We start from the raw sequence: 57,026 nt of genomic DNA, 5'->3' as shown, positions 1-57,026 counted from the left end.
CTCGGTGAGGACGATCTCGTGCTCTTCCTCGGTCAGGTCGCCACCGGAGAGGGCCGCCCCGCGGTTGGCCTCGGTGATCGGCTCGCGGGTGACAACGACCTCTTCGTGCGAGACCGGCACGGTGCGGGAGACGTTCTCGGTGGTGATGTACTTGCGCAGCCGCGCCCGGCCCGCCTCGCGGGTCTCGGTACCGACGCGCAGTTCTTCCTTCGAGCGGGTCATCGCGTTGTCGGTGTTGTCACCGGAGGTGTCGTAGCCCTCGCCGCGGCTGTGGTCGTAGCCGGAACCGGAGGCAGTGCGATCGCTGGTGCGGTCGGTGTCGTAGCTGCCCGTCACACCAGTGCCCGTGTTCTGGGTGCCGGTGTTCTGGGTGCCGGTGTTCGGAGCCGAGGCGCTGGAGTCGGCGATGCCGTAGTGGCGGTACAGGTCGGCCTCGTCGGTCTCACTCAGCTCGGCACCCGGGTCGTGATGGGGAGCATCCTTGACGACCGACTTGGCGAACGGCACCTTGACGGAGTCCCCGGACGTGCTGGCCTGGGCCAGCGGGATCAGGGACAAGCTGGAGCCGAACAGGCCGGTCTTGACCGAGACCCACTCCGGCTGGCCGGAGGCGTTGTCGAGGTAGACCTCGTCAACCTTGCCGATCTTGTCGCCGTCGTTGTCGTAGACGGTGGTGCCGAACAGGGCGTCGGGGGTGATGTTCTGAGCCATGAGGGTTTCCTCTTCTTCGGTGTGGATGTCACGCAACGCGCTTCGACCGGCCGGTGCAGGAAGAAGTAGAGCCCCGATTCCTGGTCCGGCCAGGACCTGGTCGGGTGATGCAACCGCCGATCAGCGGCGGCGGCCGCTGAGGCTGCCGGCGACGGTGACCCCGACGGCAGCCACGGCGACCTGCAGGATCAGTTCGATCCAGTCGATGCCGGGGGTGTCGGCCACGTTCAAGAGCCGGGCCAGAGCGGTGCCGATCAACGCGGCGATGATGCCGACGACGATGGTCAGCAGGATGGAGATGTTCTGCTTGCCCGGCAGGACGAGGCGGGCCAGAGCGCCGATGATCGCGCCGATGATGATCGCGGTGATGATGCCACCGATGGTCATGGTTCTCCTTCGTGCAGGTCGACCGATGATCTGATCGGCTCAGGGTGTCTGCGGGTCGTGCGGTTCGAGAGGGCGCCGACGGGTCAGCGGGGCCTGCGGCGCAGAAGTCCACGCCGGGCGTTGCGGGGGTCGTCCTTGCGGGCCCGGGAAGACACCAGCCGGCCTGCGCCCAGCAGACCACGGGAGAGTTTCGTGGGGCCGCTACCGGCTTCCACCCGCCGGCCCAGGCCGGCGAGCAACCGTCCGGCCACCGGGACGGCGACGGTGAAGATGACCCATCGGCGCAGACCGCTGGAGAGCAGGACCCACATGTTCGATCTCCTTCAGTCGGGATGCTGGGTTCTTGACCGAGTCCGGTACCGGGTCCGGTGCCCGGCTTCGAAGTGGGAGTCAGTGCACGCGGGTCTGGTGGCGGGTTCGGCGGGCCACGGCCAGCTGCACCCGCGCGCGGGCGTCATCACGACCGAGAACCTGAGCCAGGTCGGTGGCGACGTCATCGGTGGCGGTGACCACCGACTGCAGATCAGCATCGGGTTCGACGGTGGCCTTCAACGCCACCACCAGCTGACCACGATCCCGCAGTACCCGGCTCGAAGCCGAACGAACCCCCGGAGTTTCAGCCAAGACGTCGGCTGCGGTGGCTGCGACCCCGGCCGGGTCGACGCGCAGTCGCCCGCTCTTGTTCGAGCCCTTCAACGACAACTCGCCCACCCCACGTCGAGGCAGGTGGGACAACAACCACCACAGGGCCAGCAGGATGAACACGGCGCCGGCGATGCCGGCGGCCCAGGGCCACCAGGCGGTGGCGAAGGTGTCGGTGGCTGTCTTCAAGGTCAGCTGCTGCGGGGACGCGGTCCACACCTTCACCAACCATCCTGCGCCCCAGGCGGCGACAGCCACACCGAGGACGAGCAGGACCAGGCCGACGATGATCGCGGCGAGGCGGTTGAGCCCCAGGACGGCGCGGCCCATCAGTTCTCCTTCGGGGTGTGGACGGTGACGGCCACCCGCGGCGGGGACTGCAGCGGCGACAACCGCTGCGCAACCGCCTCGGTCACCGACTCCCGCAGGCCCGCTTCAGCGGTGCCGCGAACGATGACGCTCACCGTGCGACGGGTGGCGGTCGAGGAGACGTCCAGGACACCGTCGACGTCCTGGGCGGCACCGGAGGCCAGCCGGGCGATGTCGCGGGTGTGCAGGAACACCCCGGTACGTGAGGTCAACGGGAGGGTCTTGCGCGAACGGGGACGCAACGCGGTCACGGCCAGCCACAACCCGATCAGGGCCACGACGATCCCGACCGGAATCAGCCACCACACCGGCGCGAACCCCTTCAGCCCGTCCACGCCGGCGCTCAGCCACGGGGTACCGGAGAAGGCGCCGGCTGCGACGAGGGCATCGCGCAGCAGCAGGACGCCGAGAGCTAGGAGCAGGACGGCCAGGATCGGGCCGATGACCCCGATGGGCCCGCTGCCGCTCTTCTGGTCCGCAGCCTGCATCGGAGCTCGTTCAGGGGCTGTGTCAGGGCTGGTCTGGAAGCTCACTGGACGCGTCTCCTCTCCGGGGTGGTGGGACGCAGCACCTTGGCGACCGTGACGTCGACGACGTCGACGTCCAGGTCGGCCAGGGTGCGCAGTCGCTCGGTGACGTGGTCACGCACGGCGGCGGCAACGGCAGCGGCCGGGCGAGGCCAGGCGGTGACGATGTCGACCTCGACCCGGGCGCGGTGACCGGCCACCTGCACATCGACGCGGGGGTAGGAACGCCCCAGGGCCGTCGCGATGGTGCCGGCGCTGTCCTGGGCGGCGATGACGCCGGGAACTTCCGCGACCGCAGCTTCGGCGATGCGTTCCACGGCCTTCTCCTTGACCTGCAGCGATCCGCGCGTTGCGATCTCGGTCCACTCCTCGGCGCTGAGTTCAGCCGCCGCCTGAGCGGGGCCGTCCCAGCGACGCACACTGGGTGCACTCGAGGTGTGTGCGTGGCGAGCCTTCTCAGCGCGGGAGTTCAGGCTGCCACGGCTGCTGGTTGCTGCGGTATCAGCGGTGGCGCCATCAGCCACGGCTGCGGCCGGGGACGAGGGCGGAGAGGTCCAGCTTGCCTTCCAGGTGGGCGCCGATGACGTAGCCGACGGCGGCGAAGAGCAGGGCCAGCAGGAACCAGCCGAAGCCACCTTGGATGGCGATGATGGCCAGGAGCAGGCCGGCGAAGATGCCGACGTTCGAGGCAGTCACGAGTTCCTCCAGGGGAAGGGGGGTGGGGCCTGCCGGATCTAGCCAGAACCGGCAGGTAGTGCAGCAGAACGGCCGCTAGTGCAGCAGAACGGCGCGCTGTGGCGCGGTAGCACCTGGTGCCGCAGGAAACGTCAGGCGGCGTGGGCGGCGGCGAGGTCTTCGACGAAGACCTGCACCGCCACGTCCACCACGGCCGCGACGACGGCGTGGATCTGCTGGGCCACGGCCCGGATGGGAGTCCCGTAGGCGAGGACGACGTGGATCTCTACGGTTTCGTCGCCGAGTTTGACCCCGGCCACCCGTCGGCCGGGCAGATAGGTCGCGACTTCACCGAAGCGGCCCGGGTGCAGTTCGACCACTCCTGGGACGGCCAGGACCAAACCCGCGATCTCGTCAGCGACTGTGACCTCCGACACCGGGACGGTGGAGATGACCTCCACCGCCCCGGTGACCGACGTGGGCGCCGCCGACGCCGTGCTCCCGGGAGTGCTTTCAGGGGCGGTGACTGGGGCGGGTGTCCACCCGGTGGCCGAGCCAGCGCCGAGGGGGGCGCCGGTCGGCGTAGTGGGCTCGGTCACCGGACGCGGGGAGCGGAGTCGGCGTCCTCGTTCTCGTCGGCGTCGTCACTGGGCAGGTGGACGTCGGCGACGGCGATGTTGACCTCGGTGACCTGCAGACCCGTCATCCGCTCGACGGAGGCGATGACGTTGCGGCGAACACCGGCGGCGAGGTCGGCGATGGCGACGCCGTACTCGGCGATGAGGTCGATGTCGACGGCGGCCTGGGTTTCCCCGACCTCCACCGAAACGCCCTGGGAGTGGTTGACGCGGCCGCCGGGGATGCGCTCACGCAGGGCGCCGACGGCGCGGGAGGCGCCACCGCCGAGGGCGTGCACCCCGGAGACGTCCTTGGCGGCGAGCCCAGCGATCTTGGAGACGACGGTGTCGGCGATCGAGGTCGTGCCCTGGTTGGAGAACAGGGACGCGTCGCGACCGGAGCCGTCACGGGAGACGGCCAGCGCGTTGGAGCCAGCGGTCGGCACGGCCTTGGGGGTAGCGGTCGTGGTGGTGGTGGTGCGCTCGCTCACGAGAACTCCTTCAAACGTTGAGGGGTGCAGCCGGCGATCGCGCTGCCGGCCGTGGTGGCCGGGCGTCGTTCGTGGTCTGTCACGGGGATAGAGACGAAGAACCGGCGAAACGGCACGGTCCCTCAAGTATGACCTGCGTCACATTTTGGGATGGGTCGTTGTTCACCCGACAAGATCGCGGTGTTGAAGTTGCCGCGACCTGCGACCCCTGCTGCACTCGGTTCTGCGCCCGGACCACCGACGCGACGTCTTCTCGAAGGGTGCGCCGTGAACCCGCACCCCGGATCCCCCCGATCCCGTGGCACCGAACCCTCCGGCGCCCCCTCCACACGCACTGCACCCCCGTCGGGAGCCCCCCGGTGGTAGAGAGCCACCGGGAGCGAAGCGGCCCCTCCGGTGCCGCCGCTAGCTGGGACGCATCAGGTGGTACTGGACCGGACGGCATCGAACGCCGAGCCCGACAGCGAGGCACGAACGAACTGCCGGATTTCCCCATCCCCGGCGACCACGACCCGTCATCGGCCGGCGGTTCTTCCACCTCCAGCGTTCCGGGGGAATCACCGCGCAACACCAGCGCGGCGACGACGGTCCCCGATGAGGTGCTGACGCGGCGGGCGGCACTGGGCGACAAGGTGGCCTTCGCGCACCTGACCCGACGACACGGCCCGGCGCTGTACCGCTACGTGTTCCGGCTGCCGAACGACACCTCCGACGCCCAGGACTGCGTGCAGGAGGTGATGGTGTCGGCCTGGAAGAACATCACCTCCTTCCGCGGCGACTCCGCGTTCCGGACCTGGCTGTTCGTACTGGGCCGAAACGCGGCGCAGAAACTCAGCCAGCGGCGTCGGCCGCGCTTTCCCGAGTCGGGCTCACGCCCTGTCATCGACTTCGATCAGGCCACCGCGGGCCTGCGAGATCTGCACGCCGACCCTGCACGTGACACGATCGACTCCCAACTCCTCGCCGCGCTGGATGCAGCGCTACTGCTGCTGCCCGAGCGGCGACGCAGCGTGTGGATCCTGCGGGAGATCGAAGATCTCTCCTACGCCGACATCGCCACTGTCGTGAGTGTCAGCCCCACCGCCGTGCGGGGTCTGCTGCAACGGGCCCGCACGGCGATCGCAGCGACCTTGGAGGAGTGGCGGTGAACATGAAGAACGACGACGACGGTCACGACGAGAGCACCTCCGGCGACCGCGATGGTGACCGGACCGGCGACAGCGGTGGAGCTCGCCGCGCCACTGCTGACGGCACCGTCACTGACCGGCTCGCGCAGGCCACGATGCTGCTGCGCCAGCACACCGACGCCGGCTGGGAGGCCGTCGAAGACCGCGTCCTGGCCCGTGCGTTGAGCCTGTTCCGCCCCTCGGCACCCCTGCGCGGGCGGCATCACGACGGCGACTTCTTCGTCGCCTCCGACGTCCTCGTCGCCCAGTTGCGCGAGGCGGTCGACGCTGTCCCCCACGCCGCTGCACAGCAGATCACCTGCACGAGCGGGCACGATGACCAGCTGGAATCAGTGACGATCCAGCTGATCGCCCTCTTCGGCACCCCCCTGCTGGAACTCGCCGACCGCATCCACCTCGTAGCGCTCAAGGTGCTGCGGGAGCTGCTCGGTGAACTCGCCCCCGCCGCCGAACAGGTCCACACCCACGTTCACATCGGCGACGTCTCCCGCGATGCTCGCATCGTGGACTGAGCTGCGACTCCTGCCCCTGCTCGTCTCGAAATCAGCGCTCTGACGCCGACGGCTCGTCCTCGGTGCCTCCGCGGGCCCCTTGGCGCGGTACCGGCAGACGGCGTGGTCGGACACCACGAGACCGTCGTCGAGTCAAGGCGGCCTCCCGTTCGCCGAGGAGCATCGCCCGACGAACTGCCCGCTCCAGCGACTCGTCCCGAACCTCATCCCCGGGCCGAGAGCCGAAGCTGGCCTGCCCGAGGATCGTCGCGGCCTCAGCAGTGACCGTCGCCTTCGCCGCGAGCGCGGCTTCTTCGAACGACGTCGCCTCGCAGTGTTGCGCGGTCAACGTCTCATCGGTGTCCCCACCCCCCCTTCATCGACTCCAAGGGTGGCGAGGAAGTCATACGGCCACCTGGAACCGCCCAGACCCGGACACGGCGTGGGCAGTCGGGACCTCCCCGCTGAGGGCCGGACGTGTCGGCGCAGGCGCTGCAGCGCAGCAGCTCCGCGAGGACGCGTGACTCACTGGGTACCCAGTGCTGCGTCCAGCCGGTAGCAGGGTGCTCATCGGGTGAACCGGTTGCACGTCTCACCACGGCCCTTCAACGTGTTGCGGGTGCAGGCCGAACAACGGTAGCCGGACGCGCCACAACGACTTCCCGATCCGCAGGCAACAGCAGGCGATTCGGGTCTGCCGACGTGTGGTCGGTCTGCTGCAGGGAACGACCAACCGCCTCTGCGGCGCTCCACGGCGTACCACCGCGGCCGTTCCCGCGCCCTGCCCGTGGACGAACTCTGCGACGCCCTGCTGGGCCGCACCGGTGACCAGATCGAGGACGACGGCGCCCTCCTCGCCCTGCAGGTCCACCCCGAAGACGGACCCCTCCCCGAGGAGGCAGGATCCCCGAACGTCTCCTACCGCCTGCAGCACGGACTGACCTGGTCAGGGAGGACTGCTCGAGCGGGAGTCAACACAGCCAGGACGTAGGCGGCGTGGAACGAGTTGCGGGATCATGTCGCGGTGAGGAACGCGAAGGAGTCCACCCGCCCGCCCGGTGCCCTGGCTCGGCTGCGCACTGCGACCGCCCCGGCTCACCAACGTCTGGACGAAGGCCTGGACGTGTTCTCCCGTCCTTGGAGCCTCGACGTGCACCGCCGCTGGCTGAGCCTGACCTGGGGACTGCTCGCGCCTCTGGAGCGAGACCTGGCCGTGTGGGCGGAGGAGGACCCCGACGCCCTCGACGTGGTCACCCGAGCGCGCGCCGACCTGGCGTTGGCCGACCTCCGCGTACTGGGCGTCGAGGACGTCGACCTCGAGGATCTTCAGGAGTGCCCCGACGTGCCCCCGGCGACGACGCGTTCCGCCGCACTCGGGGTCTGCTACGTCCTGGACGGATCCACCCTCGGCGGTCAACTCGTCGCCCGCGCCGCGGTGGCTGCCGGAGTACCGGTGCAGGCGTGCACCTCGCTGACCGGGCGCGAGGGTGTCGGGCGGCGCTGGCGCGAGACCATCGCCGCGTTGGACGCCCTGCGTGAAGACGATGTCGCCGCAGCAGTCCGTTCCGCGATCGCGACCTTCACCGCCTACGAGCGATGGCTCTCCTCCTTGTCGCGACCCGGCCACCACGACGGACTCGACTCCACGAGTTAGCCTCGAAGAGGGGTGGCCACCGGTCGCTCGAAGTTCTGGCACGAGGGGTGCACGTCATCACCAGATTCTGCTGCTCGTCCGTCGAGCGGGTCGCGTCGGCGATTCGCGCGTCTCCCAGGATGGGGACCCGGTGAGCACCACCCCACCAGGTGCTCCGCTGCACCCGGAAGCGTTCGCGCCGGCCTATCCGGCTGTTGACCTGACGACGTGCGAGAGCGAACCCATCCACGTTCCCGGAGCTGTACAGCCGCACGGCGTGCTGCTGGCTGTCGACCGTGCCACCCGGCAGGTGGTGGTTGCCTCCGCGAACGCCGGGGAGCTCTTCGCTCGTGAAGTCGATGACGTCCTCGGCGCCCCCCTGCACGAGCTGCTGGGTCTGGACCTCGCCGCCCGAGTGTCGGCAGCTGAGGCCGCGGACAACCTGGACGAGGCGCTCCACGCCCGCCTCGAAGTGGGCGGTGAGAACGTCGACGTCGACGTCGTACTGCACATCTCCGGCGATCGGCTCGTGGTGGAGATCGAAGGCCTTCCTGACCAGGCCGCGCCGGTGTCCTACCGCGCCACACGGGGGGCGGTGGCGCGCCTGGCCGGTAGCGCCGGCATCGAGGACCTGTGTGCGGTCCTGGCCCGTGAAGTGCGGGCCCTGACCGGTTTCGACCGGGTCATGGTCTACCGCTTCGACCCGCAGTGGAACGGCGAGGTCGTCGCCGAGGACCGCCGGGCAGACCTCAACCCCTTCCTCGGCCTGCACTACCCCGCCTCCGACATCCCCGCCCAGGCACGCCGGTTGTACACGCTGAACTGGGTGCGCCTGATCGCCGACGTCGACTACACCCCCTCCCCGTTGACTCCCCTGCTCGACCCCGATGCCGGTGCCCCACTTGACCTCTCGCACTCGGTGTTGCGCAGCGTCTCCCCCATTCACATCGAGTACCTGAAGAACATGGGGGTGGCGGCATCGATGTCGGTCTCCCTCGTCGTCGACGGGCGGTTGTGGGGCCTGGTGGCCTGCCACCACTACACCGGCGCGCACCGCCCCGGCTACGACACGCGCTCAGCCGCGGAGTTCCTCGCCCAGACGACCTCCCAGCTGGTCGCTGAACGCGTGCGCTCCCAAGAACGTGACGAGGCCCTGGCCGCGCACGAACTCATGTCCGACATCCTCGCCAACGTCGCCGCCAGCACCCGTGAACCCCTGGCCACGTTGATCGAGAACGGGCGGCTGCTGGAGCTGCTGGACGCCACCGGTGCTGCGGTGTGGGACGGGCATCAGCTGCGCACCTGCGGTCAGGTACCTCCGTGGGCGGTGCTGCAACGCATCGCCGCACTCCTGGCCCGCAAGGACGGTGCCTCGACCTTCACCGATCACCTCGCCACGCTCAGCCCCGGCCTGGGCGAGGTCGCCGACACGGCGGCGGGGGCGCTGCGGGTAGGGATCGACGACACCGGCTGGCTGCTGTGGTTGCGACCGGAACAGCCCCGCGTCGTGGAGTGGGGTGGTGATCCGCACAACGCGAAGATCGCGGCCACCGAAGGTCTGGAGGTGCGGATCAGCCCGCGCACCAGCTTCGAGAAGTGGCGCGAGGTCGTTCGTGGGCGCAGCACCGCGTGGCGCCCCTGGCACGCCAGCACCGCAGACCGGCTGCGCACCCAGATCACCGGGATCATGCTCGGCCGCTCCCACGGACAGATCGCCATCGCCGAATCCCTGCAACGCGCTGTCGTGCTCGACGAAGCACCGCAGGTACCCGGCATGGACGTCCTGGCCCGCTACCGCCCCACCGAAGGCGGTCAGCTCGGCGGGGACTGGTGGGACGTCCTGCCACTGCAGACGGGCCGAGTCGCAGTCGTCGTCGGTGACGTCGCTGGACACGGGGTGCACGCCGCCGCGGCGATGGCGCAACTGCGCACCGCGCTGCGCGCCTACCTCCTGGAGGGACACTCCCCCGCCTCCGCCCTGGACCGCCTGGACACCCTGGTGTGCACGCTGCTGGGAAACCACACCGCGACCGCCCTCGTCGCCGTCATCGAGCATGCCCGCCCCGGCAGGAGCAGCGGTGCCGAGTCCGTCGAGGGCGGGGAGAACGTGATCGTGGAACTGGCCAGCGCGGGACATCCCCCACCACTGCTCATCAGTACCTCCGGGACCTCGGGTGACCTCAGTGGCGCGAGCACCAGCACGGTGCACGTGCCCCCGCGTCCGATGCTCGGGCTGGGGTTCGGTCCCACCACCGGTCTGGCGGAAGAGGTCGTACGGATCTCACTGCCACCCGACGCCCTGCTGCTGATGTTCAGCGACGGACTGGTGGAGCGACGTGACGCGAGCATGGAGCACACCACCGCGGTCCTCGCTGCAGCTGCCACGGGTGCGGCCACGGACTTGTTCGTCGCAGCGGTCAGCCCGGCGGATGCGATGGCGACCTTGGCGGACCGGCTTCTGACCGCGGTGGCCGGTGGAGCGGGTGACGACACCACCCTCGTTCTCGTCCGGCCTCACCGTCCGTAGGGATCTGCTGCGGTGATGATGGTGGGTGAGTCCCCTCGAGTGGTGTAACTCCGGCCCGCCTCAGGACCCGCCCCAGCGTGTCCCACCAAGCAGGTGAGGGCCACCGCGTGAAGCTCTGCGAGTACCCGCCAAGGAACTCGTAGAAGGAGATCAACGCGATGGCCCTCATGGACCAGTCTGCCCTGTCCACCCTCACCGAAGCACTCACCACTGCCGACGACGGCACCTTCATGCGCCGAATCCTGCAAGGCGCCCTGCAAGCCCTCATCGATGCCGAAGCCGAGCACCACATCGGCGCCGGCCACCACGAACGCTCAGCCGGGCGCACGACCCAGCGCAACGGCACCCGCGACCGCCTCGTCGCCACCACCGCAGGTGACCTCGCACTGAAGATCCCCAAGACCAGGACGGGGTCGTTCTTCCCGACCCTGCTGCACCCTCGCCGGCGCATCGACCGGGCCCTGCACGCCGTCGTCATGGAGGCCTACGTCCACGGCGTATCCACCCGCAAGGTCGACGACCTCGTCGAGGCCCTGGGCGCTGAATCGGGCATCTCCAAGTCCGAGGTGTCCCGCATCTGCGCCGACCTCGACACCGAGGTCGCCACCTTCACCAGCCGCCCGTTGGACGCGCAGGCGACCCCATACGTGTTCCTCGATGCGACGTACTGCAAGGCCCGCGTCGGCGGTGACCAGCACGGCAAGGGCGCACGTGTCGTCTCTCAAGCAGTCGTCATCGCCACCGGCGTCACCGCGGATGGACACCGGGAAGTATTGGGCTGCAACGTCGGAGACGCCGAGACGTTGGCGTTCTGGAAGGAGTTCCTGACCTCACTGCGCGAGCGGGGTCTGCACGGGGTGCAGCTGGTGATCTCCGACCAGCACCGCGGTCTGGTCTCGGCGATCGAGCAGAGCATGACCGGCGCGTCCTGGCAGCGATGCCGGGTCCACTTCATGCGCAACGTCTTGAGTCGGGTCACGAAGGGGCAGTCAGACGCGGTCGCGGCGATGGTCCGCACCATCTTCGTCCAGCCCACCGCGGAGGCTGTCGGTGAGCAGGTCCGCGTCGTCGCCGACACCCTGCGCGCGCAGTTCCCTGCGGTCGCGGAGATGCTGGATGAGGCCGGTCCGGACGTGACGGCGTTCGCGGTGTTCCCCGAGGCGCACTGGAAGAAGATCTGGTCGACGAACCCGATCGAACGCCTGAATCGGGAGGTCAAGCGCCGCACTGACGTGGTGGGGATCTTTCCCAACGCCAAGGCCCTGCTGCGTCTGGCCGGGTGCGTGCTGATCGAGGCCCACGATGAGTGGCAGTCCGGGGAACGTCGCTACCTCTCCGAGGCCTCCATGGCCTTGCTGACTCCGCCCGAACCCACCGTCCTGCCCACCGCCGCGGTCACCGTGAACCCCGACACGGTCACCCCGCTCGACAGGACCGCCGCCCTCACGGCATAGTCCGAAACCGCAGCGCTTCACGCGCAGGAGTTACACCACTTCACGGGACTCCATCGTGATGGTGGAGAGAAGTCGCAACGGCGAGGTCTCCGGTTCTGGCTGAAAGACAACAGGACTGCAGATGCCGGTGACGGCCGGCAGCGATGACACGGAGCTTGACCTGCTCCTCAGGACACCGATCTGAGGTGGTGATGCCGCCCAGGAAAGAGTCTCGCGATGCCCGACCTCACTGCCGGAGTTCCGTCGACACGCTGTGCAACTGGTCCAGCCACGGGAGCAGCCGATCACCGAGATCGCTGCCGACCAGCGTCAGCGAGTCTTGCTCGGGCCGCTGGGTGCCGGTGATGGGTGCGTCGGAAAGCATTTCCGGCGACGTCGTCGGGGTCTTCGAACAGCGGCAGGTGGTGTCGGGGAGCGACCAGGACGTGTCCAGGGTTGACCGGCTGGTGGTCCATGAACGCGAGGACGTGGTCGTCCTCGTGAACCCCACTCGTCTCGAGCCGCCCCTCGATCAGACGGCAGTCGCTCTGCTCGTCGCAGCTGGTCGTCTGCCCCACACCGCGAAGTCCCCACACCGAGGACAGGGTGCGCTACCGGCGGTAGTGGAACTGGAACCGCTCACGATCACGTCCTCGCGATCCCTGTCGCCCCGGTGGGCATGAGATCCCCCACGCTGATGCCGCGTTCATCCACGACGAGTTCCCGCACCACGTTCTCGTGATGGCTACCACGCATCCGCTGGACGTGGATGCCGCGGCGAATGGTGGCCCCGACCTCCTGCAGCCGCAGCACGATGATCGTGTCCACCAGACCGGTGAGGTTGTCCGCCGTGCTGGCGCCGCCGGCGGGAGAGGAACCCGGGTGCAGCGCCGGCGGGGTCGCGGTGATGAACGTGGCGAGACCGATGCTGCGCACGTAGGCCGTGATCGCCAGCAGGAACCCCCGGTAGGACGGCTGAGAACCCAGGCGCTCCAACGCTGAGAGTCCATCCAGCACCAGTCGGGTCGGATGCAACCGCTCGATGAGTCCCTGGAGCTCCACCAGGTGATCATCGAGAGAGGCGACCTCGGGGTAGAACGACTGGATCGACACTCGGCCCCGCTGATCGTCTGATGGGTCCGCCGTGGGAGAACTGCCCGTCGATGAGCTGCCGAGCGCCCACTCGTAGTGCTCGAGGTCGCATCCCAACGCCGCACCGTTGGCCAGAACCTGTTCACGCGATTCTTCGTAGGCCATGACCAGCACCTCCTCCCCCGACCTCACGCCCTCGGCGGCGAACTGGGTGGCCAGCATCGTCTTTCCCGCCCCCGTGGGACCGGCCACCAGTGTGGTCGATGCACGCAACAGTCCACCGTGGGTCAGTTCGTCGAGACCGGCAACGCCACTGGAGACACGCTCCCGAGGAGCGTGGGAGGACGGGGACGCGTCGGGGACGCCGACTGCTGCTGACGACGCAGCGGGCGAGGACGGAGCGGGCGGGGACGCAACTGCAGGTGCCGGCACACTGACGGGCAGCACCCGCAGGCCTTCGCCGGGGACGACGGTGAACGCGACGTCGCCCTTGTGGTGCATCGCCCCCCGCATCTTCAGCACCTCCACGGTGCGACGGCGGAACGTACCCTCCCGGACGTTGCGCAGGAGCACCACGTTGTCGGCGACGAACTCCTCCACCCCGTAGCGGGTGAGGGAGCCCCCCGGATCGTCTTCAGTCTCGACGGTCAGCACCACCGTCAGGGCCATCGCCCGCAGTCGCAGGACCAGGGTGCGCAACAACTGCCGCGCCAGCACGACGTCCTCGTGCAGGGACAGCACCGCGCTGAGACTGTCCAACGCCAGGCGCCGGGCCCCGGTACGGTCCACCGCGGCACCGATCTGAGCGGCCAACGTGTCCACGTCGTAGTCCGGTCGGGCACTGGTGTCGGTGGGAGCCAACGGGGAGCCATCGACGAAACGCCAGTCCCCACGGGCTTCCCACGCGGCCACGTCCCAGCCCAGGGTGGCGAAGTTCGCCCGCAGGTCCGCAGCCGGCTCCTCCAAGGTCACGAACACCCCGGGCTGACCCGAGCGGACCCCTTCGGCCAGGAACTGGGCCGCGAACAACGTCTTCGCGGCCCCTGCCGGCCCCGCGACCACCGTGGTCCGCCCCAGCGGCAACCCACCCATCGCGACGTGGTCGAACCCGCCGATACCGGTGGCGACCTTGGTGATGGCCGCACCGGACTCGTGGCCGTCGTCCCCCAGCGCCAACCGCCCTGCCAGTCGGGCCGATGCGGCCGGCATCCCCGGCGACGGAGAGGGCAGGGTCGTGGAGGGCGGGGTCGAGGGAGAGAACGAGGACCCTCTCCGTGGAGCATCGGTCATGAATCTCTCCGGTCTGCGTCGGTCCGGGCCGCGGCGCCGTTGCTCACGGAGTGCGCTTCTGCCCGCAGCAGCCGGAACCACACCGTCTTACCACCTTGGGGATGACTGACCATGGACCAGGAATGCGCCAGCGCCCCCACCAGACCCAACCCCCATCCACCCTCACGATCACCGTAGGGAGTCTGCAAGGACGTCACCCGGTCCTGATCGTGCACACCGACGACCACCGAGGTGGCTGCGACGACCACCTCGACGTTCACGATGGTGCGGGCGTGCAGCACGGCGTTGGTGACCAACTCACTGGTCATCAGTTCCAGCGATTCTCCGGTCTCCACCGGCAGGTCGGGGACGTGGGAGCGGACGAAGCGGCGTGCGGCCGAGACCGAGCGTGGTGAGGGCTCCAGCGTCAGGCGGTGGCACGCCTGAACCGGGTCATCGTCGGGCAACGTGCCCACGACGAACTGGACGCTGATCACGACACCCCTCGTTCTGGAGACGCTGAAGTACGCCCCGCTCTCGATCTCACCTTCAGCAACCAGCCAACCACGAGAAGCAACGATGCGCCTCGGCAGTCACGGGCTCGAGTGCCAGTCCGACCACCGTCGACGAAGGCACCCTGACCACGCCGGCCGGGCAAGGGCGCACAAGACGCACCGCGCCTCGTGCTCTCCCTCCACCACTGCGTACCCCGTCTTGGAGGACGCCCCCGGCGGCGGCATCGGGGAACCGGGGTGACCGGTCGACACCCGCAGAGACCGGCGACGCCTCGGTTCAAGCCGTGCCCGCGCGACATCCACCTTCTGCAACGGTGAAGTACCTAGGAGCCAGCCTGCTGGCCACCTCACCGCATCCGAGGAACACCTCGGACGATCCGTGATGTCGTCAGCCGCAGCAGTCGTCTCCGCACCCGCACCTGCCCGCCACCACGTGCCCGCTCGACGCGTCGGCGGCCAGCACGCTGGCGTGGGGTGCGCAGCACCCTTCCCCGCGCCAGGCCTGCCGGCCCTCCTTCACCGCGATGACGGCGATGACCAGCCCCGCGATCGGATCCGCCCACGACCAGCCCACCACGGCGTTGACCACCAGCCCCACCAGCAGCACCCCGGAGAGGTAGGTGCACAGCAGCGTCTGCTGGGAATCGGCCACCTCGGTGGCCGAACCCAGCTCACGTCCGGCCCGGCGCTGGGCCGCGGACAGGAACGGCATGACCAGCAGACTCAGCGCGGCCAGCCCGATCCCCACGCTGACGTGGAGGGCCAACCAAACACTCCAGTGGACTGACCCGGCCGCGCCCCGAAGTCCAGCGACCTGGAGTGCTGCGGCCTGGCGCCTCACACCATGGCCCAGCGTCGCCCTCAGCCCGCTGCAAGTGCGACGCGCATTCTGCTGATGCCGCTCACGTAAAAGTCTCCAGTCCTGCTCACTAGAATTCCCCACCCGTGTGGCTCCGCAGAACCAGGCGGAGCCCCTCCGAGGCTGGTGGTCTCTGACCATGCACCAGCACTCGAAGGAACTCCTGCAGCAGATGCTGACAGGGGAGGAAGACATCGTCCCCCGCAAGCGGGAGGTGCCCCCAGCCCACGCACTCGCCGCCCAAGGCATCACGATCTCCGCGATCGCCCGCCACCTCCGTCGAGACGGCAAGACCATCCGCGCCCACCTCACCGGCGAGCGGACCGCCGGCGTCCGCGCCAAGACCATCCCCGACACCTTCGAGCCCTTCGTCGACTACACCCGCGCCCGCCTGAGCGAAGACCCTCACCTGTGGGCCTCGGCCCTGTCCGACGAACTCGAACCACTCGGCTGGGCCGGGGCCTACTCCACCCTGACCCGTCAGATCCGCGACCGCGGCCTACGACCACGATGCGCGCAGTGCCGGAGCCTGAAAGACCGTCCCATCGCCGTCATCGACCACCCGCCCGGGGCGAAGACGCAGTTCGACTGGGTCGAGTTGCCCGACCCGCCCGCGCACTGGGGGTGGGGCAAGCACGCCCACCTGCGGGTGGGAGCCTCATCGCACTCCGGACGCTGACGGGGAGTGCTGATGGAGTCGGAGGAACAGGCCCACCTCGCCGGCGCCCTGCACCAAGTGGCCGACCGTCTCGGCGGGCCCACCCGGGCCTGACGCTTCGACCGGATGTCGACCGTCGCCGCGCCGGGGTCGGGGAGGGGTGACGACTACGTTCGCCGGCCTGGCCAAGCACTACGCCGTCACCGTCGAACTCTGCCCATCCCGGCGCGGCAACCGCAAGGGTGTCGTCGAGAAGGCCAACCACGCCGCCGCGCAACGCTTCTGGCGGTCCCTGCCCGACACGATCGACGGTGGGGACAGGTCGAAGCCGATCACCGTCGAGCAGGCCCAGGCCCAGGCCCGACGCCTGGTGCGCCGCCAAGGGCGATGCGCGTCTGCGGGTGATCCTCGAACCTGACGGGACCCACCGGCGCACCACCGTCGGTGAACTTGCCGCCGCGGAACCGTTGCGGCCATTGCCATTACCGTACCCGGTGACGGCGACCGTGGAACGGATCGCATCGGCGCAGGCCTTGGTGTCCTACGGCGGAAACTCCTAGTTCGTCACACCTGAACTGGCCCGCGCCGCCGTTCTCGTCACCGTCGTCCACGGCGCCGATCACCTCGCCATCGCCCCGGCCGCTTCACCGGCGGCGGTCGTGGCCCGCTACCGACTCGTCGCCGCCGGGACCGGCGCAACGGTCCGCGATGACCATCACGTGACCGCGTTGCACACCGCCGCGACGACCGCCGCCGCCGCCGGGAGTGAGACGAACCTGCCGCACCGGCATGAGCGTCGGGTTCCACCCGGCGCGATTGCAGTGCTGGCCGCACAAGCCATGCAACGCAACATTAACGGCCAATTCAACGGTCAGCTCGGACATGTCCCTGGACAGATGGCCCTGGTCGAGGACGCTGGCCGCTTGAGCGAGTCGGACGCTGCTGTCGTCGACCTCGAACGCTACGCCGCGATCGCGGTAGGACGGAACACCCTGCGATGAACGCCCAAGACCTCAGCACCCCCAACACGACGACGCCGGCCAGTCTCCACCAACAACTGGGCGCCCACCTCGCCACCCTGCGCCTGCACGCCGCCGCGCAACACCTCCCCGCCGTCCTCGACCAGGCCGTCACCGAAGGCCTGTCGATGACCGTAGCTCTGGAGAAACTCCTGGCTCTTGAGGTCGCCGACACCGAAGCACGCCGCTTGGCCGGGCGACTGCGGTTCGCCTCCCTCCCGACCCCGGCGAGCATCGAGAACTTTGGCCTGAGCACCGCCGCCGGCATCGACCCGCACCTGCTGCAGGAACTCGCGACCTGCCGCTACCTCGAGACCGCGACCAACGTCCTGCTCATCGGGCCACCCGGTGTCGGCAAGACCCACCTCGCCGTCGCCTTGGCCCGCAATGCTGTCGAAAGCGGCTACCGCACCTACTTCACCACCGCCGCCGATCTCGTCGCCCGCTGCCACCGCGCGGCCATCGAAGGCCGCTGGAACTGCACGATGCGCTTCTTCGCCGGACCGACTCTGCTCGTGATCGATGAACTCGGGTACCTCCCGTTACCGGCCAAGGCTGCCTCGCCTCTGTTCCAAGTCGTGTCCCAGCACTACGCGAAAACCTCGATCATCCTCACGACCAACCGCGGTGTCGCGTCCTGGGCGAGATCCTCGGCGACGCGACCGTCGCTGTCGCCATGCTCGACCGGCTCCTGCACCGCTCCGTCGTCCTCAACCTCGACGGCGACTCCTACCGCCGCCACGGCCGCCGTCGCGTGAGCGCAAGGTCATCCGGGGATGCGCGGCACCGGGCATGCCGCGTTCCGCGGCCAGTTCGGCGTGGTCGTCGGCAGGTCTTCACGCCACCAGTCGGCACCACACCGTCTTCCCCTCACCAGCTGCATCATCGGTGTCGTTGTCGGTTCCGGTATCGATGCCGGTGGTGTGCCGGCCGCCGATGTGGTGGCGCTCCACGCCCCACTCAGCACTGAGCAGGTCCACCAGATGCACCCCACGTCCACCCACCGCTTCGGGCTCAACCTGGCGGGGGCGGGGCAGGTCAGCGCTACCGTCGCTGACCGAGACCAGGACACTGACCGGACCGGTGCACTCGATCCTGACCATGATCGGCGGTCCGCCGTGACGCACCGCGTTGACGACAAGCTCCGTCACCAGCAGGTGGACCCGCTCACGCTCGACGCTGTCGTGGGTGGTGCACCAGTGCTCGTCGATGAACACCCGAGCCAGTCGCCCAGAAGCCAGTTCCGCGGGCAGGGTCACTCGTGAAGGCGGGGTGATAGCGCACACGCGTTCATCGTCAGGTCAGTGCGGAGGCCTCGCCTCTCCAAGACACCCTGAACCGCAGATCCGACGTGCAGGATCGAACTGCAGACCTAGCGCAGCACCACCACCACCGCGGTCGGTCACGCTGTCGGGCCGGACTCGACCGTCGTACCGGTACCGACGCCGGCGGCGGTGTGAGACCAGGTCATCGGCCCACCTCGATGCTCACAGACAGTTTCCACCGGCGTGTCCGCTCGAAGTCGTGCTGCGCCACCGGGGGCCGATCAGGTCACCTTCTAGTTGAGCACTTGAACATTGCTAGCTGCCACCCGATCCTGACTTGGACGGCGAACCTCACTCTCGCCACCAAGCACGACTCCAGCAGCGATGAAGGGTCCCCACGACATGACGCACACCAACCTGGCGGCCACGGACGGCAACCGGGTACAGGTCCCCACCGACTGGTTCGCAGACGTCCTGCGAGCCACCGCCGACGGTGAGCGTCGAGCGATCGTGGAGGACGCCGCCGGCCACCGCTTCGTCATCGTCTCCGAGGCCCACTACCGCGCACTCGAGGACGCCGAACGTGCCCGGTCCCAGTCACCAGGTCACCCCGGAGTCACCCTGACCGCCCGCGAGCAGGAGATCCTGCAGCTGATCGCTGAGGGCTGCCCCGGTGCCGTCGCCGCCGAACGCCTCGGCCTGGCCCCCAACACCGTCGCCCAGCACCTGGTCTCGGTGCGCCGCAAGTACGGCGTCCACTCCTCCGCCGCTGCCGCCGCCCTCGCCCGCCAGGGCGGTCTCATCTCCTGACCCGACCTTGCACAACCGACCCCGGACAATCCGGCGTTGGACAACGCAGCCTTGGACAACGCGACCCTGATGACCCAGCCCTCAAGGCACAACCACCCGCCAGGTCGCAAGGGTCTGCTGCGTGGATCGGTGACAACCGAGCCAGCACCGGCACCTGCCGCCGGACCTGAAGACCTGAACGTCACCCCGTCCACCTGGACGGCTTCAAGCCGCTCTGCTGGGTATCGCTCCGGTCTGCATCGCTGTCTCGCACCCGCTGACCCTCTTCGTCGCGGGTTGCTCACCCTTGTTGCGGTTGCCCACCCCTCCACCCGACCCGCCCCGGTTCTCGCGTGGTCGTTCTCACGCCTCCGCTGGTACAAACGTTCTCAGGGCCACACGTCTCCTCACGAGGGCGCTCGAGCGAGGTGAACGCCAGCCCGTCTGAGACCTCGGCAGAGCCTTCGAAGGAGGGTGCAGTGGACAGTGGGATCGATCGTGAGCACCGTCTGCACCTGCGCGCAGAGAAGGTCGCGGACCTCATCGAAGCACTGTGGGGCGACTCACCACCTCTGGGACCAGACCCGAAGCTGAGCACCTTCATCGACGCCCTGGGCGGCGACGACGAGCACGGCCGCCAAGACCACACCGTCGTGCACGGCGACGGACTGACCTACCGCCAACTCGTTGCCGCCCTGCTGGACAGCGGATCACGCGCTCAAGCCCTCGCCCACCTCCCCGCGCCGCTGCTGGAGCGTCTCCTCGCCGCGGGGGCACTCACGGTGGCCCCGGTCAGCATCGGGATGGCCGCCCTGCCCGCCGCGCACACCGGCGCCTGGGACTTCGACGCCGTCACCGGCCTGGTCAGCTTCGACGCCGAAGCCGCCCGCCTGATGGGGCTGACACACCACGGCGGCCAAGGCACCCTCGACATGGCCCGAGCAGATCACGTGCACCCCGACGACCGAGCGCTCGTGGCCGCCGCGATGGACGAAGCGTTGCGGACCGGACGACGCTATGAGACCCGGTTCCGGTGTGCGATGCCCGACGGCACCTACGCCTGGCGAGCCAGCCGCGCCCGAGCGTTGAACCCTGTCGAGCCGGCAGCCACCACGTCCGGATACGGCGGTCCGGATCGCCGTGCACGTGTTCGCTACCGTCCACAGCTCTCCAGCGTGCATCCCTCGACTGACACGACGGCCTCGGAGGGGATTCGTTGGACGCGTCTGATCGGCTTCATCGCCGCCGACGAGTAGACCGCAGACGGCCTTCACCACGCCAGCCTGCTCGACAGCGACATGGGTGGTCAGCACCACTGGGCGCATCGAGTGCTCCATCACCTAGTGTCCTCCGCCGGAGATCCGCTGCAGAAGTCGCCCGAGTGAGGCCAAGATCTCATCCGCGGTCTTGGTCCAGACGAACGGTCTCGGATTCTCGTTCCAGTCCGCGACCCAGGCGCGCAGATCAGCTTCCAGGGCCTGAACGCTGTGGTGATCGCTTCGGCGCAGCAGATCGTCAGTGACGTAGGCGAAGAGGCGCTCGACCTGGTTCAGCCACGAGGAGTAGGTGGCGGTGTTGTGCATGTGGAACCGGGGGTGCTTGTGGGTGCCGTAGTTGTCGCAGACGACGTGCACGTCGAGGTCGTCAGGGACAGCTTGGTCGATCTTGGTGAGGAACTTCTTGAACTCCACCGCCCGGTGTCGACGGTGGGTCGAGGCGATCACCGTGCCGTCGGCGATGTTCAGGGCTGCGAACAAGGCTGTGGTGCCGTGTGCATGCGGGGACGGACGTGGTCGTGGGTCCGCTTCTCCGGCATGCCCGGCACCATCGGGAACGCCGGCTGGGAGCGGGCCAGGGCCTGGACCTGGCTCTTCTCATCCACGCAGAGCACCACCCCAGCCTCGGGCGGGTTCAGGTAGAGGCCGACCCTCATGTGTCGACGTCGTGGATCTTCTCCACGAACAATGGGTCGTTGGACAGCTTGAACCCTTCAGCCCGGTGCGGCTGGAGGCCGAACGCCTTCCAGATCCGCCCGACCGTGGACTCGCTCAACCCGCTGCGCTGCGCCATCTTCGACCGCGACCAGTGCGTCGAGTTCTTGGGTGTGGCCTCCAAGGTGGCGACGACGACGTCCTCGACCTGGTCGGTGGTGATCGAGGCCGGTCGGCCCGGTCGAGGTTCGTCGCTCAGGCCGTCGAGTCGGTCGGTCACAAACCACCGCCGCCACTTGCCGACGGTGGTCTCGTTGCAGCCCAGCCTCTCGGCGACCTCACGGCTGGATGTGCCTTCGGCGCAGGCCAGGATGAGCCGCGAACGCAGCGCCAGGGCCTGGGCTGAGGTGTGTCGCCGGGTCCAGCGTTGCAGTTGCTCACGCTCGTCGTCGGTGAGTACGAGCTCGGCCTTGGGGCGTCCAGTACGAGGCATCCCCGCCACTGTACTTCCGTCGCGTATCTCCGGCGGAGGACACTAGGCAGCCGAAGCGGCATTCGGGTGAATCTTCGTCTGATCGCTTTTTCAATCGGCATCAAGCGTCGATTCCCCAGCGTGCGTCCCCCCTCCCGTCGGTCTCTCACCCTGCAGCGCAGCTTGATGGCCCTGGTGCTCGTCCCCGTCCTCGGGTTGGTGAGCGTCGTCGGCGTCGTGGTCGACCAACGTCGAGACGTCTCTGTAGCCGCGGAATCGGCCGCAGTGCAGGTGCGCGCGGCCGTCCTGCTGGACACCGTCCGCGGCAGCGTGGCCCAGGAGGTCGTCCCGGTCCTGGCCCAGTCGGTGCTGAGCGAGCCCACCACCGCCTCCGCGCTCGGCCTCGACGCCTCCAGCATCGCCGGCATCGCCGCCCTCGCCGGGCCGGCGATCACCCAGCAGCTGCACAGCGTCCAGACCGCCACCGACGAGGCAGTCACCGCGACCACCGGGACCCCCGCGGCAGCCGAAGCCACAGCCGCCGCACGGACCGTCGCCGCACTGCGCAAGAGCGCCACCACCGGCGGCGACGCCACCGCCACGTTCGACTCCTACCGCCAGGTGGTCGCGGACCTGACGGGGCAGGTCGACGCCCACCTCGACGCCGCCCGCGATCAGTCCCTGGACGGTCCGGGAGCCCGCGCGGTCGCCGACCTCGACCGGGCACAGGAGGCCACGACCTACGCCAGCCTCGAGGTGCCGCTCTACCTCGGCTCGGTCTCCCTCGACCCCGCCACCGCGGCGGACGCGCGCTCCTCCTTCCTGCAGGCCTGGGGCGGGTACCGGGCCGCGGACGCCGACCTCACCGCACACGGCAGTGCCGACGCGGTCACCGGGTGGCGCACCGCGACGACCGGGGACGCCGGGAAGCAGGTCGACGAGATCACGAACGCCGCCGCTCTGTCCGGCACTGCGCTCTCGCTCCCCCAGTTCTTCACCCTCACCACCGCGAACACCGCCCGCAACGCGGCCATCCGCGGGGCCGTCGTCGAGATCGGCGACCGGGCCGTCGCGGCCACCTCGCGACCGGCCCGACGGGCCGCTGAGGACCTGCGCCACCTGCTGCTCGCCGCGCTGGTGCTGCTCGTGGTCACCGCCAGCGTGATGGTGGTGGTGCACCGCTTCATCGCCCGTCCGCTGCACCGCCTCGCCGCCCAGGCCGAAGCCGTGCGCGACGGTGAACTCCTCGACGTCGCCGAAGGGGGACCGCGTGAGGTGCGCACCGTCGCCCGGGGACTGGCCGCGACCGTCGCGAGCCTTCGGCGGGTACGCGCCCAGGCTCAGGCCGTCGCCGACGGGGAGATCACCTCCGACCTCGTCCGGGAACCCCTGGCCGGGTCCTTGGGCGCGGTCGTGCACGCCTCGATCACGCAGATGATCAGCGCCATCCACGAGCGGGAACGGCTGCAGGCCAGCATGGCTCACCAGGCTTCCCACGACGCTCTGACTGAACTGCCCAACCGTGCGGAAGCTCTCGTCCTGATCGAGCGGGCGCTGCACCGCTCCGCGCGCCACGACCAGCCCGTCGGTCTGCTCTTCGTCGACCTCGACCACTTCAAACAGGTCAACGACTCCTACGGCCACGCCGCGGGTGACGAACTGCTCCGCGTCGTCTCCGCGCGGATGGAGGCGACCGTCCGGGGCGGGGACGCCGTCTGCCGCCTCGGCGGGGACGAGTTCGTCGTCGTGGTCGAACCGGCCGAGGATCACCGTCAGCTGGTGGAACTCGGTGAGCGGTTGATCGCCGCGGTCTCCGCCCCCGTGCTCCTCGGCGATCGAACCGCGCGCGTCGGGGCGAGCATCGGCGTCGCCGTGAGTGGTGCGCAGACGTCATCGGAGCGGCTCCTGCAGGAGGCCGACGCCGCGGCGTATCGCGCGAAGGGCAGCGGCCGGGGTGTCGTGGAAGTCTTCGACGACGAACTGCGCCGAGAACTCAGCGCCCAGGCCGAGACGGAGGAAGCACTGCGCGAGGCTCTGCTGGGTGGGGAACTCGTACTTCACTACCAACCAGTGCTGGACCTCGCGACCGGCGGCACCGCCGGGGTCGAGGCACTGGTGCGCTGGAACCGCCCCGGTCACGGACTCGTGCCCCCCGATGAGTTCATCCCCACCGCCGAACGTTCCGACCTCATCTGCGACATCGGCCGCTGGGCCCTGGGCCGGGCCCTCGACCAGCTGACCTGGTGGGACACCGCGGGCGGGGAACTCGCAGGTCTCACCGTCGCGGTGAACATCTCCGGTCGACACCTCGCCGCCAGGTACCTCCTCGACGACGTCGCCGACGCGCTGGCCCGCAGCGGGATCGACCCGTCACGACTGACGCTGGAGATCACCGAGACGGTCCTGGTCGACGAACCCACCGCACTGGACCAGCTCACCGCGTTGCGCCAGTTCGGGGTCCGGATCGCCATCGACGACTTCGGCACCGGCTACACCTCCATCGGCCAACTCCCCCGGCTGCCCGTCGACGTCCTGAAGATCGACCGGAGCTTCGTCTCGACACCCGGCGAAGGACACGCCGACCTGGTCCGCCTCGTGATCAGCGCAGCCCACAGCTTCCACCTCGGAGTCGTCGCCGAAGGAATCGAGGAGGACGGACAGCTGCAGTCCTTGATCGACGCGTCCTGCGACAGTGGACAGGGGTTCCTCTTCGCCCGACCCGTCGACGCCGCGGACCTGGCCCTACCCCGAAGGGAGGTTTCTCCCTCACCTCCCTTCGCCGGCGCGAGGTGAGGATGGCGGGCACGAGGAGTCAGGTGATGATCACCTCACGCTCGCGATCCCAACTCCACGTCACATCCCCCACCACGGCGTGGACCACGCACAACCTCTCATGTCCCCATGGGCGGGGACACTGGACCCGAAACCCGTCCACACCGGCCCGGGTCTCCCCACAGAGCCAAGCCGCTTGCGTCCGGGCGGCAGTGGAGCCGACGACCCCACCGCGCTGGATGCTCAGCTCCGGGAGGGCGTCGAAGGCGTTCAAGGTCCGTAGAGCGCCTGTGAGACCTGCGGTGGCGCTGCCGGGCACGTCAGCCACCCAGCGGGTGGCACCACACCCGGCACCGACAGCCGCCTCGAGGAGGAGAACCGGATGACGATCGGGAGCCAGATGGGTCGCCGTCACCGTCGTCCCCGCTGCCCAGCCCCCGCGTGCTGAGCGCACGACCTCCTCGAAGGAACCCGCGGAGTCCAGCACCCGCCCGTGACGCAGCTTCACGTAGAAGCAGGGGTAGTCCTCGAAGCCGGCGACGTCAGCGGTCGAGGGGACAGGCGGCCCCGCCGCAGCGATTCGCCGCTGCTGGCGGTTGTCCTGTTCTTGGAGCGGGTCCCAGCGACGCACGAGGTCAGGATGACCCACTCCAGCGGGAGGCAGCCGTCCACCCCAGGCATCCGAGTCTGCTGCACTGAACGATGACAAGCACGTCACGCGGTCAGGCCGACCGACGAGGGTCAACTCACGTTGTGCACGCCTGGCGATGACCGAGGCACCGGGAACACCAGCGATCAGGTGACGGCCTCACGTCCCGCACCGACACCAACGCCCCTCTGCCACGCTCACCACGTGCCCACCGACGAGTCAACCGATGCGTCCACCGACCAGCTCATCCCCGAAGCCCACCGCCTCGGCGACCTCGTCAACGGTCACCCAGAACACATCGACGACGTCGTCCCCCGACTGGTCGCCATCCTCACCGCCACCGACCACCCGCAGGTGGTGCATGCCGCCGTCGACGCGCTCGGACACGCCTGGCACTCCTCCGCGGCCACCGCCCTCCTCCACCACGTCGCCCCCGACCACCCCGACTCCCACGTCCGCCTCTCCCTGGCCCAAGCCCTCCCCGGTGGCGTCGACGACGTCGACGCCACCGACGACCTCCGTGATCGCGTCATCGACGTCCTGATCCACCTCACCCGCGACCCCGAACCCCCAGTCCGGGACTGGGCCGCCTTCGGCCTGGGCCAACTCCAGGCCCGCTCCCTCTCCGCCCTTGATGCCCTCGCCGCCCGCCTCGCCGACCCCGACCCCGACACCCGCGGCGAAGCCCTCCTCGCCCTCGCCGAAGCCGGCGACCAACGTGCCCTACCCGTCCTGCGCCGACGCCTCGAGGACGGCGAAGACCTCTTCCGCCTCGAGCTCGAAGCCGCCGCCGCACTCGCCGCACCTGAGCTGCACCCCGCCCTGCAGCAGCTGGGCGAGGACTGGGCCGGGGACCAGGACGAGTTCAGCGACCTCCTGGCTACCGCCTTGGCCCGCTGCGCCCCGGAGGCGGCCACGACCGCACGACAGGTGGAGCAGGACGTCCTGACCCAGGTGCACCAGCTCGTCGGGGCGTCGAAGCAGGTTGGACTGGACGGCGGCTACCCCCGCACCGTCCTCATCATCAACAGCGACAGTCCCAGTGGCAGCTCCGGCACGACCGGCGGCGGCCAGGGCGAGGACTTCCACCTTGCCCTGTGGGACGAGAGTCAACGACCCGGCGAGTACCCCACCCACGACGTGATCAACGCCGTCCGCGGTAGTTCCACGCAGCCCCAAGCCTGACCTGCTCCCCGACGCTGCCGAACCACCTGCGACTCCACGGTCACCCCGCGGTGTGCGCGCCGTCGCGAGTGGTCGCCACCTGCCCAGCGCGTCGACTGTCACCGAAGTCCTGGTGCATCACAGGCGAGGGCAGCGGACCGTGGTGTCTCAGGACACCGGGTCCCCGAGTCGTCCGCGCCCCGCAGAGGCGACCACCACGGGCCCGGACACCCGCCGGCTCGTGCAACCTGGGTGGGGTGGTGATCCGTCTGGTGGGTGTGAACGACAGGAGCAGTCCATGACGGTGACGAGGGACGAGGAGTTCGGGGACTACGTGCGGCAGCGGCGTGCGGTGCTGCTGCGCACCGCGACCCTGCTGACCGGCGGTGACGTCCACCGCGCCGAAGATCTCGTGCAGACCACCCTGACCCGCCTCTACCTCGTGTGGCCCCGGACCCGCGCCGCCGACGACGTGCACGCCTACGCCCGGCGAGCGCTCGTCAACGCCCTGGTCGACGAGGAGCGACGGCCCTGGCGGCGCCGCGAGCACCTCCGCGCGCAGCTGCCCGAACACTCCGGGCAGCTCGAGGGTCCGGGCTCCACGACCGGCGACGACCCACGCACCGACGACGTCCTCCGTGCCTTGCAGGAACTGCCGGCCCGGATGCGTGCGGTCGTGGTCTTCCGCTACTTCCACGACCTGTCGGTGGCCGAGACCGCCCGGGCGATGACCTGCAGCCAGGGAACGGTCAAGAGCCAGACCGCACGGGCCCTGGACAAGCTGCGCCGGCAGCTGGGCACCGACTTGGAGACCGACCTCGAAACCGGCGAAGCCTGCCCCCCCACCCCCGTGCTGGACCCCCTCACCTCCAGGAGCCACTGATGACGAACCTGCGCACCCTGCTCGACCAGGCCAGCGGCCCCGCCTCGCCCCACACCCCGCCCGCTGGCCTGGTTCAGGCCGACCTCGCCCGCGCCCACCGCGGGCTGCGCCGCGAACGGGTGGGGCGCGGAGCCCGTGGCGGGTTGCTCGCCGTGGCCGCTGCCGGGGTCGTGGCCGTGCTCGTGCAGACCGGGTCGCCCACCGGCGCGACACCCGAGAGAGCGGCGACACCGCCACCGAGCTCGTCGGCCGCGGGTGTCGGGGACACGCAGATGGTTGCCTACACCGGTACTCAGCCCGCGGGCTTCACCCTCGACGCGCTGCCCCGCGGGTGGGAGGTGCAGGGCGTGGACGCCGGTGTCCTCACCCTGGCTCCGGCGGGGATCGCCGACCAGGACCCGAACTCCTTCGCCGGCAAGGTCGCCGTCTTCCTGGAGGCCATGCCCGCGGCCGCCACGAGCGACCGACTCCGCCCGGTGCAGGTGGGAACCACGACGGGACTGCTCTTCGAGAGCGATCTGAACACCGGCGGTGACCGGCTGGGCGGAACCACCCTGTTCCTCGCCCAGCCCTCCGGTACCCAGCTCGCCGTGCAGGTGTGGGCCGGGCTGGGCTGGTCCGACACCGACATCGCCGCCCTCGGTGCGGCGATCCACGTCATTGATGCCGCGACCGTCTCGGTCGGCTGAGCACCCCGTCGGGTGGCCCTGGCTGGGAGCCTGCGGGCGGCTGTCGATCGCAGGTGGGCGGCGCGGCGACAGGAGGGGAGCCGCGCCGCTGCGCCGCCGGGGGTGCGTGAGCACGGGGTTCGAAGCGCGCGTGCCCTCGCGGTAGCGCCGCACACGCCCCAGCGGACCCGTCACGAGGCGAAGTTCCGGCTCGGGTCCTCCCACCCGGCCAGGTGACCCAACCACGCCAACGACAGCCACTCACCCTCCACCGTGAACTCCTCGACACCCCTCGCCCCGACGCGTCGGAGCCGCCCCCGCCAGGACGCCCCCGCCGCGGTGGGACCCACCGCACGCCGACGCCGACGCGGACATGCCTGCACCAACGACCACTGCGCCAGCGACAGCTCAGCCACCGCCGGCATCCCCGGGTCGTCGTAGACGCGCGCTCCCGAGGTCAACCGCACCGTCCACGCCGGCCACTGCCGCTTCCCACCGAATGCCGTGCGGGGCCCCTTCAACCGCAGCGGAGCCAGAGCCAGCTCGTGCGACGACCCCACCTGCACGATCGCGTTGCGCCGGCCGCGGCTGCCGGTACCCAGATCGGCCAGCACCTCACTCGGCGCGAGGACCAAGCCGGCGAGCACCGTCGCGATGCGAACCGGCAGCACGACGATCCGCCAGATCGACCGCTCGGGGCTTCGGTCGTCGACGGACCACGTGACCTCATCGAGCACTGTCGTCGCCACTGCTGTCCCTCCTCGCGCTGCGGGTCCCGTCGTGCATTCAAGCTGGACGCGGACGCACGAACCACCCGTTGCGGGTGCGGACCTCCCTGTCCGGGTCGCACCGCGGTGTCCGCCGTCGCCGGCGGTTGGCGAGTAGGCACCCGCTGGCTCCGAGCACCCCACACCAACGACCAGGCGGGGACCAGCCACGATGCCGCTGGCGGGATCGTGCAGCGCCAACGTCCTCCCCTCACCGGTCGTCACCAGCCCCCGCTACGTCTCCTTCGACAGGAGACTCACCACCGCCGCAGGCTGGTTCCCCGCTCAGCCACCCTCTCCACGCCAGCTCGGTCGTCACCGATCAGTGCAGCAGGCCCGATCTCACGAGTCGGCAGTAGCCTCTCGAGGAGCTGACAGGAGGTCGGACGTGGGATGGACGATCATCGGCGCAGCCGTCGCACTGCTGTCCGTGGTGGGCATCGGCTGGGGCACGCGACGGCGCTTGGACCGCGCGAGCCATTCGGCAGATCCCGAGAAGGCCCGCATCGCGCAGGAGATCAACCGCCAGATCGACCAAGGCCGAGGGCGAGGGACCAACGGTTGGCTTTGACCGACGTCGCAGCGGCGCAACATCCAAGGAGTTCGTGATGGGCAGGAAGACCAACGTCTCCCGGCACCTCGTCGACGGCACCTTCCCGGATCCGCCTCCCTGGCCCGCTCGCGAGGACCTCGACGACGGGGAACGACCCAGCTCGTGACCTCGCTGACGTCGGCCACCAGCAGACGTCACGGTCGTCCCGCCGTGCGCGTGACGCCAGGATCACGAGACCGTCTGGTCAGCACCTGATCGTGCAGGCCGGCGGCGCGACAGATCGGCGACCTCCGACCCGCCACCCCAGCGACACTGACGCAGTGGACCCGCGAGCGCCGCCGAAACCCCAGACGCTCGCAGCCCTGACCACTCACGACGGCCAACCACCGACTTCTTCACTTCCCCGATCCCCCTCCCGTCCACCCTCCGCGAGCTCACGTTTCCTCGCGCGAGAGGAGAGGTGCCAGGTCGCGCAACTCGTCACCGATCACCGCTGATCTGCGAGGTGATCGTGGCGTCGGTGATCGCGGAATCGTCGGCGAGCAGCGCCGCCTTGGACAAGATCAAGTCGAGAGTGCCGTCTCCCTCGAAGGGCAGGAACACTCCGTCGCCACCTGGACCCGGAGCCTGCTTCGCGACGATGCAGAGGTACTGGTCGTCCGGCTCCATGAGGATGTTCCCCGACCCCAGGTGGATCTTGTAGGTACGCAGGTCCCCACGCACCACGAGGAACCTGCCCCGCACGGAGCAGCGGTCCGCAATCGCCAGCCGCGGCACGAGGCGCGCCAGGAGGTCACGTCGGGTGGCTGCCGTGGTCGAGAGTTCCCCGAAGCTGTAGGACTGCCAGTACGCCCGGAACCGACCCCCGGGCCCGCCGTCCTGCCAGGTGGGGTCGTTGCCGACGCTGGCGACCCCGACGAAGAGGTCCACGTCACGCAGCACCTCGCTCAGCACCAGCGCTGGCACCTCCTGAAGCGCCAACGCGGTCGCGGGCTCGCGCTGCGTCCCGCCCCGGGACTCATACCCCCCGCCGTAACCGTGACTGGTGTTCTCGGGTGCCGAACGCGGGTAGAAGCGGACCTGGTCGGTGCTCAGGCGCAGGTGGGCACCGGCCTCGGTAGCGTCCTGCTCGTAGTCCTCACCCGCGCCCTCGACCCAGAACTCCGCCCGCAGACCCCACTCGGGCAGATCCCGGCTGGCGGGCGGGAAGCTGTCGTCGACCACGAGTCGCAGCCGGTGCCTCCAGCCCCGGGCCGCGGCCAAGGCGTTGAACTGGTGCTGGCGGACGACGTGGGCGGCGAAACGGTTGGAGTAGGTGGCCGTGGCGCGCTCCGCATCGGTGAGCAGGTAGACCTCGCGGTGGGCCTGCTTGAAAGGCTGCACGACCTCGTGGCGGACCAACCACTCCCGCCACGCCAACACCTCGCTGACGTCGCGCCCGACGGGGTGCCACAAGGAGACCTCAGCGTCCGCGCCCGGCTCAGCCACTGCCTCGTCGAGGCCACGCAGCGCCCCCTCCGCCCACCCGAGCGGGGTACCGTCCACCACCCAGATCAGGCGGCGGGCGATCGTCGCGACGAGGGGATGCTCGAGGTAGCGCTCGCGCCAGACGGCGAACGGCCAGGTGCGCCGGGCGAGGAACTGGCGGTCCAAGCGCTCCACCTGGGCGCTGAGCATCGCGGCGACGTCCTTGGCGGTGGCCTTCACCTCCTTCAGCTCCTCCGGGTGCTCACGCCGGACCGCGCCCGGCACGGACTTCACCACCTTCCCCGCTGCGTTGCGCCACGTGAGGGTGACGTCGCTGGCGTCGACGGCGAGCTCCGCAGTGGCCTCCCCCAGCTGCAGGAGGCACCTGCCCCCGACCTCCAGCCCGTAGCCCGGGACGGCGATCTCCTCGACCTCCTCGCGCGACAACCCCATGGCCGCGGCCCGTCGGTCGAGGGCTGCATGGACTTCCTTCAAGGTCGTCCTGTAGGTGACGCGCGCCGCGAGCCGGGCCAGCTGGGCGAGAGCGTCCTCCCCCTCGAGGCGGGACAGGGCGTAGACGCCGGCGTTGGCGAGCTTGGGGCTGCGCGGACCCAGACCGGGGACCTTGCGCAGAGAGGTCTCCACGAGGGCGCCGAGAGCGCGGGCGGTGGCGGCGTCGCCGGGCAGCAGCGACAGCGCCCACACCAGCCCGCGCAGTGCGTTGGCGTTGTGCGGGTCGAACGCCTCGTTGGCGTCGTACCCCCACTGCTGGCGCTGCAGCGGCACGGTCCGGGGACGCCCGACGAGCGCGAGCCAGCTCAGGACGGCCGGGCGGAAACCGTCGGCGACCTCCACCAGCCACTTCCGCGCCTGCTCCTCCCAACGGGCGCTCGGCTTTCCCGAGGTCGCGCTCAGCGCGTGCTCCAGCAACAGGGGCCACGCGGCCCTCAGCGCGGGCAGCTGCGCCAAGAGCGCGTCGGACCACGCTTCCCCGCTGTTCAGCGCAGGAGCGCAGACCCCCGCGAGTGCAGCGGGAAGAGGCCCGCGGTCGTAGTGCTCCAACTGGACGGAACGCCGCCCCACCTCCACCAGGGACAGCGGCACCTCAACTCCGACGCGGCGAGCGAGCTCGATGCACCCAGCGAGGCGGTACGAACGCAACGACGTCCACTGCCCCGCGAGGTCGGGCACCACCCCTTCGACGTCGTCGGCAGTGAGAACTCCATCCAGGTCGTGCGTCAGGAGGGACAACGCCCACGCCCGGTCGAGGACATCGTCATCGCTGCGCGCCAGGACCGCTTCCGTCAGGCGGGTGCGCAGGTCACGGGAGAAGGAGCGCACCGCGGACGTGAACGGCTTCGATGCCCCACCGTGGCCAGAGAGCAGGCGTCGGACCAGCTCGGCCTCATCCCCGGCCGCCGCGGCCCCCTGCAGGTCCTCGACCAACCGCTGCGTCCAGGCATCGGTCATCAGCCACCCACCAACGGCACGAGCTTGAAGAAGACGACCTCGGTGCCGGAGCGCAGGACCACCTCCGCGTCGAGGTCGCTGACCTGCCGGTCATCGACGATGACGAAGAAGCCGTTGCCGGAGAATGCTTCCACCGCTCGGTCGAACTGCTCCTGCGGGTCCACCCGATGGGGAGCGCGGACGCGCTCGCCGTTGAGGGCGCGCTCGGTGGCGGTGGGCTGCACCAGTCCGGTGAAGGGCTCGAACTGGCGGGCGTGGTGCTCGGAAACCTCCTGGAAGATGCGCCGGCGGATCAGTTCGCGCAACGGGAGAGTCTCCTCCGACACCTCCAGTCCCCACACGTCGCTGCGTTGCCCGGACGTCGTCTCGTCGACGAAGTTGATCATTGCCACAGCGAAGACCCTAGAGTCGACCCCCGACATCCACCGGAAGGTGCAGCCGCCCGGCGCGACAGCACTCGGGGTCACTGGCCCCGCCCTCATCCGTACCTCCAGCGCAGGTGCCGACGAGAACATGGACCGCATCGTCCGTCGATGGCCAGGTAGCGGTCCCCGCTGATGGCCAAGTCGAAGTCCCCACCCCTCGTGATGATCAGCGGCCCGGGGCGCCCTCCCTCCGACCGTCACGGGCCTGCTGGGCCTGCCCCATCCGGTAGGACTCCCCGCTGGTGACCACGACCGTCGCGTGGTGCAGGAGCCGGTTCAGGACCGAAGCGGCGGTGGTCTGCCCGGGCAGGAGTCGGCCCCACTGCTCGAAGGGCCAGCGCGAGGCGATGGCCAGGGACCGCCGCTCGTAGGCGGCCGCGACCCACCGGAACGACGACTGGGTGCCAGTGAGCCTTCGTCAGTACCGGTTCTCCCAGATGCCGAGCACCAGCGCGGTAGCGACGATGGCGGAGATGCCCCAGGAGCAGAGGGTTGCGCGGGCCAAGGCCCGCCAGCGAACCTTCAGGTGAACGATGCCGTGCTCGACGAAGGAGCGATCGGTGTTGACGTAGGAGTTCCACCCTCGAGTGCTCCGATCGAGAACTCGCCCTCTGCGCGGCCGTCGAACGGGTACGCGAACACCGCCGCCGATGCAGCCCTTGTCGCCCAGGACCGGCAGCCCCCGTGCTGCGGCTGGGGAGAGCGCGGGTAGGACGTGGCGGCCGGCTGCGGTGAGGTCGTGGGTGGCGCCGAGTTCGACCGGTGAAACCCACAGGGGTCGGCCGTCGGGGTCGCAGACGACTTGGACGTTGCCGCCGTGGTGCTCGTGCTCGCCGGAGTACCAGCGATCGGATCCAGGACCGCAGTCGTGGACGCGGTCGGTGGGGATCGAGGTGCCGTCCAGCAGCAGGTGCTCGTGGCCGGCCTCGAGGGCGTCCTCGCTCACGTCAGTGAGGTCGGGGGCTTGGTCGGCGAGAACGTCGAGAGCTTCGTGCAGACAGCGGTAGGCACTGGAGAGGCTGTCGGTGTCGTCGCGGGCGAGGTCGGCGACCGCGACGGGTACCGATGCGGGCGCGGTGAGGGAACAGCAGGTGGGCAACGGCTTGGGCGAGGCCGCGGGGGACGTCGAGGCTGGCACGACAGGAGAGCACGTAGGGTCCTGACGGGCATGGCGGTTGAGCTTGGTCGCCACCATCGTGACCACCCAGGCCCTACGTGCCCCAACGTCTTCGCCTCCTGACTCGAGCAGCCGCCTTACCGCGCTACTGGCAACGGCTCAATGCGTCGAGACCGCCATGGCGGTACAGGTCAACCAGTTCGCACCGGGGTTCCGCGTTGCCCACGTCAAGGTTGCCTGGGTCGCATCCTGGTGTCGCGTTCCAGGTGATCCACCCGCTCCCCGTCCCCGGGATGAACTCTTGGTGGGAGCAGTTCCAAGAACCCGGGCCGTGCGTGCCCAACGCAATCTTCGCGATCAACGACCTCGAGCAGACTGTGCTCGTTGTCATCGCTGCTGGCGCAATCGAACTCATGACCTGCGACATGTCGGTCGAAGTAGCCGGCCTGGGCGTCACCGGCTCCCGGACGACCTCGCTCATCGACGCCGTGGACCAGCTCGGTGGCGCCTCGAACCTGCAGACCCATAGAGTCGATCCAGGGGTCCCCGGCTAGACCCCGTGACACACCATCAAGCCGAAGCACACGACACTCGACAACCGACCCGGGGAACCAACACGCCCATGCGCATCCTTTTCGCGTCCGTCTCCGCTCACGGGCACCTCCTCCCCCAAGTGCCCCTGGTGCACGCGGCAATTGAAGCGGGACACGCCGTCGCCGTCATGGTGAGCGAAGAGCTTCGAACGCTGGTGGAGACGCAACTGCCGTCATCGACGACGTTCCTGCCGGCCGGACCGATGCCGATGGTGCTCGCTTCCGTTGCCGCCGAGCGCACCGCAGGCGACCTGATGCACCCCACCGTCGAAGGCATTGGTGAGACGTTCGGGGGTGTCCAGCTCGATTACGCGATCGACGATGCTGTTCTTGCTGCCCGGACCTGGGCGCCAGACGTCATCGTCTCGGACATGTACAACACTCTGGGTCCATACCTCTCCGCTGTCCTGACGGTCCCGTGGCACGAGTTCGTCATGACCGTCGACATCCCTGAACAGTGGCTGCGAGCCATCACCGCCGCCGCCGAGAAACGGTTCGATACCGCCGGGCTCAGGATCCCCGAGCCGACGAGCATCATCGATCTGTGGCCCAACGCCCTTCGCGACAAGCCGGTCACCACCGCGAACCGCTGGCCGATGCAAGCGACGGCGCACCGATCAGCAGACCCCGCTGCATCGAGTCGCGCGGCGACGCGTGAGAAGCACGTGTTGGTGACCCTGGGCACGACATTCCCGGACACGGCAGCACTCAGCACCATTGCGGACAGTTTGGCTGAGGGCGGCATGCACGTCGTGGTGACACGAGCGATGATGCTTGGCGAAGACCTACCCGACAGTGCCGTTCCCGGCGACACGACGACCGTCTCCTGGGTGCCATTTCGACCGCTCGCCGAGCTGCTGGTGGGAGCTGTGGCCGTGGTCACCGCCGGAGGGGCAGGGACCGTTCTGGCCGCCCTGAGCCAGGGAATCCCACTGGTCCTGTGGCCTCAAGGAGCAGACCAACCCGCGATCGCGGAGAGCGTCGTTCGAGCAGGTGCAGGAGTCAGCGTCACCGACAGCTCACGTGTTGCCGCAGCAGTGCACGAGTTGCTCGCAGGGGATGACCATCGCGTGGCTGCTCAGCGCCTCGCGGCGCAGATCAGCTCGGCGATGGGCCCCCGCGAGATCGTGGACCGCATCACGATGGTCAATGGATGATCTAGCCCAGAAGACGGCGTTGCTGTACTCACCATCGCAACGGCACTGGGGAGAAGATGGCGTCGTGGTGGTGGACCGAGCCTGCCACACGGCAGCGTCGACAGCACGAGATGTCGGGGATGTGGGGCTGCAGGGCACGGCGAGGGTCTCCGCCCGGCTACATCCCCTGACCGCCTACTCCTGTTGCCCTACGAGCTCAACCTCGCCGACGCTTCCAGCGGCGCCTTCCCATACCCTCCCCGGCGCTCCCGGGTCGCGATGGCGCAGGGTACGGGTGTTCGGGCGACTGGGGTCAGTGGATGTCCTGTCAGGCGCGCAGGACGGCCGGGCTGATGCGGACGGTGGCAGGGACGGGGTGGCCGTCGTCCAGGGTCCAGGCGAAGACGATGTGGTGATCAGGGGTGAGAGTGGTGCGCCGGTAGTCGTCGCGATGTCCGACAGTCCGCTTCCCGGTGCGGCGGGCGTGCTGGATGAACACGTCGAGGCCGACGCGCAGTTGGTGGGCGTGCTCGGTGCTGAGGTCGATCTCGTAGTGAGCCTTTCCCGGTAACGGCGTGATGGTCACGATCCGTCACGTGATGCGACCGTGTCCGAGGTGTGCAGAACGATCTGCCGGTCAGCGACGAGTAGGCTGATCGTCCGTCATCGGAAGGGGAGGCTGGCGTGGACTACGGCGACAAGCTCTTCTGGCTCTCGGTGGTGATTCAACGCAAGTACGTGCAGATCTGCGCCGAGTTCGACTTGACCCCTTCGCAGGCCACGCTGATCTGCGCAGTCAGGAACGAGCCGCGGCAGATGGCCGAACTCGTCGCGGCGTTGGGCATGACGAAGAACGCCTTGAGCCAGCTGGTGGATCGCACCGCGCGCCTCGAGTTGGTCGCCCGGGCAAGCTCGGCGCAGGACCGCCGGGTCGTCATGCTCAGTGCGACGCCCACGGGGAAGGTGCTCGCTGAGGCCGTGTACGCCGAGATCACCAGGCGCCTGCCTGAGATCGCGAGAAACCTCGACGCCGACGATCAGCGCGACCTCGAGCGCGTGGCCACCGCCGTCGTGGACGCTTCGGGTCTTTCATCGTCCACCTCGAAGCAGCCCAGCACGCCGTGAAGTTCCGCTAGACCCGCCTTGACGATGTTCATGCCATGAACTAGTTTGGTTCATGGCATGAACTAGTGAGGGGTGGAAGCGATGAGCACACAGACGACCGGCACGATCGCCGTCTTCGGCGCGACGGGACAACAGGGTGGCGCGGTGATCGACGCGCTGCTGGACCACGAAGCCCCGGTCCGGGCCTTGGTCCGCGACCCGCAGTCCAACCGGGCTCAGGCGCTGGCGGCCCGCGGCGTCGAGCTGGTGGCCATCCGGAGTGACGACGCGGCCTCGTTGAGCGCCGCGTTGATGGGAGTCGAGGCGTTCTACTTCATGACCCCGGAGGCGAACAACCTCGACGAGGTCGAGACGGAGATCCGCATCGGCATCGCCCTCGTCGACGCGGCGGCCGCGGTACGCGTCCCGCACGTCGTGTTCAGTTCGGTCTTCGGCGCGGACCATGAGTCGGGCGTGCCGCACCACGACTCGAAGCACACGATCGAGGAGCACCTGAGGAAGTCGGGCCTGAGGGCCTCGATGCTTCGCTCGACCCCCTTCATGGAAGTGATGGCACCCAAGCTGGAGCACGGAGAGCTCGTGCTTCGGCTGCCGCTGCCCGAGGACGCCGTCCTGAAGATGATCTCGGTCAGGGACGTCGGTCGGGTCGCTGCCGCGCTCTCGCTCAACACCGCGCAGGCGCCCGGCGGAGTCGTCGAGCTCGTCGGCGATGAGCTGACGGGCCCTCAGATCGCCGCGGCGTTCGGCGCGTACGCCGGGCTCCCGGCACGGTACGAGGCCCTCCCGTTGAGTGTGCTTCCCAGCGACCTCGACAGGGCGATGTTCCGCCAGTTCGCGAAGATGGCGGACTACCCGACCGATCTTGCGGCGGTGCGGGCAATCGAGCCGGCCACCCTGGACCTGGCCCAGTGGATCCGCTCTACCGGTTGGGTCCCGTCCCCGAACGTGGCTGGTTCTTGAGCCTCTGGCCGCGATGAACGCCCCGTGATCGTACCCACGGGCTCGGCGCTCTGGGCACGGCAAACGCATCCGCCAACGGTTGAAGTCGTCACGAAGCCCCCGGGCCATGCCCGAGGCCCACACCGGCACACTGACCTGTTGTCAGCGGCACGCAGATGCGACTCCCGGTCGTCGGCCTGGGATCCGAGTTCGCGGGTGGAGGTGGAACTCCGGTAGACGGAGGGCCTCCCACAGCAACACCCACCACCGGAGTTCCGCCGCGCCTGATGCTGTCACCGACACCGCTGTGCTGCCCACCTCCAGGACCGTTGTGCAGCACATCGCCACCTTGCTGCTGACCCACCACCCCGTGCCTCCGGCACCGAACCCGCGGCGCAGCTGCCTGCACGTAGGCCCGCACACCGCCCACGTCCAGTGCCCGCCACCGCCGGACCCCGCGCCCGTCGTCGAAGCGGCGGCACGGCCGCCGGCACCGCCCGTACCGGTTCGCGGCGCGCTTGGGGACCCGCACCGACACGCCGAGCACGCCGGCGTCCTCGTCGAACTCGGCGTCTTCGACGAGGGCCTGCTGCAGCCCGAGCAGCTCCACCCGTGTCCTGGTCCCGCGCAGGCCGTTCTCCCGTGGTGACGGTTCCGATCTCGACAATCAGGACCGTAGCCACCAGGACGGCGTGCGCCCGCATCTCAGCAGGTCAGTGGCGCGTCGACAGCGCTGGGCTCAGCTCACACATGAGTCACAAGAGCCTGATTCGTTCGACACCTACCGCTATCACTCGGTGTTCACCGATTCGCCGTTGCCGATGCTGGCGGCGGAGAAGGATCACTGCCCGCACGCGGTCATCGAGTCGGTGATCGCCGAGGCCAAGGACGGTGCGTTGGCGCACCTGCCGTCGGGGAAGTTCCAGGCGAACGCGGCGTGGTTGGTGCTGGTCGCGATCGCGGTTTTGTCCGGGACCGTGCACCGCCGTGAACGCGCGGGGACGATCGGGCGCAAGCTGATCAGCCTGCCCGCCCGGTTGGCTTTCTCGGTTCGACGGTTGCGGCTGCACACCCCTGTCGGTCGGCCCTGGCAGTCCGGGTTGGAGAACCTGCTGGCGGCGATCGCCAAGATCGCCCGGCTGCTGTCGGCGGGCGCCTGCCGGACCTGAGCACCGCCCGACGCCCACCGCCGCGGAGGGGCACGATCAGGAGCCGCAGTGGAAGAGCCGACACTGGTTGGCGGCTACCTCATGCCCTTCTCGTGTTGACCTGCCTTCGGCAGGTCAACACGAACTCACCCACCGAGAGCGGTGGGTCCGGGCTCAAGCACGATCACGTTCACGCCGTGGCTCCTCTCACGCAGACGGCCACACACCACGCTGCGCGTCGTGAACGTCGACACCACCGACCCCGGCCATCGCGGTCCCGGCGAAGGCAAACTGCGCATCGCCGCCGACTACTGCCTCATCACCCTCGAGAGCCAGAACGCGCGGCTGCGCTGGGCACTGCATCCTGCGATCCTCGAGGACGCCCTGGCTCGGCTGAACGTTCCGGGTGCGCAGTAGGCGCAGCTGCCCAGTCCGGCGCCGCCAGCGGTGAGCGACCTCACGGTCATCCCGCACGGAACGCGCTACTCAGGTGAGTGCTCGAGGACGTCGCGATGGGTGAGTCCCCTCGAGTGGTGTAACTCCGGCCCGCCTCAGGACCCGCCCCAGCGTGTCCCACCAAGCAGGTGAGGGCCACCGCGTGAAGCTCTGCGAGTACCCGCCAAGGAACTCGTAGAAGGAGATCAACGCGATGGCCCTCATGGACCAGTCTGCCCTGTCCACCCTCACCGAAGCACTCACCACTGCCGACGACGGCACCTTCATGCGCCGAATCCTGCAAGGCGCCCTGCAAGCCCTCATCGATGCCGAAGCCGAGCACCACATCGGCGCCGGCCACCACGAACGCTCAGCCGGGCGCACGACCCAGCGCAACGGCACCCGCGACCGCCTCGTCGCCACCACCGCAGGTGACCTCGCACTGAAGATCCCCAAGACCAGGACGGGGTCGTTCTTCCCGACCCTGCTGCACCCTCGCCGGCGCATCGACCGGGCCCTGCACGCCGTCGTCATGGAGGCCTACGTCCACGGCGTATCCACCCGCAAGGTCGACGACCTCGTCGAGGCCCTGGGCGCTGAATCGGGCATCTCCAAGTCCGAGGTGTCCCGCATCTGCGCCGACCTCGACACCGAGGTCGCCACCTTCACCAGCCGCCCGTTGGACGCGCAGGCGACCCCATACGTGTTCCTCGATGCGACGTACTGCAAGGCCCGCGTCGGCGGTGACCAGCACGGCAAGGGCGCACGTGTCGTCTCTCAAGCAGTCGTCATCGCCACCGGCGTCACCGCGGATGGACACCGGGAAGTATTGGGCTGCAACGTCGGAGACGCCGAGACGTTGGCGTTCTGGAAGGAGTTCCTGACCTCACTGCGCGAGCGGGGTCTGCACGGGGTGCAGCTGGTGATCTCCGACCAGCACCGCGGTCTGGTCTCGGCGATCGAGCAGAGCATGACCGGCGCGTCCTGGCAGCGATGCCGGGTCCACTTCATGCGCAACGTCTTGAGTCGGGTCACGAAGGGGCAGTCAGACGCGGTCGCGGCGATGGTCCGCACCATCTTCGTCCAGCCCACCGCGGAGGCTGTCGGTGAGCAGGTCCGCGTCGTCGCCGACACCCTGCGCGCGCAGTTCCCTGCGGTCGCGGAGATGCTGGATGAGGCCGGTCCGGACGTGACGGCGTTCGCGGTGTTCCCCGAGGCGCACTGGAAGAAGATCTGGTCGACGAACCCGATCGAACGCCTGAATCGGGAGGTCAAGCGCCGCACTGACGTGGTGGGGATCTTTCCCAACGCCAAGGCCCTGCTGCGTCTGGCCGGGTGCGTGCTGATCGAGGCCCACGATGAGTGGCAGTCCGGGGAACGTCGCTACCTCTCCGAGGCCTCCATGGCCTTGCTGACTCCGCCCGAACCCACCGTCCTGCCCACCGCCGCGGTCACCGTGAACCCCGACACGGTCACCCCGCTCGACAGGACCGCCGCCCTCACGGCATAGTCCGAAACCGCAGCGCTTCACGCGCAGGAGTTACACCACTTCACGGGACTCCATCCGTCGCGATCGTCAGTGGCTGCGTCCCCACGCCTCGAACTGCTCCTGCACCTCATCGAAGAAGACGGTCTTGGCGCGGGTGTAGTCGTCGTAGTCAGCATCGCCGATGTGCTCAGCGGCCACGCCGGCCTTGAAGGAGGCGTAGCGGTCACGGGCCTCAGGATGGGCGCGCAACCAGTCGCGGAACCACAGGGCGTAGCGACCCCACGGCGAGGCACCGAGGCGGATGTGCAGGATCGCGGCCTCAGGTCCGTCGATGTCGTGCACGAAGAGTCGCTTGCGCCACACCTCGTCGGGCACCTGCTCGGAGCCGCGAGGGATGTCGCGGTACACCCCCGGAGAGTCCGGGCGCGAGCCGGTGGTGGGGACGAAACCGATCGAGGCCAACGCCTGGTCCAGCGGCTCAGGTCGAGGCAGCTCGCTGACGACGATCTGGAGGTCGATGCAGGCCTTGGCCATCAGGCCCGGCACCGAGGTGGAGCCGATGTGCTCGAGGGACTCGCCCACTCCCAGGGGCTTCATCGCCTTCTCCACCGCAACGAGCAGCTGCGCTGCTCGTCCGGGCCAGGCAGGGTCGTAGGGCTGGAGCACCGCAGGTCCAGGCATGCGTCGGACGGTAGCGGGAAGAAGAGCCATGGTGTGTCAGCACGAGCGCGTGTCGGTCGTGCAGGCACACTCCCGCCGCCGGGGCAGATCAAGAATCGTCCGGTCATCCCACGGTGCGCGCACCAACGACGATCGGGAGACCCTGTTCCTCAACTCTCTTCACGGTCGCCCACCGGCTAGTTCCCGGTTCGACGTCACCGTCGCAACAGGCTGATCCCAGCAGACAGGAGCCCCCACGTCCCGGCATCCTGACCCGGTGACCGATCGCCCTACGCCACCACCCGCTCGTGCCCGACTGCTGGGTCGACGACGCGGAACAGATCCCAAGAAACCTCTCCTGGTGGCCGTGGACTGCTTCATGGCCGTCATCGCCATCCACCTGGCCGTCATCGGCTACCTGGGGTTGCCGTCCTGGTTCGCCGTGGCCCTCACCGTCTTGGCCGGCCTCGCGATCTTCTACGCAGTCCGAGAACTGCTCCTCTGGCAGCAGCACCTGCGCCTCGCCCAACGGCAGCGCGCCCACCTCGTCACGTCGCCGATCACGTCGCCGGGGCAGTGCGACGACCCTCCCGTACCTCACTGACCCACCTTCCACCGTGGATTGCTTCGACGTACCGCACCCGCCGGCCGAGCGGATGGAGATCGCCCGGCTCAGGTCACGACCAGACGCAGCAGAACCTCCCCGGCCGCACCCAGTGGCAACACCAACAGCAACCACGCCGCAGCCGAACCCACACCCCGGGCTCGCGCACCCACTGCCCGCGCGGCCGACGCGGTGGCGCCGAGGACCACCACCAACAGGACACCGAGGACGCAGGAGACGACCGCCTCACCCGGGTAGCGCAGGTAGAGCCCGTAGGTGACCACTCCCTCCGCGAGGAAGACCCCGCCCAGCAGCGCCGCCCCCAGCGCGGCCACCCGCGGCGCAGCCGCCCGTCGCCACCACCAGCCGGCCACCCCCAGGACCGGCCCGCCGAACACACCGGTAGCGGCCCACAGCACGACGTTGGAGGGGTTGACGCCGAAGCCGCGCGCAGCGGACACGGCGTAGTAGCCGGCGACCTCCCCGAAGCACACCGCGACACCGGCCAAGACCGCGGCCCAGGGCCGCCGGCTCCAGGCACCGACCAGGAACGCGGGAGCGACCCAGGGGCCCACCGCGTTGGCCAGCCCGGCGAAGGGCCAGGGCAGCAGCGTCTGCAGCCCTGACGTCGACGCCCCCCACACCGCGCCGATCAGCACTGCCGCACCGAGCAACGGAGACGCGTCCAGCCCACCGGCCGAGCCGTCGCGCCGGCCGCCCCCGGCCCACGGGAAACGGGGCGAGGTCTTCAGTGCGGCGGGTTCGCTCATGGTCGAAGCCTGCCCCGTGACGATCGGTCTGAACATCACCGCGTGGTCGGATCCTCGACCATCGATTCCTCGTACCCCGGGTTGATGCCCGGGCTCGAACCCACGCTCGTACCGCTGATCGCGCGGTGGTGCCGACGGTGGCGGGGAGGTCCTCACCGCGGCCGCGGCCCACCTCTTCCCCCGCCGTGACACTCTGCTCCTCCTGGAAGTCCTCCAACCGGTGGGAAGGTTCCCGTGAACGTCAGCTACTCCCTCGCCTACCGCCTCGGCATCACACCGTGGGAACGCGCCATGGAGGTGGGCGCCGGCCAGTTCACCGCGCTGATCGAGCGCGAAGAGGCCGAACGCGTCGCCCCCTTCGGCCACGCCCTCGACCTCGGGTGCGGCACCGGCGCCCACGCCGTGCAACTGGCCGGCCGTGGCTGGGACGTCAGCGCCGTCGACGCGGTGCCGTCCGTCGTGCGCCGGACCACCGAGCGGGCGCAGGAGCACGGGGTGGACGTCCACGCCCTCGAAGGTGACGTGACGGCACTGGACCCGGCCCGGATCGGAGCCCCCGTCGACTTCTTCCTCGACGCGGGCTGCTTCAACGGCCTCCGCCGCAGGCAACGCTCCGAGCTGGGCCGCGGGATCACCGCCTGCGCCGCGCCGGACGCCACCCTGCTCGTGCTCGCGTTCGCGCCGGGGCGCCGAGGGCCTCTGCCCCGCGGGGCCAGTTCCTCCGACGTCACCGAGGCCTTTCCCGGCTGGGACGTCGTGGCCCAGGACGCCACCGACAGCCGGGGGTTCCCGGGGCCGCTGCGCGGTACCACTCCGCAGTGGTACCGCCTGCGCCGCCGCTGACGGGTGTTCGTCCCGGACGCCCCGTGAGGTGTGCCACCCCCGTGGACGGGGAAGGTGCCGGGGGTGATGTTCACCCTCTTCCGCACCCTGGCCGCCGTCCGCGGAGCCAGGGCGCTGCACCCGCGCGGGATCGTCCACACCGGCCGACCGGTCCGGCACGGCCTGACCGCGGGGACCGGGGTCGGCTGGATCGAGGAGCCGGGCTCGGACCGCGCGGGCCGTGGAGGCCGTTCGCCGAACTGTGCCTCGACGAGGGCGAGGTGGAGGACCGATCACGTTCGCACCGGTCCACAACGCCGTCGCGGGGTTGCGCGTGCCGCAGCGGTGGCGCCGGATCCGCGAACCCGGGTACGCCGGTTCGCGGCAGGGCCGCCGTTGACCGGGTTCACCTGGTCCGCGCGTCCACCGGCAACGGTGGGTAGAAGGTCTCCGGCAGGGCCCGCAAGGCCCGGACCATCGCGTCCGTCCCGTCGAACTGGAAACCCAGTTGCGTGGCGTACGCGGCGCACGCCTCCACCTTGGCGTCGAGTTCCTCCTCCGTGGGGTACCGGGGGTCGCCGAGGGGAGTCTCCGCTCCGGCCCGCAGGACGTAGGGGGTGTCCGCCCACCGGGCCAGAGACAGGCCCCGGTCGTGGGCGAGAACGTCGACCGCCGTGCGCACGTGGCGGTGGTCGACGTGGTCGCCGAGAGCCTGCGGACCCAGCAGCAGGTCCACGGAACCCCCGAACCGCTCGTCGAGGAACGCCGTGAGGGCCTCCCCGATCGCGACCGGGCACCCCTCGTCCCCGGCGACGACGGGCCCGAAGAGCGCTGCGGCGCTGTGGTACCCGCGGTGCGGCGCTTCGAGGAGGGGGAGGTGGAAACCCGTCGTGCCGAGGGCGGCGCCGGCCGCGACGTCCTCGGCGCGACGCAGGGCCATGTAGTCGACGTCGTCGGCCAGACCCTTGTCGGTCTGGCAGGCCAACGCGAAACCCGTCGGGTCCGTCACGCTGCCGGTGAAGACGGTGAGCACCGTGACCTCGGCCCCCGCGGCCACCAACCCGGTCAACAGCGCCCCGGCGGAGAACACCGCGTCGTCCAGGTGCGGGGAGACGGCGAGGACCCGCGCGGGGTCCACCCCGGCGCGGTTCACAGGAGGTGGGGGGTGACGAGGAACCGGCAGTCGGAGTCGGCGGTCGTGGGTTCCACGCCCCGCCCCCTGCTGGTAGGGCGTTCGGCGGGCGGGACCTGCGTCCACGCGGTGTCCGGCGGCGTGGCGACGACCCGGTGGTAGACGGCTTCCACGCGTTCCGTCAGAGCCGGCCAGGACCAGACCTCGCGCACCTCGCTCAGCGCCTGCTGCGCCAGCTTCGGCCCCAGGGCCGGGTCGTCGAGCAGACGACGCAGGGCGTCGACCAGACCCGCGACGCCGCCGACCTCGTGGAGCAGACCGTTCTCGCCGTCGCGCACGCAGTCCACGACGCCCACCGTGCGGGTGGTGACGACGGGGAGCCCGGCGGCCATGGCCTCCAGGATCGTGTTCGAGAAACCCTCGGACTGGGTCGGCGAGACGAACACGTGAGCGTCGCGGTAGACGGCGGGCGCCTCGGTGTAGGGGACGTAACCCCGCTGCTCCACGACGTCGTCCAGCCCCAGTTCGGTGACGAGTTCGGCGACCGCGGTGACGTCGGGGCCGATGCCGGAGACGAGGAGCCGCACGTCCCGGCCCTCCGCGCGCAGCGCCGCGAGACCGTGCAGCAGGTCGAGGACGCCTTTTCGACGGTCGACGCGGCCGTGGAAGAGGAGCGTCACCGGCCCGTCCGCGGGCAGCACACCCACGGCGACCTCGTCGGCGGGGGTGAAGGCCTGCGTGTCGGTGGCTCCACCGACCAGGTCGAACCGTTCCGGGTCGGTCCCGTGGTGGTCCACGACCTCGTCGGCGAACGTCCGGGAACCGATGAGGACGGCCCCGGCGTGGTCGAGGACCGTGCGGATCCCCACGGAGTGGGCGGGACAGCACAACCCCACCCAGTGCCCGTCGCCCCCCTGGACGCTGACCACCGAGGGCAGGCCGAGCGAGGCGGACGCCTCCAGGACGGCCATCCCGGTGGGCCAGGCGTACTGGGCGTGCAGCAGGTCGAACGGTTCCTCGGCGTGCAGGCGCTCCACGGTCTCGCGCATCGCGGCGATGTCGGCGTCGAAGTCGGCGGGCAGACCCTCGCCCGACCGTTGCTCCCCCAACGCCTCCAACCCGATCGCCCGCACCCTGGCCGGGACCCGGTCCGCGGGGGGCGGACCGCCGCCGTAGACGGCGCTGCCGGCGGGGTCACCGCGGAACTGCGACACCAGCACGACCTCGTGGCCGCGGGCCACCAGACCTTCCACGAGCTTCTCCGCGTACACGCTCATGCCCGACACGGCGGGCCAGTAGCGGCGGGAGACGAGGCAGATCCTCATGCGGTCCATCCGTTCTCGCGGGCCACGGCGGCCGCGTGCAGTGCCGGTTCGCGGTAGAGCGGGTACAGCTCCCCCAGGACGCGGTCGAGCGCGGTCCGGTCCAACCAGGCCGGGCCGCCGAGGCGTTCCCGGGCGGCGTCGGTGAGGTGGACGGGTTCGGCGGAGGCGGGGACCCCGTCCTGTCCGGGCACCCCGAGGCCGGCGATGCCGTGCAGACCCGTTCGACCGTCCCCGCGTTCGAGGAGGTCCACCAGCCCGCGTTCGCCGATCCGGCCGTAGCTGACGATCTCGACCTCGAGACCCGGCACCACGACCCGGGCCACGGCGACGGGCTCGGCGGAGCAGTCGAGCACCAGCACGTCGAACCCGCGCTCGCGCAGGAGACCCACGAGGTGGGCGCAGAGGGCCTGCTGCTCGTCGACGCCCTCGGGGGCCCGCCACGTCGGCAGGGTGTCGAAGCGACGCCGGCTGCGTTCGGCCAGGACGACGGGTTCGAGCAGGGACCGCAGCTGAGCGGCGTCCTTCTCCAGCCAGCCGAGCATCCCGCGCAGGGCGCGCTCCTCCTGGGTGGAGGGGTCGGCGGCGTAGCGCTCGACGTACCCGGCGGGGCTGATGTCGCGGACGGCGTCGAGGTCCCCGTGGGTGAAGGCCTTGCGGGAGCGGGCCGCGGCGAACTCCAGCACGGCCTTGCGCAGCGCCACCTCCCGGTCGGGGTGGGCGGCCTCGCCGGCGGCGGTCACCATGACCGGCTGCAGCGGGTCGTCGTCGGTGCCGACGACGGTGATGTTGGCGATGCCCCACCAGTCGTTGGCCAGCTTGGGCACGACCCGCACCCCCGCCGCCCGCAACCGGGCCAGGGCGTCGCGGGTCACGGGGTCGGTCACGAGTTCGTCGTCGGGGCCGAGGTCGAGGACGACGCCGGTGTCCAGGGCCCGGAAGCGGGTCCCGTTGCCGTCGCGCTGCAGGAGTTCTCCGATCCCGTGCGCGACCGCGCGTTCGAGGCTGTCGCCGGCACCGAGGCCGTTGCCGTGCCGGGTCACCAGGCGGGGCAGGTCGTCGACGAAACCGTCGGGCAGTTCGTCGGAGTCGCGCAGCACGACGTCGGCGGGGGCCCAGACCCGCTCCCCCGTGCCGTAGCGCTGCAACGGCAGCCAGTTCAGCGTCACGTCGGGCGTGTAGGGCGCGCCGGCGTCCAGGCACACCGCCGGCGGGTCCAGGACGGCGTCGGCCCCGAGTTCGGCGACCAGCTCGTTCCGGGTGGCGCGCCGGTGCTCCAGGGTGGCCACGGTGCGGCGCAGCAGACCCAGTTCCGCGGACTCGCCCCAGCTGGAGCGCCGTGCGTCGGCGTCGGTGCCGCCGTACCCGTGGCCGATGGCGGCCACCCCGGCGTCGCCGGTCGCGGCGATCGTCCACCACGAGGGGATGCCGACGGTGTCCAGGCGGTAGGTCGGGAACTGGAAGCGGTCGCGCTCCCCCAAGACGTCGCGGAAGCGTTCGGTCGCGAGGTGGTCCTGCCCCTCCTGGACGGGGTGGTCGACGGTCAGGCGACGGGGTGCGGTCACGCGAAGACCTCCACGGTCCGGGTCAGCAGGTCCATCGGCACCGGGGACGCCGACGGGGGGTTGGCGAGCATGTGGTCGACGAGGGCCACGACGTGGGCCGTGGTGACCCCGCGGGCGAACTCGAAGGGGCTGAAGACGGTGTCGAACTCCAGCTGCCCGACGATCTCGCGCATGCTGCGCAACTCGGCCCGGGACAGCGGGATCTGCGCGTGGAACGCCTTGTGGGCGCTCAGCGCCGCGGCGTTCCCGTCCTCGTCGAGGTCGATCTTGAGGGAGTCGCCGCAGAAGAACAGGCCGCGATCGGCGTCGTGCAGGACGCTGTGCCCGGGGAAGTGCCCGCCGGTGCGGTGCAGGGTGATCCCGGGCGCCAGCTCGGTCCGGTCGTCGGCCGGCCAGGTCACGCGGAAGGCCTTGGTCCAGGTGAGGTCGTGGACGCCGACGGAGACGACGGGCGGGTCGAGTTCGTCCTGCAGCTGCCACAGCCCGCCGAAACCGTGGACGTGGCTGGAGGCCAGGACCCGCAGGCCACCGCGGCGGCGCAGTTCGGCCAGCGCGTCGGCGGAGTACCACGGGGCGGCCTCGAAGCCGAGCAGGCCGTCGGAGGTCTCCAGCACCCAGCCGTGCGACCCGAGCCCCACGACGGGGTCGCCCCAGAACTCGGTGACCCCGGGTACGGCCTCGCGCCAGGACGTCGTCACGAGCGCGTCGACCTCGGTCTCGCGCAGGAACTCGAACCCGTCGACGGGCAGTTCGTTGCGGACGTCGGAACACACCGGGCACGACGGCGGCGGGGTGTGCGCGAACCAGCGCTGCCAGTGGCCGCAGTTCGTGCAGGAGTAGGCGCGGTGCTCGCGGTGGGCCCGGGTGGGCAGGGGCGCCAGTTCCGCGGCGCGGACCCCGCGCATCGCGTGGGCGTCGTCGGGTCCGGTCATGCTCGTGCCTCCACGGGTCGGGGCTGCGCGCCGAGGGCGTCGTGCAGCAGGTTCAGCAGGCGCAGGTCCCGCGACATCGGGAAGCGCCAGTCCTCCCCGCCGGTGACCGCGGCCTCCAGGGCCCGCAGTTCGCCGGTGAACGGTGACGTGGTGGTGTCGAACTCCAGGTCGCGGGACGCACCCGTGGCGGCGTCGATGAACTCCACGCGGCCACCGGCGTCCTGTCCCATGGTGTCGTTGGCGACGAGCTGCCCTGCGGTACCGACGATCTCGAGCCGACGGCGCGGCAGGGTCTCGACGGTGTTGAACGAGTTCGAGATCGTCACCAGCACCCCGGAGGAGGTGCTGCCGACGAGGACGGAACCGTCGTCGACGGCGTAGTCGTGGACGCGGTGCTGCACGTGGGTGGTGGCCGTGGCCACGTCCTCGCCCAGCAGGGTGCCGACGAGGTCCAGCCCGTGCGGGGCGAGGTCGATGTAGGCCCCGCCACCGGCCCGGACGGGGTCGACGCGCCAGTTGTCACCCGTGGTGCTGCCGGGCGGCGCCCACCCGGGCGGCAACCAGCACGCGTAGACGATGCGGACGGCCGTGACGGTGCCCAGGTCGCCCCGGGCGATGAACTCGGCCATCACCTCGTGGGCGGGGTGGAACCGCTGGTCGAAGGCCGTCGCGGCCACCACTCCCGCGCGTTCGCACCCGGCGACCAGCGCCGCGGCGTCCTCCAGGCTCGCCGCGAGCGGCTTCTCGCACAGGACGGCCAACCCCGCGTCGGCCGCGGCCAGCGCGACCTCGCGGTGGGCGTGGTTCGGGGTGGCGACGTAGACGATCCGCGCCCCCGGGGTGGCGAAGGCCGCGGCCAGGTCGTCGTGCGCCTGCGCGCCCGGGAAGCGGGCCGCGAGGGCGGTCGCCGCCTCCAGGTCACGGTCGACGACGGCGACGACCCGGCTGGTGGCCGAGGCGGCCAGGGCGGGGGCCATGTGGTCGCGGGCGACCCAGCCCGCTCCGGCGATGACCCAGCCGGTCCGCTCGTCGTCGTGCAGTTCGTCAGGGGTGTTCACGGGACTCCTCGGTGGACGGGGTGCTCAGCGCACCGGGATGCCGGCGCCCGCGAGGACACCGAGCTGGAACTGCTGGACGGCGCCGGGGTGGACGATGTCCAGGTCGTCGAGGGCCTGGGCGGCGGTGAACGCCGCCTCACGGGCGTGGTGGTGGACCTGCAGCACGCGGTCCAGGACGTCAGCGGTGTTGAAGACCCGCCCCACGGGGGTGTCGGTGGTCTCGCGCTGCGGCAGGAGGACCCGCAGGCGCTCCGCGAGGCCCTGCGGCAGTTGCTGCAGGGACCGCTGCTCCAGGGCCGCCAGCACGCGCAGGTAGTGCTCCCCGAGCAGGACCTCGCCGCCGAACCCGGCGTCGGGGAGGTCGCCGTTGGGCAGGTGGTGGGCCAGCGCGACGAGGAACGCCTCGCCGCGCCCCACGCCGAAGCGCGGTGCGACGAGCGCGGAGTACACCGCGGTGACGAAGCAGTGGTCACCGTGGCTCTCGGGGGGTTCCACGACGACGCGCGGCAGCACCGGGTGGGTGGCCCCGGCTCGCGGCTGCCGGACCAGGGCGTCGACGAAGGCCGGTGCGGCAGGGAGGAGCTCCTCCGCGAACGGGTCGGGGTCCAGCGCGGCGCGCAGGTCGGCGAGGTCACCGAAACCGCCCTCGGCGGTCGCCGTGACGGCGTCGAAGGCGCGCTGCAGCACGAGCAGACGTTCGTCCCGGTCCAGACCGGCCGTGGCCAGGACGTCGGCGTCGACCCCGGCGAGACGGGCCGCGACCAGGGCGTGGGCCACCTCCCGCAGGGCCAGGGCCAGGACGTGGTCCACCGACCATTCCTGCAGGAGAACGCGCCAGGACCGGACGAACGCGCGGTCGGCGAGGGAACCCGGTCCTCGGGCGTCGCGCAGGCGCTTCACGTCCGCCACCTCCCGCAGGAGCTGCAACGTGGAGGGTTCCACCACCGGAGCTGCGGGGGAACCGGAGTTCGCGGGGTCGGGCCCTGCGACGGAGAAGGGTCGAGGGGAGGTCATCGGCGGGTTCGAGCTCCTGCGCTCGGCACGGTGAACGGCACGGCGTCACTGTGCCCCGCTCCCCGGGAGTCCGCACACCGGACTTCCCGTGACGATTCTCACGTCCTGTGACTCCGGAAGCGCACTCGGTCAGATCGTGCGTATCGTCGTCGGGCGCAGCACCGAGACCGCTGCCAGGCTGATCCGACTCTTCCCCTCCACCGCGACTCACGCGACCACGAGGAGCACCTGTGCCCGAAACCTCCCTGACCCCCTCGACCCCGCGCGCCCGTCTCGCCTACAACGCGAACGGTCTGCGCTCGGTGAGCCTCGACGACGCCGTCCGGACGCTGGCCGACCGCGGGTACGACGGCATCGAACTCTCGCTCAACGCCCAGCACGTCGACCCGTGGACGTTCTCCGCCGCCGACGCGGCCCGCCTGCGGGAAACCCTCGCGGCGAACGGCATGGTCGCGTGCAGCCTGGCCACCGGGGACCCGCACCTGCTGAGCGAGGAGGCCTTCGAACCCGCGCTCGTGGACCCGGACCCCGCCGAACGCGCCCGCCGGCTGGACCTGTTGCAGCGCAGCGTCCGCATCGGGGTTCTCGTCGGAGTTCCGCTCGTGGTGTTCTCCACCGGCAAGCGGCGTCCCGAGGTCGGTGCGGCCCAGGCCGACGCGTGGCTGGACGAGGCCCTGGCCGTCCTGCTCGACACGCTGCACGAAACTCTCGATGCAGCAGGACTTCCCCGCGGCAGCACGGTCCTGGGCATCGAGCCCGAACCAGGGTTCCACTGCCGGACGAACGCCGACGTCGCGGTCGTGCTGGAACGGACGGCGAGCCCGGACCTGTGGCTCAGCCAGGACCTCGGACACTGCGTCGTGGAGGAGGAGGACGCCTTGGGTTCACTCTCCCGCCACCTCCCGATCACCCGGCACCTGCAGGTGGAGGACATCGCCGACCGCGTGCACGCGCACCTCGTTCCCGGAGACGGGGACGTCGACTTCGACGCCGTGGGCCGGGTTCTGGCCGACGGGTACGAGGGCTGGATCAGCGTGGAACTCTACGACCACGATCCGGTGCACCGCGACGCCGCACAGCGCAGCGAGGAGTTCCTCCGCGAGCGCTTCCCGTCCCTGGCGCGGCCGTCCCGGTCGATCGACCTGTCCTCCCTCGAGACCAGGAGCACCGCCTCGGCTCACTGAACCGGTCCGGCCGTCGCGGGTTGCTGCTGGGTGATGCAGTGGACGCCGCCTCCGCGTTCGAACAGGGGACGGGCGTCGACGGTGACGACGGTGCGGCCCGGGTAGGCCTCGCTCAGGATCGAGCGGGCGCGGGCGTCGGCCTCGGGTTCACCGAAACCGCAGGCCACCACCCCGCCGTTGACGACGAGGTGGTTGACGTAGCTCCAGTCGACGGGGCCCGTACCGTCGCGCAGCGTCGCCGGGGCGGGTAGGTCGGTGAGGGTGACCGCGCGGCCCGTGCTCTCGAAGGCCGCCTGCAGTTCCGCCCGGCACTGGCGCGACACCGCGGCGTCGGGGTGTCCCTCGTCCCGCTGGTGGTGGACCAGGACGTGGTCGGGCGCGGCGAAGGTGGCGACGATGTCGACGTGGCCCCGGGTGCCCAGTTCGTCGTAGTCGCGCGTGAGACCGCGGGAGAGCCAGACGGCCTGCGTCGCGCCGATGGTGCGCGCCATCTCGGCCTCGACCCGCCTCCGGTCTGCGAACGGGTTGCGCCGGGGGTCGAGCTGCACGGTCTCGGTCAGCAGCACCGTACCGGTGCCGTCGACGTGCAGGCCGCCCCCCTCGGCGACCAGCAGGGAGTCGACGACCTCGGCGCCGACGTGCTCGGCGACGATCCGGGCGATGCCCGCGGACTTCTGCCACCCCGCCCAGTCCGGGGCACCCCACCCGTTGAAGATCCAGTCGACCGCCCCGAGGACTCCGGAACGGTCGCGGTCCAGCACGAAGGTCGGGCCCACGTCGCGCATCCAGAACTCGTCGAGGGGGGCTTCGACGATCTCCACGGCCGGGTCGAGCATCCGCCGGGCCCGGGCGGTCTCGGTCGGGTCGACCACCATCGTCACGGGTTCGAACTGCGCCACCGCGTGGGCGACGTCGGTCCAGGCCCGGTATCCCTCATCCCGGGTCTGCGCCCCGGCGCCGAGGGTGAACCCCTCACGGGGGAACGCCATCCAGGTGCGCTCGTGCGGATCGGTCTCAGCGGGCATCTGCCACACGACAGCTCCTCTCGGTTCGGGGAACACCGGCGTTCACCAGCCGGTCCTCAAGACGTGTCCCAGCGCGTCGGCGAACACGTCGACCGACGCCCGTGAGACACACAGGGGTGGTTTGACCTTGAGGACGTTGAGGTGGTCGCCGGTGGGCTGCATGACGACCCCGAGTTCCAGCAGGCGGTCGCAGATCGCGGCCGTCTCCTCGGTGGCGGGTTCGAGGGTGGTGCGGTCCCGCACGAACTCGACGCCGAGGTAGAGGCCGGAACCGTGCACGGTGCCGACGAGGTCGTGCTCGCGGCCGAGGTCCTCCAGGCGCCGCTTCAGGTGCGCGCCCACCACGCGGGCGTTGTCCTGCAGGCGTTCCGACCGGATCACCTCGAGCACGGCCGAGCCGACCACCGCCGAGACGGGCGACCCGCCGGTGGAGGAGAAGAAGTACCCCTGCGTGCGGTAGCGGTCGGCGATCTCCCGTCGGGTGATCACCGCCCCGAGCGGGTGGCCGGCACCGATGGACTTCGCCACCGCCACCACGTCGGGCACGACACCCTGCTGCTGGAAACCCCAGAACCACTCCCCCAGGCGTCCGAAACCCACCTGCACCTCGTCGGCGATGGCGAGACCACCGTGGCGGCGCACCGCGGCGTAGACCTGCTCCAGGTACCCCTCGGGGAGGGCGACCCCGCCCGCGTTGCCGAAGTACGGCTCGCAGATCAGCCCCGCCGGCGGACGTCCACCGGCCGCGAGCCCGTCGATGACGGCCACGGCCTCCGGGGCGTAGCGCCAGGCGTCCGCGCCCCGGTGACGCCCGCGGTAGGAGTTCGCGGCGTCGACGGTGTGCACCCATGCGGGGCGCGAGGAGAGGGCGTTCGGGTTGTCGGCGATCGACGTCGACACCGCGTCGCTGGCGTAGGTCCAGCCGTGGTACGCCTCGCGCATCGCGACGACGTCGGGGCGCCCGGTGGACGCCATCGCGAGCCGGACGGCCAGGTCGGTGGCCTCGGAGCCGGAGTTCACGAAGAACACCGTGTCGAGCCCCTCGGGCAGCGTCGCGGACAACTGCTCGGCGTAGTCGGTGATGGCCCGGTAGTGGAACCGTGAGTTCGTGTTCAGCAGGTGCATCTGACGGGACGCCGCGGCGACGACGCGGGGGTGCGCGTGACCCACCGACGCGACGTTGTTCACCATGTCGAGGTGGACGCGGCCGTCGACGTCGAGGAAAAACTCGCGCCAGCCGCGTTCGACCTGCGGGGGCGCCGCGTAGTAGTGCTCCTGGACCTCGGCGAGCACGCGGTGCCGGCGCCGCAGGACGTCGTCCCCGGTTCCTTCTCGCTCCCCCTCGGAGGGGACGCCGATCGCCGCCCCGGGATCACCGACCACCGCCCGCCACGCGCGTGCGAGCCGCGGTGTCACCCGGGCCGGTGGCTGATCCTGCCCTGCGGCGCAACGCTGCACGAGGAGTCGGGTGCGGGCGGGGAGCACCCCTGACCCGTCGTTCCCGAGTTCTCCGGTGACGGTGACGGTCCCTCCCGTCGACGTCCAGCGGAGCGACTGCGCGGTCTGGCTGACCTCACCGGAACCCACACCGAGGGGACTCGGACGGGCCAGCCACACGGTGACGCCGGTGGACACCGTCTCGGCCGTCGCCGCCGGCGGTGGCAGGGAACTGGTGACGACCGGTCGCCAGGCGGGCACGGTGACGATCTCGGCGCCGGCGTCGAGGGCCGCCAGGGCGGCGTTCTCGAGGGTCGACGCGTCGAGCCAGGCCCCGGCGTCGTTCAGCGGCGACTCCGTCGACGCGTCGAGTTCGACCCGACGCGCGAGAGGGGGCAGGAGGGTGTCCCCCGACCACGCCGGTTCCGGCGCCACCGGTCGTCCGAGCGCCGCGCGGGTCGCGGCGGTGAGGACGGCGAGCGGTACCGACGTGGCCCGTTCCAGGATGCGGAACTCACGGTCGAGGGCGCCGGAGGCGTAGGAGTTCTGCTCGTCCAGGCGCACCTGGGCCCGGCCGCTGAGGACCAGCACCGCACCGCGCAGGACCACCAGCGGCCACAGGGCGGTGATCTCGTCGTCGTCCAGCGGACGGTCGCAGTCGAAGGCGCGGACGGCGGTCAGCGCGCTCTCGGGCGTGGCGCCGTCGTGGTGCAGGATCGAGGACACCGTCACCGCGATCTCACCCACCCGCCACGACGCGCACACGTCGCCGAAGTCGATCACCGCGTCGGGGACGACCCCGCCCTCGGGCCGCAGCACGTTGTCGTCGGTGACGTCGAAGTGCCCGGCCTGCACCGGGAGTCCCGCGGCCACCGGGGCCAGCGCATTGCGCGCCGCCACGGCGGCCGCCCCCACGACGGCACGCACCGCAGCGTCCGGTTCGAGCGGGAGGAGGGTGTCGACGACCCGGTCCGCGTGGCGCAGGTTCCACTGCAGCACCCGGGTCTGCGCCGGGTGGGTGAAGTCGGACAGGGCGGTGCTGACGGCGGCGGCGAGTCGCCCCATCGCCTCGACGACCGGCGGGGACAGGTACCTCGAGCCCATGAGGGTCCGCCCGGAGACATTCTCGATGACCCGCGCGTGCAGACGTCCGCCCGTCGTGTCCCACCACGCCGACATCACCCCGCGGGGACCGTCGACGAGGCGCGGCACGCGCAGGCCGGGGTGACGGTGCGCGACGACGGCGGCGGCCTCGTCCTGCATCTCGATCTCGGACTCGCTGAACACCGGGTTGCTGAGCTTGAGGACCCCCAGCGGCTCGCTCGAACCCCGGGGGAACAGCCGGAAGTTCTGGTCCTGCTGACTGCCGAGGGACCGCACGTCAACCTCGACGCCGAACACCTCGGCGACGTGGCGGCGCACCTCGTCGTCGGTGAGTATCGGGGTGGGCAGGTCGACCTGGGCGAAGTAGTCGAAGACCTCGGACACGGCGTCTCCCTCGGGGGCGGGACGGGACGGGTGGGCGTTCACAGCGGTGACTGCGGCGTCGTCGCGACGGCACCGGCGACCACACCCGACCCGTCGCGCACGAGGACGACGACGAGGGGCCCGAAGGGGGCGAGCCAGTCGCTGACGGGCGAACGATGGGCGGGGGCGTCCACCTGCGCCGTGCCCTGCAGGCGACCTCCCTCCGACGTCGTGGCGACGCGCACCCCGTCGACGTAGGCCGCGTGCTCCGCGGGCTCGCCCCCGGCCACCGTGGCCGAGAAGCGCACGACTCCGTCGGTGTCGAGGAGCACCTCGTCCACGGTGAGGGAGAGCTCCCCCGTCGCGACGGGCCGGGCGACCGCGAACACCGCCTCGTCCGGCAGTTCCGGGGTGCGCGGCGGGCTCGTCCGGCGCTCGCGCAGGGCGGTGACGGCCGCGGCCACCTGCACCAGCCGGGTGTCGCTGTAGGCGGGGCCGGCGATGGTGAGGCCGACGGGCATCCCGGTGTCGGCCATCGTGCCCATCGGCACGGTGACGGTCGGGATGCCGAGGTGACGGGGCACGAGGTTGCCGTTGGAGACCCACACGCCGTTGCTCCACGCGAGGTCGGCCGACGCGGGGTTCACGTCGGCGTCGGCGGGCCCGACGTCGGCGGCCGCCGGGAAGACCACGGCGTCGAAACCCTCGGCGGTGAGCCAGTCCTCGAAGTCGACGCGCCGGGTGTGCTCCAGACCGCGCAACCCCTCCTCGAGGCTCTCGATGGTGCGCCAGTCGCACTCCCCCTGCCGGGCGCGGTCGACGTAGCCGGCGATGTCGTAGGCGAGGTCGAACGCGAACACCCCGTAGCGGTCCTCGAGCGCGCCGGGCGGCGCGGGGAAGATGCGCGCGGGATCGACGTCGGCGAGCCGGTTCAGGGTCGGATCGTCGTTGCGGCGCAGGAAGTCGTCCATGGCCCAGACCGAGAGGTCGCCGATCTCGTCCTGCAGGAACTGCTGGCTGACGAAACCCCGGTCGACGAAGTCGCGGTCCCCGGCGTGGAGCTTCTCGTAGTTGTCCACGACCGGGAAGGGGGTTTCGACCACCTCCGCGCCGGCGGCCTGGAGGTCCGCCCGCAGGTCGGCCCACAACCGCATGACGCTGTCGCGGGTGCGGATCGGGTGCCTGGTGTCCGGGTCGGCGTTGACGTAGAGGCGCGGAACGGCCAGGCGCAGCCCGGCCAGCGGCAGGTCCTCGAGGTCGGCGAACGACGGCGGGCGCACCTGCGAGGGGCGGGGGAGGTCGATCCACGGCTGGGTGCGCCACAGGTCCCCGGAGGGGTCGGGGTCGTCGGCGACCACCACGTCGAGCACGTGCTGCAGATCGCGCACCGAGCGTGTGTGCGGCACGACGACGTCCATCGTGGGGACCAACGGCCAGTTGCCGCGCACCGAGACGACCCCGCGCGAGGGGGTGTAGGCGACGAGGGCGTTGTTGGAGGCCGGCGCCCGTCCGGACGACCAGGTCTCCTCCCCCAGACCGAAGGCGGCGAAGCTCGCCGCCGTCGCCGTGCCGGAGCCGTTGGAGGATCCGGAACCGAAGGCGGAGGTCAGGTGGTCGGCGCTGTAGGGCGACTCGGCCCGTCCGTAGACGCCCCGCTGCATCCCGCCGGCCGCCA

At 70.4% G+C, this 57,026-nt stretch carries 57 protein-coding genes and 4 pseudogenes (2 of these 61 running past the window's edge); 27 read left to right on the top strand and 34 right to left on the bottom strand.

All coding sequences use genetic code 11. From position 1 onward, the window contains the following. From SJY07_RS23485 to SJY07_RS23445, 9 genes are all read right to left on the bottom strand, one after another. Positions 1 to 711, bottom strand: the 5' portion of a protein-coding gene (locus SJY07_RS23485) for a DUF2382 domain-containing protein (protein ID WP_380161746.1). It extends 204 nt beyond the left edge of the window; 711 of the gene's 915 nt are visible here — the first part of the coding sequence; the start codon lies at positions 709 to 711; the stop codon falls past the left edge of the window. Positions 712 to 831: 120 nt separating this feature from the next. After that, positions 832 to 1,098 (bottom strand): GlsB/YeaQ/YmgE family stress response membrane protein, encoded by a 267-nt coding sequence (locus tag SJY07_RS23480; protein WP_328291808.1) that lies wholly within the window; start codon positions 1,096 to 1,098, stop codon positions 832 to 834. An 83-nt stretch (positions 1,099 to 1,181) separates the two neighbouring features. Further along, entirely contained in the window at positions 1,182 to 1,409 is a 228-nt protein-coding gene (locus SJY07_RS23475; RefSeq protein WP_328291809.1) for a hypothetical protein, read from the bottom strand. A gap of 79 nt (positions 1,410 to 1,488) precedes the next feature. Further along, positions 1,489 to 2,070: an alkaline shock response membrane anchor protein AmaP gene (gene amaP / locus SJY07_RS23470; protein WP_328291810.1), complete on the bottom strand. Its 582-nt coding sequence runs from the start codon at positions 2,068 to 2,070 to the stop codon at positions 1,489 to 1,491. Next, positions 2,070 to 2,597: a DUF6286 domain-containing protein gene (locus SJY07_RS23465; protein WP_380161745.1), complete on the bottom strand. Its 528-nt coding sequence runs from the start codon at positions 2,595 to 2,597 to the stop codon at positions 2,070 to 2,072. The genes amaP and SJY07_RS23465 overlap by 1 nt, the downstream gene beginning before the upstream one ends. A 41-nt stretch (positions 2,598 to 2,638) precedes the next feature. Further along, positions 2,639 to 3,055: an Asp23/Gls24 family envelope stress response protein gene (locus SJY07_RS23460; RefSeq protein ID WP_328291812.1), complete on the bottom strand. Its 417-nt coding sequence runs from the start codon at positions 3,053 to 3,055 to the stop codon at positions 2,639 to 2,641. Positions 3,056 to 3,152: 97 nt separating this feature from the next. After that, positions 3,153 to 3,332, bottom strand: coding sequence for a DUF2273 domain-containing protein (locus SJY07_RS23455; RefSeq protein ID WP_328291813.1), 180 nt, complete (start codon positions 3,330 to 3,332; stop codon positions 3,153 to 3,155). A 131-nt stretch (positions 3,333 to 3,463) separates the two neighbouring features. Continuing rightward, positions 3,464 to 3,748 carry an Asp23/Gls24 family envelope stress response protein gene (locus SJY07_RS23450; protein ID WP_380161744.1) on the bottom strand — a complete coding sequence of 95 codons (285 nt, stop codon included), beginning with the start codon at positions 3,746 to 3,748 and terminating at the stop codon, positions 3,464 to 3,466. A 158-nt stretch (positions 3,749 to 3,906) separates the two neighbouring features. After that, positions 3,907 to 4,350 carry an Asp23/Gls24 family envelope stress response protein gene (locus SJY07_RS23445; protein ID WP_380162498.1) on the bottom strand — a complete coding sequence of 148 codons (444 nt, stop codon included), beginning with the start codon at positions 4,348 to 4,350 and terminating at the stop codon, positions 3,907 to 3,909. A 668-nt stretch (positions 4,351 to 5,018) separates the two neighbouring features. On the opposite strand from SJY07_RS23445, the gene SJY07_RS23440 reads away from it, so the two are divergent. From SJY07_RS23440 to SJY07_RS23415, 6 genes are all read left to right on the top strand, one after another. Beyond that, the gene (locus SJY07_RS23440) at positions 5,019 to 5,567 is read left to right on the top strand and encodes an RNA polymerase sigma factor (RefSeq protein ID WP_380161743.1); all 549 of its coding nucleotides are present in this window, start codon (positions 5,019 to 5,021) and stop codon (positions 5,565 to 5,567) included. Next, positions 5,564 to 6,118 (top strand): hypothetical protein, encoded by a 555-nt coding sequence (locus tag SJY07_RS23435; protein ID WP_380161742.1) that lies wholly within the window; start codon positions 5,564 to 5,566, stop codon positions 6,116 to 6,118. Before SJY07_RS23440 ends, SJY07_RS23435 begins: the two co-directional genes overlap by 4 nt. Positions 6,119 to 6,884: 766 nt before the next feature. Further along, positions 6,885 to 7,088: a hypothetical protein gene (locus tag SJY07_RS23430; RefSeq protein ID WP_328291818.1), complete on the top strand. Its 204-nt coding sequence runs from the start codon at positions 6,885 to 6,887 to the stop codon at positions 7,086 to 7,088. Positions 7,089 to 7,121: 33 nt separating this feature from the next. After that, positions 7,122 to 7,751 carry a biliverdin-producing heme oxygenase gene (locus SJY07_RS23425; RefSeq protein ID WP_380161741.1) on the top strand — a complete coding sequence of 210 codons (630 nt, stop codon included), beginning with the start codon at positions 7,122 to 7,124 and terminating at the stop codon, positions 7,749 to 7,751. Then, complete coding sequence (locus SJY07_RS23420) at positions 7,642 to 10,257, top strand: SpoIIE family protein phosphatase (protein ID WP_380162496.1); 2,616 nt, start codon at positions 7,642 to 7,644, stop codon at positions 10,255 to 10,257. The genes SJY07_RS23425 and SJY07_RS23420 overlap by 110 nt, the downstream gene beginning before the upstream one ends. 158 nt (positions 10,258 to 10,415) lie before the next feature. Further along, complete coding sequence (locus tag SJY07_RS23415; protein WP_380156340.1) at positions 10,416 to 11,711, top strand: IS256 family transposase; 1,296 nt, start codon at positions 10,416 to 10,418, stop codon at positions 11,709 to 11,711. A gap of 284 nt (positions 11,712 to 11,995) precedes the next feature. On the opposite strand, the gene SJY07_RS23410 is transcribed toward SJY07_RS23415, so the two are convergent. From SJY07_RS23410 to SJY07_RS23395, 4 genes and pseudogenes are all read right to left on the bottom strand, one after another. Next, a complete protein-coding gene (locus SJY07_RS23410) occupies positions 11,996 to 12,268 on the bottom strand; it encodes an HIT domain-containing protein (RefSeq protein WP_380161740.1) in 273 nt (90 codons plus the stop codon). Between the two features lie 67 nt (positions 12,269 to 12,335). Further along, positions 12,336 to 13,991: an ATPase domain-containing protein gene (locus SJY07_RS23405; protein WP_380161739.1), complete on the bottom strand. Its 1,656-nt coding sequence runs from the start codon at positions 13,989 to 13,991 to the stop codon at positions 12,336 to 12,338. A gap of 77 nt (positions 13,992 to 14,068) precedes the next feature. Continuing rightward, entirely contained in the window at positions 14,069 to 14,548 is a 480-nt protein-coding gene (locus SJY07_RS23400; RefSeq protein ID WP_328291822.1) for an ATP-binding protein, read from the bottom strand. 406 nt (positions 14,549 to 14,954) lie between these two features. Then, positions 14,955 to 15,395: pseudogene (locus SJY07_RS23395) on the bottom strand (cation transporter); the annotation flags it as partial. A gap of 169 nt (positions 15,396 to 15,564) precedes the next feature. Here SJY07_RS23395 and SJY07_RS23390 point away from each other — a divergent pair. The 4 genes and pseudogenes from SJY07_RS23390 to istB form a co-directional block, all read left to right on the top strand. Then, positions 15,565 to 16,104 (top strand): hypothetical protein, encoded by a 540-nt coding sequence (locus SJY07_RS23390; RefSeq protein ID WP_380161738.1) that lies wholly within the window; start codon positions 15,565 to 15,567, stop codon positions 16,102 to 16,104. 139 nt (positions 16,105 to 16,243) lie between these two features. Continuing rightward, entirely contained in the window at positions 16,244 to 16,501 is a 258-nt protein-coding gene (locus tag SJY07_RS23385; protein ID WP_380161737.1) for a hypothetical protein, read from the top strand. A 301-nt stretch (positions 16,502 to 16,802) separates the two neighbouring features. After that, on the top strand, positions 16,803 to 17,084 hold the full coding sequence (locus SJY07_RS23380; protein ID WP_328291826.1) for a hypothetical protein: 282 nt from the start codon (positions 16,803 to 16,805) through the stop codon (positions 17,082 to 17,084). Further along, positions 17,081 to 17,838: pseudogene (gene istB, locus SJY07_RS23375) on the top strand (IS21-like element helper ATPase IstB); the annotation flags it as partial. The gene SJY07_RS23380 and the pseudogene istB, both read left to right, overlap by 4 nt. A 100-nt stretch (positions 17,839 to 17,938) precedes the next feature. Here istB and SJY07_RS23370 read toward each other — a convergent pair. After that, positions 17,939 to 18,361, bottom strand: coding sequence for an ATP-binding protein (locus SJY07_RS23370; protein ID WP_380161736.1), 423 nt, complete (start codon positions 18,359 to 18,361; stop codon positions 17,939 to 17,941). A gap of 408 nt (positions 18,362 to 18,769) precedes the next feature. Here SJY07_RS23370 and SJY07_RS23365 point away from each other — a divergent pair, with 408 nt between their 5' ends. Both SJY07_RS23365 and SJY07_RS23360 read left to right on the top strand, forming a co-directional pair. Next, positions 18,770 to 19,177, top strand: a complete 408-nt coding sequence (locus SJY07_RS23365) for a response regulator transcription factor (RefSeq protein WP_380161735.1) — start codon at positions 18,770 to 18,772, stop codon at positions 19,175 to 19,177. A 407-nt stretch (positions 19,178 to 19,584) separates the two neighbouring features. Next, on the top strand, positions 19,585 to 20,412 hold the full coding sequence (locus tag SJY07_RS23360; protein WP_380161734.1) for a PAS domain-containing protein: 828 nt from the start codon (positions 19,585 to 19,587) through the stop codon (positions 20,410 to 20,412). 84 nt (positions 20,413 to 20,496) lie between these two features. On the opposite strand, the pseudogene SJY07_RS23355 reads toward SJY07_RS23360, so the two are convergent. Further along, positions 20,497 to 21,580: pseudogene (locus tag SJY07_RS23355) on the bottom strand (IS630 family transposase). Positions 21,581 to 21,700: 120 nt separating this feature from the next. On the opposite strand from SJY07_RS23355, the gene SJY07_RS23350 reads away from it, so the two are divergent. Continuing rightward, positions 21,701 to 24,352 (top strand): putative bifunctional diguanylate cyclase/phosphodiesterase, encoded by a 2,652-nt coding sequence (locus SJY07_RS23350; protein ID WP_380161733.1) that lies wholly within the window; start codon positions 21,701 to 21,703, stop codon positions 24,350 to 24,352. Between the two features lie 19 nt (positions 24,353 to 24,371). Here the strand turns inward: SJY07_RS23350 and SJY07_RS23345 are convergent, their stop codons facing one another. Continuing rightward, positions 24,372 to 24,962 carry a hypothetical protein gene (locus tag SJY07_RS23345; RefSeq protein ID WP_380161732.1) on the bottom strand — a complete coding sequence of 197 codons (591 nt, stop codon included), beginning with the start codon at positions 24,960 to 24,962 and terminating at the stop codon, positions 24,372 to 24,374. 222 nt (positions 24,963 to 25,184) lie between these two features. Here SJY07_RS23345 and SJY07_RS23340 point away from each other — a divergent pair, with 222 nt between their 5' ends. From SJY07_RS23340 to SJY07_RS23330, 3 genes are all read left to right on the top strand, one after another. Then, entirely contained in the window at positions 25,185 to 26,165 is a 981-nt protein-coding gene (locus tag SJY07_RS23340) for a HEAT repeat domain-containing protein (RefSeq protein WP_380161731.1), read from the top strand. 277 nt (positions 26,166 to 26,442) lie between these two features. After that, entirely contained in the window at positions 26,443 to 27,027 is a 585-nt protein-coding gene (locus SJY07_RS23335; RefSeq protein WP_380161730.1) for a SigE family RNA polymerase sigma factor, read from the top strand. Next, positions 27,027 to 27,716: a hypothetical protein gene (locus SJY07_RS23330; protein ID WP_380161729.1), complete on the top strand. Its 690-nt coding sequence runs from the start codon at positions 27,027 to 27,029 to the stop codon at positions 27,714 to 27,716. The genes SJY07_RS23335 and SJY07_RS23330 overlap by 1 nt, the downstream gene beginning before the upstream one ends. A gap of 170 nt (positions 27,717 to 27,886) precedes the next feature. On the opposite strand, the gene SJY07_RS23325 is transcribed toward SJY07_RS23330, so the two are convergent. Continuing rightward, on the bottom strand, positions 27,887 to 28,444 hold the full coding sequence (locus SJY07_RS23325) for a hypothetical protein (protein ID WP_380161728.1): 558 nt from the start codon (positions 28,442 to 28,444) through the stop codon (positions 27,887 to 27,889). Between the two features lie 406 nt (positions 28,445 to 28,850). On the opposite strand from SJY07_RS23325, the gene SJY07_RS23320 reads away from it, so the two are divergent. Continuing rightward, complete coding sequence (locus SJY07_RS23320) at positions 28,851 to 29,033, top strand: hypothetical protein (RefSeq protein ID WP_380161727.1); 183 nt, start codon at positions 28,851 to 28,853, stop codon at positions 29,031 to 29,033. Positions 29,034 to 29,495: 462 nt separating this feature from the next. On the opposite strand, the gene SJY07_RS23315 is transcribed toward SJY07_RS23320, so the two are convergent. From SJY07_RS23315 to SJY07_RS23300, 4 genes and pseudogenes are all read right to left on the bottom strand, one after another. Beyond that, the gene (locus tag SJY07_RS23315) at positions 29,496 to 31,952 is read right to left on the bottom strand and encodes a DUF4132 domain-containing protein (protein WP_380161726.1); all 2,457 of its coding nucleotides are present in this window, start codon (positions 31,950 to 31,952) and stop codon (positions 29,496 to 29,498) included. Then, the gene (locus SJY07_RS23310) at positions 31,952 to 32,338 is read right to left on the bottom strand and encodes a hypothetical protein (protein WP_380162494.1); all 387 of its coding nucleotides are present in this window, start codon (positions 32,336 to 32,338) and stop codon (positions 31,952 to 31,954) included. Before SJY07_RS23310 ends, SJY07_RS23315 begins: the two co-directional genes overlap by 1 nt. A 205-nt stretch (positions 32,339 to 32,543) precedes the next feature. After that, positions 32,544 to 32,786: pseudogene (locus SJY07_RS23305) on the bottom strand (ATP-binding protein); the annotation flags it as partial. A gap of 9 nt (positions 32,787 to 32,795) precedes the next feature. Further along, on the bottom strand, positions 32,796 to 33,515 hold the full coding sequence (locus SJY07_RS23300; protein ID WP_380161725.1) for a transposase family protein: 720 nt from the start codon (positions 33,513 to 33,515) through the stop codon (positions 32,796 to 32,798). 314 nt (positions 33,516 to 33,829) lie between these two features. Between SJY07_RS23300 and SJY07_RS23295 the strand changes: the two genes are divergently transcribed. Beyond that, a complete protein-coding gene (locus tag SJY07_RS23295; protein WP_328291840.1) occupies positions 33,830 to 34,048 on the top strand; it encodes a hypothetical protein in 219 nt (72 codons plus the stop codon). A 119-nt stretch (positions 34,049 to 34,167) separates the two neighbouring features. Continuing rightward, positions 34,168 to 35,244, top strand: a complete 1,077-nt coding sequence (locus tag SJY07_RS23290) for a glycosyltransferase (protein ID WP_380161724.1) — start codon at positions 34,168 to 34,170, stop codon at positions 35,242 to 35,244. 307 nt (positions 35,245 to 35,551) lie between these two features. On the opposite strand, the gene SJY07_RS23285 is transcribed toward SJY07_RS23290, so the two are convergent. Continuing rightward, positions 35,552 to 35,809 carry a histone-like nucleoid-structuring protein Lsr2 gene (locus SJY07_RS23285; protein ID WP_380161723.1) on the bottom strand — a complete coding sequence of 86 codons (258 nt, stop codon included), beginning with the start codon at positions 35,807 to 35,809 and terminating at the stop codon, positions 35,552 to 35,554. A gap of 98 nt (positions 35,810 to 35,907) precedes the next feature. On the opposite strand from SJY07_RS23285, the gene SJY07_RS23280 reads away from it, so the two are divergent. Next, positions 35,908 to 36,348, top strand: a complete 441-nt coding sequence (locus SJY07_RS23280; RefSeq protein ID WP_380161722.1) for a MarR family winged helix-turn-helix transcriptional regulator — start codon at positions 35,908 to 35,910, stop codon at positions 36,346 to 36,348. Between the two features lie 81 nt (positions 36,349 to 36,429). After that, positions 36,430 to 37,308, top strand: a complete 879-nt coding sequence (locus SJY07_RS23275) for an NmrA/HSCARG family protein (protein WP_380161721.1) — start codon at positions 36,430 to 36,432, stop codon at positions 37,306 to 37,308. Positions 37,309 to 37,396: 88 nt separating this feature from the next. Here the strand turns inward: SJY07_RS23275 and SJY07_RS23270 are convergent, their stop codons facing one another. After that, positions 37,397 to 37,819, bottom strand: coding sequence for a transposase family protein (locus tag SJY07_RS23270; protein ID WP_380162492.1), 423 nt, complete (start codon positions 37,817 to 37,819; stop codon positions 37,397 to 37,399). A 184-nt stretch (positions 37,820 to 38,003) separates the two neighbouring features. Here SJY07_RS23270 and SJY07_RS23265 point away from each other — a divergent pair, with 184 nt between their 5' ends. From SJY07_RS23265 to SJY07_RS23255, 3 genes are all read left to right on the top strand, one after another. After that, the gene (locus tag SJY07_RS23265; protein ID WP_380161720.1) at positions 38,004 to 38,456 is read left to right on the top strand and encodes a hypothetical protein; all 453 of its coding nucleotides are present in this window, start codon (positions 38,004 to 38,006) and stop codon (positions 38,454 to 38,456) included. A gap of 219 nt (positions 38,457 to 38,675) precedes the next feature. Beyond that, entirely contained in the window at positions 38,676 to 38,852 is a 177-nt protein-coding gene (locus SJY07_RS23260; RefSeq protein WP_380161719.1) for a hypothetical protein, read from the top strand. Between the two features lie 232 nt (positions 38,853 to 39,084). Continuing rightward, positions 39,085 to 40,380, top strand: coding sequence for an IS256 family transposase (locus SJY07_RS23255; protein WP_380156340.1), 1,296 nt, complete (start codon positions 39,085 to 39,087; stop codon positions 40,378 to 40,380). A 66-nt stretch (positions 40,381 to 40,446) separates the two neighbouring features. Here the strand turns inward: SJY07_RS23255 and SJY07_RS23250 are convergent, their stop codons facing one another. Beyond that, entirely contained in the window at positions 40,447 to 41,040 is a 594-nt protein-coding gene (locus SJY07_RS23250; protein WP_380161718.1) for a GrpB family protein, read from the bottom strand. A 340-nt stretch (positions 41,041 to 41,380) separates the two neighbouring features. On the opposite strand from SJY07_RS23250, the gene SJY07_RS23245 reads away from it, so the two are divergent. Beyond that, positions 41,381 to 41,623: a hypothetical protein gene (locus tag SJY07_RS23245; RefSeq protein WP_380161717.1), complete on the top strand. Its 243-nt coding sequence runs from the start codon at positions 41,381 to 41,383 to the stop codon at positions 41,621 to 41,623. Between the two features lie 68 nt (positions 41,624 to 41,691). Here the strand turns inward: SJY07_RS23245 and SJY07_RS23240 are convergent, their stop codons facing one another. Then, positions 41,692 to 42,393: a DUF6518 family protein gene (locus SJY07_RS23240; protein ID WP_380161716.1), complete on the bottom strand. Its 702-nt coding sequence runs from the start codon at positions 42,391 to 42,393 to the stop codon at positions 41,692 to 41,694. 234 nt (positions 42,394 to 42,627) lie between these two features. On the opposite strand from SJY07_RS23240, the gene SJY07_RS23235 reads away from it, so the two are divergent. Continuing rightward, the gene (locus tag SJY07_RS23235) at positions 42,628 to 43,236 is read left to right on the top strand and encodes a class I SAM-dependent methyltransferase (RefSeq protein WP_380161715.1); all 609 of its coding nucleotides are present in this window, start codon (positions 42,628 to 42,630) and stop codon (positions 43,234 to 43,236) included. 385 nt (positions 43,237 to 43,621) lie between these two features. On the opposite strand, the gene SJY07_RS23230 is transcribed toward SJY07_RS23235, so the two are convergent. Genes SJY07_RS23230 through SJY07_RS23205 form a run of 6 tightly spaced genes read right to left on the bottom strand, consistent with a single transcriptional unit; the run spans position 43,622 to position 50,238 of the window. Then, a complete protein-coding gene (locus SJY07_RS23230) occupies positions 43,622 to 44,353 on the bottom strand; it encodes a PIG-L deacetylase family protein (RefSeq protein ID WP_380161714.1) in 732 nt (243 codons plus the stop codon). Positions 44,354 to 44,364: 11 nt separating this feature from the next. Then, a complete protein-coding gene (locus tag SJY07_RS23225; protein WP_380162490.1) occupies positions 44,365 to 45,672 on the bottom strand; it encodes a glycosyltransferase family 4 protein in 1,308 nt (435 codons plus the stop codon). Beyond that, on the bottom strand, positions 45,669 to 47,234 hold the full coding sequence (locus SJY07_RS23220) for a YcaO-like family protein (protein ID WP_380161713.1): 1,566 nt from the start codon (positions 47,232 to 47,234) through the stop codon (positions 45,669 to 45,671). The genes SJY07_RS23225 and SJY07_RS23220 overlap by 4 nt, the downstream gene beginning before the upstream one ends. Continuing rightward, positions 47,231 to 48,166, bottom strand: a complete 936-nt coding sequence (locus SJY07_RS23215) for an MBL fold metallo-hydrolase (RefSeq protein WP_380161712.1) — start codon at positions 48,164 to 48,166, stop codon at positions 47,231 to 47,233. Before SJY07_RS23215 ends, SJY07_RS23220 begins: the two co-directional genes overlap by 4 nt. Continuing rightward, positions 48,163 to 49,224, bottom strand: coding sequence for a Gfo/Idh/MocA family protein (locus SJY07_RS23210; RefSeq protein ID WP_380161711.1), 1,062 nt, complete (start codon positions 49,222 to 49,224; stop codon positions 48,163 to 48,165). The genes SJY07_RS23215 and SJY07_RS23210 overlap by 4 nt, the downstream gene beginning before the upstream one ends. Before the next feature lie 24 nt (positions 49,225 to 49,248). Then, positions 49,249 to 50,238 carry an HD domain-containing protein gene (locus SJY07_RS23205; RefSeq protein WP_380161710.1) on the bottom strand — a complete coding sequence of 330 codons (990 nt, stop codon included), beginning with the start codon at positions 50,236 to 50,238 and terminating at the stop codon, positions 49,249 to 49,251. Positions 50,239 to 50,468: 230 nt separating this feature from the next. Here SJY07_RS23205 and SJY07_RS23200 point away from each other — a divergent pair, with 230 nt between their 5' ends. Next, a complete protein-coding gene (locus tag SJY07_RS23200; protein ID WP_380161709.1) occupies positions 50,469 to 51,422 on the top strand; it encodes a sugar phosphate isomerase/epimerase family protein in 954 nt (317 codons plus the stop codon). Here SJY07_RS23200 and SJY07_RS23195 read toward each other — a convergent pair. The 3 genes in view from SJY07_RS23195 to SJY07_RS23185 are tightly spaced (at most 42 nt apart) and all read right to left on the bottom strand, a layout consistent with a single transcriptional unit that may run on beyond the window. After that, positions 51,416 to 52,447 carry an agmatine/peptidylarginine deiminase gene (locus SJY07_RS23195; protein ID WP_380161708.1) on the bottom strand — a complete coding sequence of 344 codons (1,032 nt, stop codon included), beginning with the start codon at positions 52,445 to 52,447 and terminating at the stop codon, positions 51,416 to 51,418. The two genes, SJY07_RS23200 and SJY07_RS23195, sit on opposite strands and share 7 nt — an antisense overlap. A 42-nt stretch (positions 52,448 to 52,489) precedes the next feature. Then, on the bottom strand, positions 52,490 to 55,372 hold the full coding sequence (locus tag SJY07_RS23190; protein ID WP_380161707.1) for an aminotransferase: 2,883 nt from the start codon (positions 55,370 to 55,372) through the stop codon (positions 52,490 to 52,492). Between the two features lie 38 nt (positions 55,373 to 55,410). After that, positions 55,411 to 57,026 carry the 3' portion of an amidase gene (locus SJY07_RS23185; protein WP_380161706.1) on the bottom strand. 412 nt of this gene lie beyond the right edge of the window, so 1,616 of the gene's 2,028 nt are visible here — the last part of the coding sequence; its start codon lies off the right edge, out of view — the gene reads right to left on this strand; its stop codon occupies positions 55,411 to 55,413.

It is taken from the genome of Kineococcus sp. R86509, assembly GCF_042466365.1.
GTDB lineage: Bacteria > Actinomycetota > Actinomycetes > Actinomycetales > Kineococcaceae > Kineococcus.
Note: the sequence above shows the minus strand (reverse complement) of the source record. Positions and strands in the feature narration are given on the sequence as shown.

Excerpts from the sequence above, each read along its gene's own strand:
- SJY07_RS23480 (WP_328291808.1), bottom strand. The coding sequence starts at position 1,098 with ATGACCATCGGTGGCATCATCACCGCGATCATCATCGGCGCGATCATC.
- SJY07_RS23475 (WP_328291809.1), bottom strand. The coding sequence starts at position 1,409 with ATGTGGGTCCTGCTCTCCAGCGGTCTGCGCCGATGGGTCATCTTCACC.
- amaP (WP_328291810.1), bottom strand. The coding sequence starts at position 2,070 with ATGGGCCGCGCCGTCCTGGGGCTCAACCGCCTCGCCGCGATCATCGTC.
- SJY07_RS23465 (WP_380161745.1), bottom strand. The coding sequence starts at position 2,597 with ATGCAGGCTGCGGACCAGAAGAGCGGCAGCGGGCCCATCGGGGTCATC.
- SJY07_RS23420 (WP_380162496.1), top strand. The coding sequence starts at position 7,642 with ATGTCGCCGCAGCAGTCCGTTCCGCGATCGCGACCTTCACCGCCTACG.
- SJY07_RS23415 (WP_380156340.1), top strand. The coding sequence starts at position 10,416 with ATGGCCCTCATGGACCAGTCTGCCCTGTCCACCCTCACCGAAGCACTC.
- SJY07_RS23405 (WP_380161739.1), bottom strand. The coding sequence starts at position 13,991 with ATGCCGGCCGCATCGGCCCGACTGGCAGGGCGGTTGGCGCTGGGGGAC.
- SJY07_RS23390 (WP_380161738.1), top strand. The coding sequence starts at position 15,565 with ATGCACCAGCACTCGAAGGAACTCCTGCAGCAGATGCTGACAGGGGAG.
- SJY07_RS23365 (WP_380161735.1), top strand. The coding sequence starts at position 18,770 with ATGACGCACACCAACCTGGCGGCCACGGACGGCAACCGGGTACAGGTC.
- SJY07_RS23335 (WP_380161730.1), top strand. The coding sequence starts at position 26,443 with ATGACGGTGACGAGGGACGAGGAGTTCGGGGACTACGTGCGGCAGCGG.
- SJY07_RS23330 (WP_380161729.1), top strand. The coding sequence starts at position 27,027 with ATGACGAACCTGCGCACCCTGCTCGACCAGGCCAGCGGCCCCGCCTCG.
- SJY07_RS23315 (WP_380161726.1), bottom strand. The coding sequence starts at position 31,952 with ATGACCGATGCCTGGACGCAGCGGTTGGTCGAGGACCTGCAGGGGGCC.
- SJY07_RS23310 (WP_380162494.1), bottom strand. The coding sequence starts at position 32,338 with ATGATCAACTTCGTCGACGAGACGACGTCCGGGCAACGCAGCGACGTG.
- SJY07_RS23275 (WP_380161721.1), top strand. The coding sequence starts at position 36,430 with ATGAGCACACAGACGACCGGCACGATCGCCGTCTTCGGCGCGACGGGA.
- SJY07_RS23255 (WP_380156340.1), top strand. The coding sequence starts at position 39,085 with ATGGCCCTCATGGACCAGTCTGCCCTGTCCACCCTCACCGAAGCACTC.
- SJY07_RS23250 (WP_380161718.1), bottom strand. The coding sequence starts at position 41,040 with ATGCCTGGACCTGCGGTGCTCCAGCCCTACGACCCTGCCTGGCCCGGA.
- SJY07_RS23240 (WP_380161716.1), bottom strand. The coding sequence starts at position 42,393 with ATGAGCGAACCCGCCGCACTGAAGACCTCGCCCCGTTTCCCGTGGGCC.
- SJY07_RS23225 (WP_380162490.1), bottom strand. The coding sequence starts at position 45,672 with ATGAGGATCTGCCTCGTCTCCCGCCGCTACTGGCCCGCCGTGTCGGGC.
- SJY07_RS23215 (WP_380161712.1), bottom strand. The coding sequence starts at position 48,166 with ATGACCGGACCCGACGACGCCCACGCGATGCGCGGGGTCCGCGCCGCG.
- SJY07_RS23205 (WP_380161710.1), bottom strand. The coding sequence starts at position 50,238 with ATGACCTCCCCTCGACCCTTCTCCGTCGCAGGGCCCGACCCCGCGAAC.
- SJY07_RS23195 (WP_380161708.1), bottom strand. The coding sequence starts at position 52,447 with ATGCCCGCTGAGACCGATCCGCACGAGCGCACCTGGATGGCGTTCCCC.